Here is a 57,671-nt window from a genome sequence, read left to right on the forward strand (position 1 = left end):
CATTGGCACCATATTTTTCCGCATGGGCTTTTCTCTGGGCCGCAGTCAGGGCCAGAGCAAGATTTCCGGTCTGGTTTTGCCTGGCATCATGCTTTCCTTCGTGGCCCTGTATCTGCTCAATCCGCAGGTGGCAGAACAGCCGCAGAGCGGCGTGCTCTTCTATTCCGTCAAAGGCCCCGGCGCGCAGCACGCACCCTTTATACTCTCCATTGGCGTGGGGCTGATTGTGGGCTTTCTGGCCCAGCGCAGCCGCTTCTGCACCATGGGCGCGCTGCGCGACGTGATGCTGTTCAAGCAGTGGCATCTGGCACTGGGCTTTCTGGCCATGCTGGGCGCGGCCCTTGTGCTGAACCTGTACTTCGGTGCGTTCAAACCCGGCTTTGAAAACCAGCCCATCGCCCAGCCCGACAACCTCTGGAACTTCCTCGGCATGGCTACTGCCGGTCTGGCCTTTGCCCTGGCTGGCGGCTGCCCTGGCCGTCAGCTCTTCATGGCTGGCGAAGGCGACAACGATGCCGCCGTATTTGCCGTTGGGCTGATCGTTGGCACCGCAGTTGCCCATAACTTCGGCTTGGCCTCCAGCCCCGCAGGAGTCGGCCCTCACGGCATGTCGGCCACCCTTGCCGGTCTTGCCATCTGCCTTTGCATCGGATTTTTCAACTGCAAGAGAGGCGCGTAATGTCTACCACCATCGACACCCGGGGGCTTTCCTGCCCGCAGCCAGTGCTCATGTTTCTTACCGCTGCCAAGGCTGATGAACAGGGGCCTTTCAGCGTATTGGTGGATAACGACGCCAGCCTTGAGAATGTCAGCCGCGCTGCCCGCAACCGGGGATTTACCGTCAGCACGACTGACGAGGATGAAGGCATAACGCGCATAGATATCCGCAAGGATTAACGGTCAGATTGAGGGACGTGCGGCGCGGGTGAGCAAAAAATGCCCGCGCCGCCGCTGTCGCCTTGGTCTGTCAATAATGACTGCAAGCTGCAATTCCCCAGCCCTCGGCACGAGAGCTGCAACATATCCGGCGAGCCAGACGTTTCGGGAGAAATCATGACGCAGAACAGTTTTCAGACCAGCCTGCTGCATGGCTTTGCGCAAAAACTGCGCGGCCTGTTTTCTCCGGGCGGCAAAGGCACTGATATGGATTCTCGCGGCGGCAAGCGCGGCTGTAATGACCGGGGCCTGCTGGTTTTTGACCACACTGGCGAGGTCATCCGCGCCGAGCGTCTGCTGCGCAAGGCCGGGATGGATGTGGAAGTAAAGGGGCCGCCGCCGGAACTACGCACAGGCTGCGACATGGTGGTGGTTTTTGAGCTGGTGAGTCAGGCGCGCGTTCTGGATGTTCTGGAACGGGAAGGCCTTGCGCCCAGTCAGGTTGTAAGCGCCCACGATGTGCTGCTGGAGCCAGTGTCCCTGTTTCAGATAAAACATCTGGATGACCGCTGGCTGATGGTGCGCGCCGCCAACATGAAAATTACCCTTGATGCTGCTGACGGGCGCATTGTGAATATTTCGGGTGGCGGCTGCCCTGATGTGCCGTATGTGGCACATCGGCTGTGCGGCCTGCGCCTTGATGAAGCACCGGCCCCCCTGTCCCTGGGGCAGACCCTCTGCTGCTACAGCCTGCAAAAGGCCTTTGAAGAACTGCGGAGGCAAGTCGCATGTGGTGCATAGCAGGGACCTTGCCCGATCCGGATTTTGCCCTTTGCCCTGCTGGACTTGAGGGTGAAAGCAGGGTTGCGGGCGGTTTGCTCCACCTGCCGGATGGTCAGGCCGTACCCGTGCAGCGGGGCACTGCGGCCCTTGCCGCCACAGCAATTCTTGCCAGCAAGGAACTGGGCATTGCGCCGCCGCGTCTTCTGCTCGCGGGCGACCCGGGTTCCGGCGCGGGCAGCCGCGCCATTTACGCATGGCTGGAGCAGAATCTGGCGGACATTGCCCCAACGGGACTGACCTTTCACTATCTTTTCCCTGATCAGGATTGGCACAACCGGGTGCTCATGGCCGCTCAGGCCCTTGCCGTGCCGCCAATAATGATTGCAGATGCGGGCTTTATGTATGTGGCTAAAATGAGCGGTTATGCCGATGCCTACGATCTTTTTACGCCGGATCTGGGCGAGCTGGCCTTTCTGGCAGATGAAAAAGCCCCCCACCCCTTTTATACGCGGGGTTTTCTGCTGGCTCGCGAGGATGACGTGCCGCCGCTTTTGCAACGCGCTCTTGAGCATGGCAACTGCCCAAAAAATCTGATTATCAAGGGATCAAAAGATTACATTGTTGTGGATGGGCGCGTAATCGCCACGGTGGACGCGCCCTCGGTTCCGGCCATGGAATGCATTGGCGGCACGGGCGATCTGGTGACAGGGCTTGCAACGGCGTTTTTGTGCGGCGGCGCGGCAATGGACGAGGCCTGCAAGGCGGCGGCCCGCATGGCGCGTCTCCTGGCGCAGCTCTGCGCACCCAATCCCGGCACCCAGATTGGTGAACTGATTGAAATGCTGCCAGAAGCCATGCGCGGTGCGCGCTCAGTGTGGCCGACCTCTCTTTCCGCTGCCTCCGTCTAACTCACGCAGCAAGGCGCAGACGGGCCCCGGCAATCAGATTCATGCAGACGGGTGCAGCCCCCCTACCCGCCGGATCAACAGATACAACAAGCCCGCATTTTTAAAGATACGGCAATAACTATTGCGCGCAGCGTGCCATCATCGATGCGCCGCCTTTTGCCTCCGGGCACGCAAACGCAAGGCTACGCGCCACAGCCAGCCAGCTGCCAGCCCCACGGCAATGCCAAGAAAATCAAACAGTGTTTGCGCGGCCATGTGCGGGCGGTCAAAACCCCAGGCAGCGGCTTTATTCCAGGAGGGATGATAAAGCGCCCAGGCAATGAACGCCATCAAAGCCAGCACACCCAATGCACCGAACAGCCAGTAAACGGGGATGGGTTCTTCCCAGAAAAAGGACGAACGGTAAAAACGCCGCCGGGCCATGCACACTGTCAGCAGCACAATACTGACCATGGATGCGGTGATCCACGAAAAACCGTTGAGCAAGGCGCCGACAATCCCCAGGCAGAGAAATAGCACCGCCAACTGGAACCCGCGCGACTGCCGCCGCTCAAGCCCGTATGAAACAAAGAGCAGCATGGCGCCCGAAATAGCCGTGAAAAAATGCCCCACAGCCAGCGCCTCGTAAGGGATCATGCTACGCAGGGCATGCAGCATGTGCTTGCCTGGCGGCAGCATGGCGCAGACAAGCAGAATCACGCCCGCTGCAAAGACCATATAGGCAGAAATGGAGTGTGAGAGCACGGAAAGCCAGCGGCCAGTTTCTCGCAGCATGTCGCTGCGCTGGCGCACCTCGTAAACGGCCAGCAGCAATGCAGCTGCCAGCAAAGGTATGATAAAGTAAATGATGCGGAACAGCAGCACTGCCGCAAATACGGCCTGCGCCTGCGTGGTGTGGGTAAGATGCAGGATGACAAGCTCGAAAACGCCAACCCCGCCGGGGATATGCGTAAGAACCACAGCCACCTGGGCCATCAGGTAACTTGGCAGGAAATCAAGAAACGATATGCCCATATTGCCGGGCAACAGCACATACATGCAGCCCGCTGCGGCGATAATGTCCACCCCGGCCACAAGGGCCTGTGCAAAGGCAATATGCGGCGGGGGAAAGACAAATTCCTTGCCAAACAGATGCACGGGCTTGCGCACGGTACAGCACAGGATCAGGTAGGAGCAGGCAATGAGCAGCAGCACCACGCCCAGAATGCGCACGTCCGTCATGGGCATTTTTGCCAGCAGATCATCTGGGATGGCAGGCGGGCTTATGATAAAAATCAGCCCGCACAACCCCAGGGCACCCACCCAAAATGTGACCGCCAGCATCAGCACGAGACGCACAATCTCTGCCAGTGAAAAACCCCAGGCAGAATAAAAACGGTAACGCACGCTGGTGCCGCCCAGCAGCGCGCCAAAGTTATAGCTGACGGCCTGCCCCACAAATGAAACAAGCCCCACGCGGGGCAGAGGCAGGGTCTTGTGAATGGCCTTGAGCGCAAGCCAATCATAGCCCACAAGAATGATGTAATTGACCACCATCAGCAGCAACGAGCAGAGAATCCGCCCGTGCGATATCTGGCTTATGCTTTCGCGAATCTGGGCTATACTGTAACTTTTAAGCTTGTGGTACAAAAGGTACACGGCCAGAAAAAACACCGCCGTGACAAGCACTGACCCAAGATAACGCAAATATTTTTTCATAGTCTGCCGTTGTTCATACAGTTGTTATGTGCCGCTCAAGCCAAGCGTTTTACGCAGCTCTGCCATGCTGGCGCAAGCGCCTGCCGCGTTGGGCGCAACTCCAACATATACGCTGGCTCACTGCCGCGCAAGCCTGAACCTCATGTCGATTACATGACATTATGCAGAGGCAGGGCAGGCCCTCCCCAGCCTGCGGCTTCGGGGCTTGACCGTTTTGCGCCCAGTAGGTAGGGTGTTCTTGCTGTTACGGATCATCACCCGGTTGACACAGCCGGGTTTAGCGCACAGTCACTGCGGCCCGTGCAGCCTTTTTTTCGGAAAATACCCCCATTGCTTGCTCCGCTGCCTGGGCAGCGGCGCTTTTTTTTCGTTTGTGAGGTCAGATTATGGCAACCATGACAAGCATCCCCATTTCCGTGCAAGGCTACAAAAAGCTGGAAGACGAACTGGCCCGCCTGAAGAGCGAACGGCCCGCCATCATCCAGGCTATCAAAGAAGCCCGTGAAGAAGGCGACCTGCGAGAAAACGCAGGGTACGACGCCGCGCGGGAACGTCAGGGCATGGCTGAAGCCCGCATCAAATACATTGAATCGCGCATGGCGCTCTATCAGGTCGTTGATCTTGATTCCCTGAAGGGCGACAAGGTCATCTTTGGTTCTACGGTTGAGGTTGAGGATGTCGACAGCGGCGAAGCACGCTCCTTCACCATTCTCGGCCCCGACGAAGCCGACCCCGCCAAGGGTTCCATCTCGTTTCTTTCCCCTGTGGGTCAGGCCCTCCTGGGCCGCGAAGTAGGCGATGAAGTGACCGTGGATATTCCGCGTGGCCGCGTTACCTACGAAGTGATCAACATCAGCTTTAAAGGCAGCAACGTGCTGAACTAAGGCCGGGGCTGCTGCCCTGGTTTCCGCCAGCCGACGCCGCGCCTTTCTGGCTTCGCGGCAACGGTTTTATCCCAGATGTATTTTCCGTAGCGCTTCAACGCGCATTCATACCGCAGTGCGACCTTATGGCGCGCTCCGGCCTCTCTGCACAACCGCAGGGCGGCGGGGCGCGCCTGACAAAAGCTTTCCGGTCGGGGCGTTGCGCCGTGATAACGCACTGGCATATGTCGCACGGATGCCAGCCCTGACCTGCGCGGGCGTATTTATACCTTTGCGCCTCTTGGCAGACCCCGCCCGCTTTTGCTACTCTTGCGCGTTCCAACGTTTTGGCGCTGGTGAAAGACCGCGCCCACATAACCCAAGGCCTACTATGACTCTAACGCTGCCGCGTCTGCTTTACCTCTTGGCCGCGCTCGCGCTGTATATGCTGCTCTGGCACAATCCGGTGACCATATTCATGGCTGCCTGTCTGTCATGCCTTTCGCTGCCGCTCTACCGGACGCTGCAAATGAAGGGCCGGATGTGGCGTAAACGCCTTGAAAAAACCCGGAGCGGCCCCCGCTGGCGTAAATTCCGGCTTGGTCTTTCAAGCAGCCTGCCCCTCTATGCGTACATAACCACTCTCCTCTCTTCCATACTAGTTCCCATTGCCATGTTCGCCTTGCTGGTGACGCCGCAGGCGGCGGCAGGTTTTGCGCGTCTGCGCGAACTGCAAGCCAACAACTTTCAGTTGCCGCCCGAGTGGGTAGCCAATATTCAGCAATGGCGGCTAAGCCTTGCAGAATACCCGCGCGCAGAAAAAATGGTCAGCGATTTTCTGCAAAAACTGGATGCTTTTTTCGGCGACGCCATGAGCCTGCTTTTGAGCCGAAGCATGGATTTTCTCGGCGGTACCATGACAGTGATGTGGACAAGCTTTCTGTTCTTTACGCTCACGGTGATCTTTACCACCTATGCCCGCCATATCCGCAAGATTTCCGGCAGGATATTCCACATACCGCAAGCAATGCTCTGCCGCTTTACGTCTGCCATCCATCGGGCATTGCGAGGCATTCTGCTGGGTATTGTGCTGGTGGCTGCGGCGCAGGGCATTTTGTGCGGCATCGCCTTTGCTTTCGCAGGGGTACGCCAGCCAGCATTCTGGGGGCTGCTTGCCACGCTCGTGGCCCCCATTCCCGCCATTGGCACGGCCATAGTGTGGGTGCCACTCTGCCTTTCGCTCTGGTTTACTGGCAATAGCATGGCCGCAGTGGGCCTGGCCCTTTGGGGCGTTGTGGTGGTGGCTGGCGTGGACAACATCCTGCGTCCGCTCTTTTTGCAGCAGGGCATCAAGGCCCCGTTCTTTGTATTGATCATCGCCATACTTTGCGGCCTGGCGAGCTTTGGGCCGGTAGGCCTTATTGTAGGCCCTGTGCTGTTGGCTTTTGCCATCCAGGCAGTGGAAGAAGGTAACCGCACCTATAGGCACAATGGATAAGATAGACACCATACATTCTGGTTTTGGCAGGCTTGCACCCGGCGATCAACCCGGCAAACTTCAGCAAGACGACAAACCCTGTAGTGCGGGGATTGCGTCATCTGCTCTGGGTTGCTTGCGGCGCGTTGCGGTATTCAGCATTCTTTTTTGCGCCATATGCGCCACTCTGCTTGCAGGAGCAACGGAATCTCTTGCAGCCAGAGGCGTGCGCGCGGCTATTTTGGTCAACATGGATACGGGCAAGGTGCTTTTTGAAAAAAACGCAGACATGTCCATCCCGCCGGCGTCGCTCACCAAGGTGATGTCCATGTTCCTGACCATGGATGCCGTCAGTGCCAAAAGGCTGAGCCTTGACGAAAAAATCCGCATCACGACTGCCGCGTCCACCGTGGGCGGCTCCTCCATGCACCTCCGCAACGGGGAGCGCGTGGCGGTCAGGCAACTGCTCACCGGCGCTGCCGTTGCATCCGGCAATGACGCCATTACGGCGCTTGCCCTGCGTGTGGCTGGCAACGAGCGGCAATTCGTGCGGGCCATGAATCAAAAAGCCAAGGGGCTGGGCCTGAGCCGCACGGAATTCAAAAATCCCACGGGCCTGCCCGCTGCCGGGCAACGCTCCACCCCGCGTGATATTGCCAGCCTCACCCGCGCCTACCTTCGTGTGCACCCCGGCGCCCAAAAATTTCACAGCACCCGCGTTTTTACCCACAGAAACAGACAAATGGCCAATACAAACGCGCTGCTCGGCTCTGTGCGCGGCGTCAATGGCCTGAAAACAGGCTGGACTGTGGCCTCGGGCTACAATCTTATTGTTACGGCCCAGCGCGGCAATACCCGCATCCTGGCCGTGGTTATGGGCGGCACAAGCCGTAATGCCCGGGATGCCATGGCAACACGACTGATCGAAGCAGGCTTTGACGGGGGTGGCGACCCAAAGAAAATCCGGCGCGCCATGGGCTACAGACGCTAAAAAAAGATCAAATATTCAAGATAGTTTTGTTGTAAAAAGGTTGTGAGAAACTGGCCGGATATCTGGCCGATTTCCACAACCTTTTTATTTTTGGTACGCCATTGCGCCACTCATTGCCGCTTAGCATCAAACAAGGGATATATAAAATGATGCAGACATGAATGCGGCCACGCGGGGGGCCACAGACGTACATGCCCCAAACAGAAAATCCGTCTGACGTAGTCTACAGCAGCCATGCGCAGACTGCTTCCCGCCCTGCACAGTTCCCCGCGCTAAGAGAATTTTTGGCTGCTGACAAGAAAGGCGGGCTTTTTGTGCGGGGAGTGCACATAGACGTGCATGACCCAAACAGAAAGCCCGCCTGACGCAGTCAGCAGCCAAAAAGACCTTAGCGCGTAAGGCGGATTCTCTGCGCGGGGAGCGCACACAGACGTGCATGACCCAAGCAGGGAATCCGCCTGACACAGTCAGCGGTCAAAAAGACCCTAGCGCCCCAGAGCTTGCTCCAGATCGGCGATAATATCATCCACATGCTCAACGCCCACGGAGAGGCGCACCATGCCGGGGGTGATACCGGCTTCGCGCAGCTGATCATCGGTCAGCTGGCGATGGGTGGAGCTGGCGGGATGGAGTACGCAGGTGCGGATGTCGGCCACGTGAACCTGGAGGGAGATCATTTTAAGGCTGTCGATAAAGCGCGCGCCGGCTTCCCGTCCGCCTTTGAGGGAGAGGGAGATGACGCCGCTGCAGCCTTTGGGCATGTACTTGTCGGCCAGGGCTTTTTGCGGGTGGCCGAGCAGGCGCGGATAATTGACGGATTCCACGGCGGGATGCTTTTCCAGATAGGCGGCGACGGCTTCGGCATTGCGGCAGTGGCGTTCCATGCGCAAGGGCAGGGTTTCGAGGCCCTGATTGATGTAGAACGCGCCCTGAGGGCTCTGGCAGCAGCCCATATCGCGCATGAGCTGCACGCGCGCCTTGACGATGTAAGCGGCTTTGCCGAAGGCCTGTGAGTACACGAGGCCGTGGTAGGAAGGATCGGGTTCCGTAAATTCGGGGAACTTGCCGGAGGCCCAGTCAAAGTTACCGCTGTCCACGATGACGCCGCCCACCTGAAGGGCATGGCCGTCCATATATTTGGTGGTGGAATGGACTACGATGTCGGCCCCGAATTCAAAGGGGCGGCAAAGCACGGGAGTGGCAAAGGTGTTGTCGATGATCAGGGGCAGCCTGTGCCTGTGGGCCAGCTTGGCAAAACGCTCTATATCCAGAACGTCCATGGAGGGGTTGGAGAGCGTTTCGCCGAACACGGCGCGCGTGTTGGGCCGGAAGGCCTTTTCCAGCTCGGCCTCGGAGGAGGTCTGATCCACAAAGGTGACTTCAATGCCCAGCTTTTTGAGGGTAACGGCAAACAGGTTGAACGTGCCGCCGTAAATGCTGGCGGCGCTCACCACATGGTCGCCGCTCTGGGCCACATTGAGCAGGGAGAGCATGCTTGCCGCCTGACCGGACGAGGTGCACAGCGCGCCAACGCCGCCTTCAAGAGCGGCAATTTTTTGCTCCACGGCGTCAACCGTGGGGTTGCCAAGGCGGGAGTAAAAAAAGCCCGCTTCGGCAAGATCAAAAAGCTTCGCCACTTCGGCGGTGGTGGCGTACTTAAAGGTAGTGCTCTGCACTATGGGCAGAACGCGGGGTTCGCCATTGCCCGGTTCATAGCCCGCGTGCAGACAAAGAGATTCCGTTTTCATGCCGTCCTCTGCTGTGCTTGTGTTGGAAATTGTCGCATGTTCTCGGCTGCAATGCCGTGCGATTCAGGCACCGTAGCGCAAGCAAAGGGGCGAGGCAACCACCAAGCCCGCCCAAGAAATTTCCTGTACAGCTGATGAAGAGAAAGCAAAAAAAGTTCCTTCCTATTGACCGTTTGCATGTAGAAGTATAGGATTCTAAGAAGCAGGTGGTCGCCCTGTGGCGTGAGGCATTCTGGGGATAGCCATGACAATACGCTCTGTGACGCACCGCCCGAGTTTCTGATTTTTGTTTGCTGACAGCGCCGCAAAAAGAGCGGCCTTTCGTACGTTGTAGCGCCGCTGTCTTGATGCGGAGTTGGCGCAATTTTGTTGCGCCGCAAGCGGGCCCTGTGGCGGGGCCGAGCAAAGCCTTTCACTCACTTTTGCCAGGAGGCTATTATGCGTATTGCCGTGGGTCTGGGCAAAAAAGGCGGAGAAGAGCGTTTAGAGCGCCAGGGCATAAGCCGCCGTGACTTCATGAAATTCTGCACGGCGGTGGCGGTGACGATGGGCTTTGGCCCCTCGTTCGCCTCCGAGGTGGCCGCTGCGCTGACCGGGCGTCGTCCTTCGGTGGTGTATTTGCACGCCGCTGAATGCACGGGCTGTTCCGAAGCGCTGCTGCGCACTTACAAACCCTTTATTGATGCCGTCATTCTCGACACCATCTCTCTTGACTACCACGAAACCATCATGGCCGCCGCTGGCGAAGCCGCCGAACAGGCCCTGCATGCCGCCGTGGAAAACCCCAATGGCTTTGTCTGTATGGTCGAAGGCGCCATTCCTACGGGCATGGACAACAAGTATGGCTACATTGGCGGCCATACCATGTACGACATCTGCAAAGAAATTCTGCCCAAGGCCAAGGCCGTGGTCAACATCGGCACCTGTGCCTGCTACGGCGGCGTTCAGGCTGCCAAGCCGAACCCCACCGGCGCCAAGGGCGTGAACGAATGCTTTGCCAGCCTGGGCGTCAAGGGCATCAATATTCCCGGCTGCCCCCCCAACCCCCTCAATATGGTCGGCGCACTTGTGGCCTTCTTGCAGGGCCAGAAGATCGAACTGGACGAACTGGGCCGCCCGCTCATGTTCTTTGGTCAGAGCGTGCATGACCTTTGCGAACGCCGCAAGCACTTCGACGCCGGCGAGTTTGCGCCTTCCTTCAATTCGGAAGAAGCGCGCAAGGGCTGGTGCCTTTACGAAGTGGGCTGCAAAGGCCCGCAGACGTACAACAACTGTCCCAAGGTTCTCTTCAATGAGACCAACTGGCCGGTGGCTGCCGGGCATCCCTGCATTGGTTGCAGCGAACCCGGTTTCTGGGACGAAATGTCGCCGTTCTACCAGAACTAGGGGGAATCATGAGCCAGATCAAACAAACGCCCCAGAGCAGCTACACCGGGCCCATTGTGGTGGACCCGCTGACCCGCATCGAAGGGCATCTGCGTATTGAAGTTGAAGTTGAAGGCGGCAAAATCAAGGACGCCCGCAGCTGCGGCACACTTTACCGTGGCCTTGAAGTCATCCTGAAGGGCCGCGATCCGCGTGATGCCCAGCACTTCACCCAGCGCACCTGCGGCGTCTGCACCTACACGCACGCCCTTGCCTCCACCCGCGCGCTTGAAGACGCCATCAACAAGCCCATCCCGGCCAACGCCACCTATATCCGCAACCTCGTGCTGGCCATGCAGTTCATGCATGACCACGTGGTGCATTTCTATCACCTGCACGCCCTCGACTTTGTGGACGTGGCCAATGCCCTGCAGGCCGACCCGGCCAAGGCAGCCAAGCTGGCCCAGTCCATTTCGCCGCGTCCGGCCAAGGCAGAAGACTTTGCCGCCGTGCAGGCCAAACTGAAGACCTTTATTGAAAGCGGCCAGCTTGGCCCCTTCACCAACGCCTACTTCCTGGGCGGCCACCCGAGCTACTACCTGGAGCCGGAAGCCAACCTGGTTGCCACCGCCCACTATCTGGAAGCCCTGCGCGCCCAGGTGGAAATTGCCAAGGGCATGGCCGTGTTCGGCGCCAAAAATCCGCACACCCAGTTCACCGTGGCTGGCGGCGTGACCTGTTACGAAGCCTTGACGCCCCAGCGCATCAAGGAATTCCGCGAATTGTACAAGAAGGCTCGCACCTTCATTGAACAGGTCTACATTCCCGACCTGCTCATGGTTGCCGGTCAGTACAAGGACTGGGCGGCCATTGGCGGCACCGACAACTTCATGGCGTTTGGCGAATTCCCCGCTGCTGGCGGCGAACGCGACCTCAACAGCCGCTGGTACAAGCCCGGCGTCATCTATGATCGCAAGATCGGCTCGGTGCAGCCTTTTGATCCTTCCAAGATCGAAGAACACGTGCGCCACAGCTGGTACGAAGGCGACAAGGCCCGCACCCCCTACGAAGGCGAAACCAAACCCTTCTTCACCAAGATGGGCGATACCGACCGTTATTCCTGGCTCAAGGCTCCCCGCTACGCGGGTCAGTCCATGGAAACCGGCCCCCTCGCCCAGGTGCTGGTGGCCTACGCCCAGAACCACAAGACCATCAAGCCTGCGGTTGACGGCGTGCTGAAGGCCCTTAACGTGGGTCCCGAGGCCCTGTTCTCCACCCTGGGCCGTACTGCCGCCCGCGGTATCCAGACTCTGGTTATCGCGCAGCAGACCGAAAACTGGCTCAACGAGTACGAAAACAACATCGGCAAGGACAAGCAGATCGTCGAAGACTATGCTGTTCCTGCCAATGCCAAGGGCGTGGGCTTCCTGGATGCCCCCCGTGGCGGTCTTTCGCACTGGATCCGTATTGAAGAAGGCAAGATCGGCAACTTCCAGCTCGTGGTGCCCACCACCTGGAACCTCGGACCCCGGGACGCCAAGGGCGTTATGGGTGCTGCCGAGCATGCGCTTGTCGGCACCCCTGTGGCCGATCCCAAGCGCCCGGTTGAAATCCTGCGCACCATCCACTCCTTCGACCCCTGCATCGCCTGCGCCGTGCATGTTATCGATGGAGAAACCAACGAAGTGCACAAGTTCAAGGTGCTGTAGAAGCGCACTGAACACGCAGTAAATTGGCATTGAAAAGGGCGGGGCTTCCCCGCCCTTTTTTATTTTGAGGCAGCACAAACAGCCTGCACTGCAGTTGCGCGAACAGCGTAGACCAGTGAAAAATATTTTGGCATACTATACAGATATGCGGCATTGCATCCACCTGGGACGCCGTGCGCACACTGGCAGCAACCCCCACATGAGAGCGCCAACGTGGAACAAAAAAGAATAATGATTATGGGCGTCGGCAATATATTGCTGACAGACGAAGGCTTCGGCGTACGCGCCGTGGAATATTTGCAGGCCAAGTATACCTGGCCGGAAAATGTTCGTCTTGAAGACGGCGGCACGCAAGGCCTTTTGCTTATGTCCACGCTGATGGATTGCGATACGCTGGTGGTTCTTGACGTGGTGCTTGGGCCGGAAAAACCCGGCACCATCTATATGCTGGAAGGCGAAGACCTGCGCAAAAGCCTGAGCTTCCGCGACTCCATGCACCAGACAGACCTTCTGGATACTCTGATCACGTGCAGCATGGCCGGGCACGATGTGCAGGCCGTTGTTTTTGGCCTGCAGCCCTTTGACTACCACACCATGCAGGTGGGGCTGACCCCGGAAGCCGAAAAACTGCTGCCGGAATTTTGCACCAAGGTTGTTGCTGCGCTTGCTGAACGCGGCATTGCCACCGCACAGCCTGTTGCCTGAGAAAACTCGCTGCAACGGACATTCTGTACGTTTTGATGCAAAGCCTTCTGGCAACAGCCCGAATTCATTGTGCCTGCGAGTGAATCGCGCAACTCGAATTGCCTGCATCACTGCTGCCCGCCAGCCAGCTATCTGCCATACAATAAAACAGGCCGGGCGCGTTATCGGAAAATTCCGACCCGCGCCCGGCTTTGTCGCACAAGCAGCTTTTGATTGCTGTCCGTCAGGATTCATCAGGACTCGTCTGGGAGCGAGAGTTCGCTGAACAGGGCAAAACCCTCGGCGCGTAGCATCTCTGCCCACACGCCATCCCCCGCACAAAATGTATGGCTAAAGCTGCCATCATAGATGCGGTCAAATCCGCAGGATGGCGAGCGGCTCTTTATAATTGCGGCGGTGCAGGCATTCTTGCGGGCAAGGTCCACAGCAAGGGCTGCGCCACGCTCAAAAGCATCCGTCACGTCCTGGCCGTCACGGTTCACAACGCGGTTGCCCAGCCGTTCGCAGGGGCTGCGCGGCGTTTCAAGCCCGCCCAGAACCTCCGGGCAGACAGGCACTGCCCTGCCCTCTTCCACCAGCCGCACCACAAGCGCGCAGGTATTGTCGCCGCCGTCATAGCGGCAGCGTTCACCAGCCAGACAGGCGCTGACTATGTAGCGCGGGGTCATTACTTGCTTTCACCTTCGGGCAGCAGGGCCGCTTCCCACATTTCCTGATAATACATGCAGGTGCCTGGATTCCAGGCCGTGGCCGTGGCATGGTCGTAACTTTCGGTTATGGGCCAGTCGGTGTGGGGCTTCAAGGCTTCCTCAAAGGAGGGGGCCTCCACAACAGCCTCAAATTCCAGATTCAGGGTATAATTGGGGCCTTTCATAAAGCGCAGATGATAATGCGGCATAGCCTTATCCTTCGCACAGTTTCGCCAGCAAATGCTGGACGAACGGTTATCAAGCCCGGTGCAAGGGGCAGTCATGAACCGCAGACATGGTTATGCGGGGTGGACGCTGTAGCCACCACCCGTTGCATGCCAATGGCGGGCAGGTCTAGCCGGGCAGCCGGACATACTCATTTGTACCTTCTGGGGCTGTAAGCTCGTTACAGTCGCAGCACACAAGAGCGCCGGGGAGGAAACCCTCCCCGGCGTTCATATCAATGGGCGTCAGGCACGTCTAGTGCGTGGTCATGACGAACTTGCTGATGACAAAGAGCACAACCAGCAGGCCCACGCCGATGCCCCAGCTCCAGTGAACGAGCTTGAGTTCAACGGGATCCAGCGGTTCGTATTCCATCTTCTCGATTTCTTCGTGAAGCTTCACTTCGCTTTTCGTTTCCATAACTTACTCCGTATATTGGACTAGCCAGCCATCACAGGCGGGGTCATGCCGTGGAAGAAGGCATAAGAAATGAACAGGCCCACCCAGATGATGAAGCCGAACAGGCACACGATGTACACAACTGCCAGACGGCCAATGCCTTCTTCCTTCAGCTTGCGGAAGTTGGACACCAGACCGATGCTGAAGAAGGTCAGCAGGAAGAACATGACGCGGAAGCCGTTGAGGGCGCCAGCCATGGCCTTGCCGAGCTTGTGCAGTTCAGGCGAAGACAGGCAGAAGAACAGCAGGATCAGGAAGGTGCCAAGGTACCCCAGCACGAAGCGGGGGAAACGATCCATAACGTCGCTCCAGGTCATGGTGCGTTCGCCACGGGTCTTGTCGAACTTGGCAGTCCAGATGTAGGCGAGGACCAGGGCCCACACGCCGATGAACATGTCGATGAAGATTTTGACGGTGGTGGTCACCATCACGATCCAGCCTGGCTCCCACTTGGTGCCGAGGCCAGCCATCTTGGAAAGAATCAGGGATTCAGTGATGGCGCCGCTGGCGATAGCGCCGCCGTCAGACTTAACGGCAAGGCCCATCCAGCCACCGGCCACCATGGGTTCGGTGTACAGGAAGTGCTGCGCGATAAAGGGCAGGATCAGCATTTCGATGCAGGTGAACACCACGACCAGCGAGGAAACCATGATCGGCACCACAGGCCGGGCGCGGATGGCGCCGCCGGTGGCGATGGCCGCAGAGACGCCGCAGATGGAAATGCCCGAAGCAAGGGGAGCAGCCCATTCCTTATTGAACTTGAAGTACTTACGAGCCACGTAGTAAACAACGGACCAGTACAGCAAATAAGCTTCAACAATGGCGCACAGGCCTCGGAAAATAACGTGACCGGCAAAGCCAGCGGCGTCGGCGGCCTTAACGCCAAGTTCGGCACCAAGAATAACGATGGCGATTTTGACGAAAAGTTCGGGGCGGCAGGCTTCGCGCAGGGATTCAGCAAATCCGGGCGTAAGGTTGCCCAGCAGAATACCCATGACCAAGGCCACAATAAGGCCAGCCTCGGTGCTCAAACCAAGCGACCAGGTGATGCCCTGCTTGGCGATTTCCGTGGGGTTGGCTGCAATGTAGGCGTTGGCGCCAACAGTGTAGCAGGCGATGGCAATGAAGAAAATGCAGGTAAAACCGTAAAGGAACTTGCCGATGTTGCCCTTCATGAGCTTGATGCCCACAGACATGACGGCAGCGATGAACACATAGCTGGCGATCAGAGCCCCCACGCCAGGCAATGCGCCCTTAGAGGCCGAAGACCAGCAATCAAGAGGGCTTTTGACCCACATGCCCATTTTGAGGCCCCAGCCCAGCAGATCCAGGCCAGCGAACTTGCCCAGCGCCAGCAAGAAGATGAAGCAGCCGATAAGCAGGGCTACTTTGTCTTCATTATAGGCTTTTGTTGATGCCATACCCAAACTCCTCCGTACAGGTTAAGCTAAACAAACAAACTCCAGCCGCACCTACGCCGCACAGACCACCTTGTTCCATAAAGAACAGAGCAGTCTTCATGAGGCGTCTTGCCGCGGAAACAGCTGGAAACCGATACTTGCAGCACCAATTCTCTGGTCTGCCGACCATTGGCGCACGTGGAAAAACATACCTTTATGCAAGATATTGTCAAGCTTAAGTACAAAGTTTAACAATCAGTAACCAGGTTCCAGCGTTGTTTCGCCAGCGGGCAAAGCAAAAAAAGCGCACCACCTCCTCGCCCTTCTATTCACATGCCTGCCACGCCGCCTCCCAAGACCTCATTGAAGGTGGAAGGCCGAGCATAAAATTGCAGGCTCTAACATTTTTTTCAAATTTTCTGTTGACACTACCCGGCAGTTTCACATATACACGTTTCTCGCGTTGGGCTGTCGTTCAATTGGCAGGACGACGGATTCTGACTCCGTTAATCAAGGTTCGAGTCCTTGCAGCCCAGCCAACAACACCGCGTCCCCATCGTCTAGCCGGCCCAGGACAACGGCCTTTCACGCCGTCGACAGGGGTTCAAATCCCCTTGGGGACGCCACTTGAGAATAAAGGGTTACATTGAAAAATGTAACCCTTTTTTCGTGCCCTTTCTACAGCCCCAAAGGCGCAGTCCCCTGCAACATTCATTTTCTTTTGCTTTGGCGCCTTCTGCACATGAGGGCAAGCAGCTCTGTTGGTACTCCCATTTTTTGTGGAGCCGCGGCGCTACCTCAAGATAGAGTACCCCTTGCCCAGATGGGCAAGCCACCGCTATACTTGCCATTACCCGGCCCTGACGCCGCAAGCCAATCCCACCAAGGAAACCGCCTATGCCCGCATCTCTGCTGCTCAATCCCTTTCGCACCGTGCCCGCTCAAGGCGTGGACGTTACCGATTTTTCGCCCGCCGTGGCCCGGCACGTGCGCGCGTACCACGCCTCTTTCAGCCAGTACCGCCCCACTCCACTGGTGAGCCTGCCGGGGCTGGCGGCAAGCCTTGGTCTGAAAAACGTCTGCGTAAAGGATGAATCGCACCGCTTCGGCCTCAATGCCTTCAAGGTGCTTGGCGGCTCCTACGCCGTGGCCCGCTGCCTTGCCGAGCGCTTGCGCCTGCCAGCCGAGGGCCTTGTGCGGGGCATGCTTGACGCCCCCGCCGCCAGAGCAGCCGCAGGGCAGATCACCTTTATCAGCACTACGGACGGCAACCACGGCAGGGGGCTGGCATGGACAGCCCGCGAGCTGGGCTATCCCTGCATCATCTACATGCCCAAAGGGTCGGACAAAACCCGCCAGAACAACATTCTGGCGCTTGGCGCGCAGTGCAGCATCACGGATCTCAATTATGACGACACCGTGCGTATGAGCTGGAATCTGGCGCAGGAAAAAGGCTATATAATGGTGCAGGATACCGCGTGGGACGGCTATGAACAGATTCCCGCATGGATCATGCAGGGGTACCTTACCCTTGCCGCAGAAATTCTGGAGCAGATGGACGCAGCCGCCATTCGCCCGACGCACTGTTTTCTTCAGGCGGGCGTGGGGTCATTTGCCGCTGCTGTGGCGGGTTTTCTGGTGGCGGCCCTTGGCGAAGAGGCACCCCGGTTCATTGTGGTGGAACCGCACGCCGCCGACTGCTTTTACCGCTCAGCGCTGGCGGGCGACGGCAAAGCCCATGCCGTGGGCGGCGACCTGCAAACCCTCATGGCCGGGCTTGCCTGCGGTGAGCCGAGCAGCCTGGCCTGGAGCATCCTCAAGGATTACAGCACGGCCTTCATGTCCTGTCCGGATTACATGGCCGCCAACGGCATGCGCATGCTGGCGGCACCCGTGAGGAGCGATCAGCCCATTGTTTCCGGCGAATCTGGCGCGGCTGGCGCGGGTGCGCTGCACTGGCTCATGAGCAGCCCAGTTGCGGCAGACCAGCGCGCAACTCTTGGCCTGAACGCCGATGCCTCGGTTCTGCTTATCAGCACCGAGGGCGACACGGTGCCGCACATCTATAAAAAGATCGTCTGGCAGGGCGCGTATGCGGATAAGGAGTGCGACTAGCCGCTTGCACAGCACAGCCGTGACCTTTCAGCTAATGGCCCCTGCGCGCTTATCGGCGGGCAGGGGGCGCGCAATGCGCCCTGCCACCTCTATTGTTTACTTTCCCGTTTCTTTTTTAGCCGGACGCAGATGCAGATACTCGCGTAACGAACTCCACAAGTGCCCGCGCCGCGTTTGACCGTGCGCTGTTCCGCTTCCACTGAAAAAGCGGGTCACCACAATGAAGAACAGCGGCGTGTAGTAAATGCCGAGGCCTGTTGCGGTAATCATGCCTGTCAGCACCGCTGTGCCAAGGGCGTTTTGCGCGCCGGATCCCGCCCCGCTGCTGAGCGCCAGCGGCACCACACCAAGGATGAAGCATAATGAGGTCATTATAATGGGCCGCAGGCGAAGCCGGGAGGCCTCCACCGTGGCTGCAACCAGATCCTTGCCGCCCCTGTGCATTTCTCTGGCAAATTCCACGATCAGGATTGAATTTTTGGCCGACAGGCCAATGATCGTCAGCAGTGCAATTTGCAGGTAAATGTCGTTATTCATGCCGCGCAGGAACACGCCGCCCAACGCACCCACAATGCCCGTGGGCACAGCCAGCAGCACAGCCAGCGGAATAGTCCAGCTTTCGTACAGGGCAGCCAGGCAAAGAAAAACCACGATAATGGAAACAGCGTACAGCAATGGAGCCTGGCTTGCGGACACGCGCTGCTGATAGGAAAGCCCCGTCCATGCATAGTCGAAACCGGATGGCAGACTTGCCGCGCTTTTTTCCATTGCCGTCATGGCCTGCCCGGTGCTTTGCCCCGGTGCGGCGGCCCCTTCAATCTTCACGGACGGTATGCCCTGATAGCGGGTCAGACTTGGGGAAGCCAGAACGGACTTTACGCCGATAAAACTGGAGAACGGCACCATCTCGTCCTTGCCGTTGCGCACGTAGTATCTGCTGAAATCGCCTACCCCGCCGCGAACCGAAGGCTCCGCCTGGAGGTAGACTTTCTTTGTTCTGCCCTTGTCCGAAAAATCGTTGATATACTCGCCTGCCCAATAGGCGCTGATGGCGCTGTTTATTTCGGCTCTGGTCAGGCCGTAAGCGCCAGCCTTGCTGTTGTCGATGAGCAGATCATATTGCTCGGTATCGGCCATGCCGCTATACCTTACGCTGGTAACAGCAGTGGATTTTGCCGCGCTTTCCAACAGGGCATCCTTGACATTGAGCAATGCCGCGTGCCCTTTGCCGCCGCGATCCATCAGTTGCAACTCAAAGCCGGAGGAAGTGCCAAGCTCCATGACCGCCGGGGGCGACATCACAAATATTTCCGCCCCTGTTATGGATGAAAACCGTTCCATGGCGCGCTCCATCACGTCAAAGGCGCTTTGCCCCTTCCCGCGTTTGCTCCAGTCCTTGAGCAGAGGGAACACCATGGCCGAGTTCTGGCCGGAACCGCTGAATCCCCAACCGATAACGCACATGACGCTTTCTATGGAATCCTTTTCTTCGTTGCGAAAGTAGGCATCAACCTCTTTGACAATCTTTTCCGTGCGTTCAAGTGAGGCCCCCGGCGGCAACTGCACGTCAACAAACAGGATTCCCTGATCTTCATCCGGCAAAAATGCCGCAGGCAAAAGCATAAACAAAGCCAGGCAGCCAGCTGCCAATGCCGCAAATATCAGGCCCCACCGCAAGGGTTGTCGCACCATTCCGTTCACGCCACGGGTATAGCGTTCCGTAAAGGCGGCAAACCATCTGTTGAAGCGCCCAAAGAACCCTTCGCCCGTTCCATTGGCATGCGCGCGCAGCATGGTGGCGCACAGGGCAGGCGTAAGCACAATGGCAACCACCACGGAAAGCACCATCGACGCAACAATGGTCACGGAAAACTGCCGAAATATCGCCCCGGTGGAACCCGGCATAAAGGCCATGGGAACAAAAACGGCAGAAATAACCACGGCAACGCCCACAAGCGCCCCGGTTATCTGCCGCATGGATTTGAGCGCGGCTTCCTTTGGGGCAAGCCCCTCGTCGCGCATGAGGCGTTCCACATTTTCCACCACAACAATGGCGTCATCCACCAAAAGGCCGATAGCCAGCACCATGCCGAACATGGTCAGCGTGTTGATGGAAAACCCCGTTGCCGCAAATACCGCAAACACCCCAAGCAGCACCACAGGCACGGCGATTGCCGGAATAAGCGTGGCGCGGTAGCTCTGCATGAACACAAACATCACCGCCACAACAAGCGCAATGGCCTCAAAAAGGGTACGCACAACCGAGCGTATGGATTTTTCCACAATGGGCGCACGGTCGTCAGCATAGGCATATTTCAACCCTGGCGGGAAAAATCCGGCAAGCGACTGCAATTCGGCCTTGATGCCCTTGGTGGTTTGCAGAACGTTGGCCCCGGATGACAGCTTGAAAGCCAGCCCCGTGCCCGCATGCCCATTGAAAAACGTGACCCCCATAAAGCTTTCTTCGTTCAGCTCGATGCGGGCAACATCCTTGAGCAGCACTGCGGAGCCGCTTTCCTCCACCCGCAGTTGTATCTGTTCAAACTGTTCCGCTGTTTCCAGGCTGGATGAGGCGTTGATGGCAATATTGATCTCCTGCCCCGGCACGGCAGGCACCGCCCCCACCTGACCGCCCGCGACCTGGGCGTTCTGGGCGCGCACGGCAGCAACAATATCCTGCGGGTTCAGTTTGTACTGGCGCATTTTATCCGGGTCGCACCAGATGCGCATGGCATTCTGGGAACCGTAAAGTGTAATTGTGCCAACACCCTGAACGCGGCTTAGAGGATCCACCAGCGAGCTTGCCACGAAGTCGCTTATGTCGTTGGGGCGCATGATGTCGCTGGCATCGTAAAAAGCCACGGTCATGAACGAATTGTCCACGGCTTTGGATACCTGAACGCCTAGCCGCTGCACTGTATCGGGCAGCAGGGAGAGAGCCTGCTGCACCTTGTTCTGCACCTGCACCTGCGCCGTATCGGCATCCGTGCCCGCGGCAAAAGTAAGGATAATTTCCGTACCGCCGGAGGAACTGCTGGTTGATTTCATGTGCAGCAGGTTGTCCAGACCTTTTATCTGCTGCTCAATGATCTGCGTGACGCTGCGGTCAACAATGGACGCGGTCGCTCCGGGGTACTGGGCAGAGATGGATATCTGCGGCAGGGCGATATCCGGATAATGCGCAACAGGAAGCTTGCCCAGGGCCAGCAGCCCGGCCAGCATAATGATGATGGCAATAACCCAGGCGAAGATGGGGCGATTGATGAAAAACGCTGCCATACCCTACCGCGCCTCAGGGGTTGATGCCGGGGCGGCAGCCTTAGCCTGCAATGTTTGTGCGGCCACGCCCCGCACAAACTCGCCGGGGGCCGCTTTCTGGAAGCCCTCAACCACCAGTATGTCGCCAGCGCCGAGGCCCGCGCCAACAATCCAGCGGTTGCCGTATGCGCGGTCAATGCTCACATCGCGCCGCGCCAGACGATAAATCCCGTCTTCCGCGCCTTCTTTCTGCAACACATAAACAGAGTGCCCGCCCGTATTATTCACAAAGGCGGCCCCCTGTGGGATCATCACGGCCTTGTCCACCGAGCCTTCTTCAATAGTGGCCTTAACATACATGCCCGGCAGCAGCAGCCCGTCAGGGTTATCAACCACAGCCCGCAGCATGATGCTCCCCGTGCTCTGCGCCACAGATATTTCAGAAAACAGCAGGTCCCCCTGTATCCAGGCCGATTCACCAGCATGCGCCGCTGTGGCGACCGGCGTATAAGGCGAACCGTCTTCAAGCGTCAGACGGATTTTTGCTGTATTGCCGTTGGCGGATATGCGGCCCTGCGCAAGGGCGCGGCGCAGGCGGATAGCCTCCGCGCTGGATTGCGTTATATCAATATAGACGCGGTCAATCTGCTGGATAACGGCCAGGGGGGATGCCTGCCTGGCCGTAACCAGAGCGCCGACCGTAACGGCAGCGGCCCCAATGCGGCCTGACACCGGGGCTTTTATTTCTGTATAGGCAAGGTTGATGGCCGCAGTTTCAAGCTCGGCCTCCGCCCTGGCAACGCGGGCGCGGGCCTGACCATGCTGCGAAATGGAATTGTCCAGCTCCTGCTGGCTTACGGCATGCTGCGTGATCAGCCGCCGCTGGCGTTTTTCCAGCAGGGCAATGGCCGTAACAGCGGCCTTGGCCTCCGCAAGCGAGGCTCTGGCCGTGGCGTGGGCCGCCTGATAGATGGCCGGGTCTATGCGATACAAGACCTGCCCTTTTTTTATATCGGCACCTTCCTCAAACAGGCGCGCAATGATGATGCCGTCAACCTGAGGCCGAACCTCCGCCGTTACCAGCGCGGAGACCCTGCCCGGCAGTGTGCTGCTCAGGGTCAGCTTTTCTTCCCCCAACACAAGGTATTGCACCTCGGCATGGGCTGGGCCAGACTCCTCCACCTTGGTGCATCCAAGGGCGAGCACGGTCAGCCACAAGGGCATGAACAGCCATAGCCAAAATTTTTTTCTACTAAACAAGCACATTACAAACACCTCTGCTCTTGTATGGGCAAGCAAATTCCGGCTTGCTCTTTTGCCTGTAATTTGCCAGCGTAAACTATACAGTTACTTTAGAGTCAAGGAAAAAGTGCAATGAAAAAGAATCTGCTCACCTCAGGCGAATTCGCCAGCCTGTGCGGCACGCAAAAAGGCACCCTGCTGTTTTACGAAAAAGAGGGGTTGCTGAAACCCAGGCACGTTTCAGAAAACAGGTACCGCCGATACGGGATTGAGCAGTATTTTGAATTTGACCTGCTCTCCATGCTCAAGGAGGTCGGCAGCTCGTTGAAGGAAATCAAGGCGCATCTGCATAACATGAACGGCGAAGATTTTCTGTCATTCTTGCAGGAAAAACAGCTCACCGCCAAAAAGGAATTGCGCCGGGTGGCCCAGCGCAGGTTGATGCTCAAAGACATGACCGCCTGCCTGCGTGAAGCCCTGAATTTTGAATACGACACCATGACCGTGCGGCACCAAAAGGCAGAACGGCTGGAAATGACGCCCACAGGCGCAAACCCCTCAGAATCTCAGTGGGAACTTGTGCAGCGTTTTGTGGAATATAATCGCGGTTATGAACAGCAGGAGGAAAAACCGCGCTATCCCTTTGGCATTGTCTTTTGCCTGGATGACATATGGCAGGACAACTATGTTGAGCGATACTATTTCACCAGGGTGCGGCGCTCCACGCCGCCATCCCTCCTCCATATAAAACCTGAGGGGAAATATGCCATTATGGCCCACAACGGCACGGATGCCTCGCACCGGCTGGCCCTTGCCGATATGCTGAAAAAGGTCAGCGCCGCAGGCCTGACCATGAAAAGCGATGTCTATGTGTGCGACATGATGAGTTACGTCATGCAGGAGGGCGGCGACTGCTACGCGGTGAAATACGCCATCCGTGTGGAATAGCGGCATGCGGCCTCAATTGACGGCCCTCCGCAATCAGGGCTGGCCAGTAAGGCCCGTGCGCCCTCCCCCCAGCCCTGCCGATACGTATTTTCCTCTTGCGGGCGGGGCGCTGTAATCGTAGAGATAAGCAAGAGCTATACGATTGCTCCACCAAAATCATTATGAGGCCCCACATGCAGGTTTGCAAAAAATTGGCTGACGGCGTTTTGCATGTCAGCATAGCGGGCAAGATCGACACCGTGACGGCTCCGGCGCTGGACAGGGATTTGCAAGAAGACTGCGGCGCTGCGGACGAACTGGTGCTTGATTTCAGCGAGGTGGACTATATTTCCAGCGCAGGCCTGCGCATTTTGCTGCGCCTGCACAAGCGCATGGTTCAGCGCGAGGGCATGCGCATCATCCACGCCAATGAAACCGTGAGGGAAGTATTCAGCATCACAGGTTTTGTGGATCTGTTTACCATAGAATAGCCGCACACCCGCAAGCCCGCGCCGCCAGGTTCGGGCTTTCCTAATGCATAGCGGGCAAGCCCGCAAAGGCGGGCCGCCATGCACAAGTTATTTCACAAATGGCTTTTTATCTGCATCTTTCCCGCCTTTTGCCTCACGCTTGCCGCATCCTACCTGTTGCAGACCCGTCAGGCCGAAGAAAACGCCCGCCATATGCTTTCCAGCAATCTGGACGATGGGGAAAAATATCTGCGCATGGTCATCACCAACGCCGCCTACATCCGCGAAATTTCCGATGCTGGCGCGCTGACCAAGGCGCGGGCCTTTGCGGCCATAATCACGCAAAACCCAAACATCCTTAACGTACCAACCATCCTGCACTTTTTGCGCAAACTGCTGGATGTGGAAGAACTGAACGTTGCGGACGACCGGGGCGTAATCATAGCCTCCACGGGCCCCTTTGCAGGCTACGACATGGCCTCCTCGCCGCAGTCAGCGGCATTTTTGCCAGCCCTGCGCGATCTGGATTTTGCCCTTGTGCAGGATATTGAAGAGCGCGGTGCTGACCGCATGCCTTTTCAGTATGCCGGGGTGGCCCGCCGCGACTGCACGGGCATTGTGCAGATCGGCTATTCCCCCAAGCGCCTGACAGCCGCCCTGCGCGCCGCCGCGGTGGATCAGATCGCCCCGCGCTACCATATTGGCTCCAACGGGTTCATGGCCATCTCCATTTACGGGGCCGTCATCAGCACGGGCAACGAGGCCGCTATCCCCCTTGGGGCGAATGTGGATGCCCTCGGCCTCATACAGCCAGACGGCAAGGGGCTGGTTTCCATTCTCGGCAAGCAGTACATCTGCCAGAACATAGAGGTGGAGGGCTACACCCTCTTTGCCCTGCTGCCGCGCAGCGAGGTGTTTTTCTCGCGCGACAGCATGCTCCTGTACATCGCGGCCTGCAATCTGGCGCTGTTTGCCGTGATTTTCTGGATGGTGTCGCATCTGGTCAAACGGCTGGTCATCAACGATGTGTACCGCGTCAACGAAGACCTGCAAAAAATCACGTCCGGCAATCTGAATGTGGTGCTCAACGAGCGCACCACGCCGGAATTCGGACTGCTCTCGGACGGCATCAACAAAACCGTGCAGAGCCTCAAGGCGGCCATCAGCGCCGCAGCGGGGCGCATAGACGCAGAGCTGGAATTTGCCCGCGCCATCCAGTGCTCCTCGCTGCCAAGTGTTTTCCCCGCCTATCCCGAGCGGGAAGACTTTGACATTTTTGCCGTCATGCGCGCCGCCAAGGTGGTGGGCGGCGATTTTTACGACTTTTATTTGCGGGATAAAAACCAGCTTGTGATCGTGGTGGCCGATGTGGCGGACAAGGGCATCGGCGCGGCCCTGTTCATGATGACGGCCAAAACCCTGATCAAGAGCCTTGCGGAATCGGGCCTTTCCCCGGCAGAAATATTCACGCAGGCCAATAAGCGCCTCACGGCGCATAACGATCAGGATATCTTTCTCACGGCTTTTCTGGCTGTGCTTGACCTCACCACCGGGCGGCTGGTCTGCGCCAATGCCGGGCATGAGCATCCGCTGATATTCAGACGCGCCGAAGGCCGCCACGCATGGCTTGAGGCAGGCCACGGCCTGCCGCTGGGGGCCATGCCCAATTCCCGCTACAGGGAGCAGACCTTTCAGATTGCCCCGGGCGACCGTATGTTGCTCTATACTGATGGCGTCAGCGAGGCGGAAAACAGCCGGGGCGAACGCCTTGGCCTCAGCGGCATAGAAAGCGCCGTGCTGGGCACAGAACAGATGGATGCGGAGCAGACCGTGCAGGCCCTGCTGCGCCGGGTGGACGATTTTGCCTCCGGCGTGGAACAGGCGGACGACATCACCATTCTGGCGCTGGAATTTACTGGTCTGGCCTGGGATGAACTGCTCGTAACGGCGGATGACGCCCATCTGGAAACACTGCTGGCCTTTCTGGAAGAAAAGCTCAAAGTCGCCCAGTGCCCTGCCGCCACCCTGCCCATGCTGCTGGTTACGGCGGAAGAAGTCTTTGCCAACATCGCCCACTATGCCTACGCCCCGGATCAGGGAACAGTGCTGGTGCGCTGCCGTATGCGCTCCGGGCCGTTTCAGGCCGTAATGCAGTTTCAGGATACAGGCCGCCCCTTCAACCCCCTGCACCAGCCGGACCCGGATACAAGCCTGCCCGCCGAGCAGCGCCGCGAGGGAGGTCTGGGCATTGCCATGATGCGCAAGATCATGAGCAGGGTGGAATATGCCCGCACTGCGGACGGCAAGAACATTTTAACCCTCTGGAAGCAGGAAGACGCCTGAGCGCCGGGGCCGGGCACGGCCCGTTCTGATTCAGTCCGCGCCAGCCTCCTGCGTCATGTGCGGCATCTTCGCCGCGTGGTTGCCAGTTCTGCCAATGCCCACAGGGAGTTGCATCATGGAAGCTAAAAAAGCCATCATCGAGGCAGTGGCAGAGTACCTTGCCCCCCTCTTCGGCCCCGCCACAGAAATTCTGGACGATGACTACACCAGGGAAAATTTTGAAGACCTTGCCGAAATGAACGGCAGGCGCTTTATGCTGCGGGTCGCCCTTACCGGTCAGCCGGAGGATGAAGTGTACCTCTTCCGCGCCATTCCGTTTACAAAAACGGAACAGGCCATTGCCCGAAACATCCTTGAGGAATGGGAAAAAATCTTCACCACTCCTCATATAGATGATTATGCGGCTGTGTGCATACGGCAGGCGCAGATCATCGGCATTGCCAAAATACTCTCGCCAGCGCGCCATACAACGGTGCTGCGCATGTTGAATCTGCTGTCGTTCTGGTCGAGCGAAACGTACGAGGGCGACAAGATATCCTTCTGCGTGGGCATTGACGAAGACGATCCTCACCCCGGCAGCGTGAATTTTTTTGATGCCAGCAAGGAGGACTACGCCAAGGTACTCACCTCCGGCTGCGACACACTGCTTGTGTGCAATGCCGAAGGCGGCATAACCGCTTACTGCGAGGCGGCATTGCCCGCAGAGGACAAGGCGGCCCATGTTTACGCGCCGCTGGCCTTTCTGCCCGTGGCCTACTGGACATCACAAAACAGGTGCGCCTTTTGCCTCAGCAGAAACGGCGACATCCTCATTTTTAAAGACAGGCAGTTATTTTTTGCCAAAAGGCGCGGCAATTGGCTGCATTTTTCACATCAAGCCTACCTTGCCGAGCTTGGCTATCAGGGGCAAGGCAGCAGCAGAGGCACCATCGAGGCGCTGTACCTGAGCCTGCTCGATGTTTCATTCCGGCGCAAGGGCGCGTGTATCGGCTTTTTCCGCACCAACGCCGTTACCCCGTGGATGATAAACGAGCGCCGCAACCAGCGCATTGGACAGAACATTTCCCAGGATGAACTGGTGCGCATTTCGCAAGACAGGCTGCACGGCTACCTCAACGAAATAGTCAGCCAAGGCGATATACTGGCGCACGATGCCAGCAGCAAAACCGCGCTGCTGCGCTCGGCCCTGCCAAGCCTGAATTTTGCGCAGATTCCGCGCAAGCTGCGGGCCGAACTTCTTTCCATTGATGGCGCAACCCTGATCTTTGACGATGGCAGCGTTTTTGCGGTAGGGGCTATCCTTAAAATTCCCGGCGGCAGCAGCAGCGGCGGTCGCAAGGCGGCTGCCATGACCCTGGCCGAACACGGCATTGGCATCAAGGTTTCCAACGATGGGCACATCACGGCCTGGAGCCGGAGAGCCGAGGACGGACAAGCCCTGTTTGAAATAGGCTAAGCCGCGATGCAATTTGAGGGGGCTAAAAAAACGTTTTTTTATGCGCCCGCCAGCACGGTTTGTGTGCTCAAACGAGAATAACCGCTCCACCCGGCATTTTTTTTGTCTTGTCATGAAGTTCCCACTGAGGTAAATTAATGAACAGAGGCTTTTTTATTTTTCTCTCCCGCTTTTTTTGCTTGCCAAGGACTCTGATTCCTAGTATGCATCCTCTTTCAACGATTGGTGCGGGAGGCTCCTTTCTGTTTTTCAATAACTTACTGACCAAGCATATATATTAAAGGTAATGCCCTGACCCCAGCCCTGTTTACCCAGACAGGGATGGGTTTTTTACGCCTTGCCCGCAGTAAGTTCTTTTTAGCCTTCCCACCAGATTACGCTTTCAGGGTGCAGTGACAGCAAGTTTTTTGCCCGCCGGCTTAGGCATGCTGATTTGTCTCGCGCAGCCGGGGCGCAACCGCTACCTATCTTGAGGTACCCATGGGCCAGCTCACCAAACAGTTCGGCAAGATCAAGGTTTCCCTCCCTATCCCACATCTGCTGAATCTGCAGATTGATTCTTACCAGAAATTCCTTCAGGAAGGCGTTTCAGATGCCGACCGCAGCCCAGAGGAAGGGCTGGAAGGTGTGTTCCACACCGTCTTCCCCATTGAGGATTTCAATAAGACCGCCAGTCTTGAGTTCGTCAGCTATGAAGTCGGCGAACCCAAGTACGACCAGGCCGAGTGCATTTCCAAGGGGCTGACCTACGAGGCACCCATGCGCATCAAGGTGCGTCTGGTTGTCTATGACACCGATGAAGCTTCGGGCAACCGCACCATCCGCGACATCAAAGAGCAGGATATCTATTTTGGCACCCTGCCCCTGATGACGGAAAAGGGCACGTTTATCATCAACGGCACCGAGCGCGTCATCGTTAACCAGTTGCAGCGCTCGCCGGGCATCATCTTTGAGCACGACGGCGGCAAGACTCACACCAGCCGCAAAGTGCTCTATTCCTGCCGCATCATCCCCATGCGCGGCTCGTGGCTCGACTTTGACTTCGACCACAAGGATATTCTGTACGTCCGCATCGACCGCCGCCGCAAGATGCCTGCCACCATCCTGTTCAAGGCCATGGGCATGAGCAAGGAGCAGATTCTGGAATACTTCTACTCGCAGGAGCACTACCGCATCGAGTCGGCCAGCAACCTGTTCTGGGAAGTGCGCAAGGACCTGTACCGCAAGGACAACGCCTATGCCGACATCATCGACGCGCAGGGCAATGTCATTGTCAAGGCTGGCAAGCCTATCACCAAGCGCAGCTGGCGCCTGATCTGCGAAGCGGGCATTGAAGCTATCGAAGTTCGCCCCGACACGCTGGACGCCATGTTCCTGGCTTTGGACGTGGCCGATCCCAAGACCGGCGAAGTGCTGGCCGAAGCTGCGGACGAAATCACCGCAGGCCTGCTCGACCGCTTCCGCGAAGCGGGCATCACGCGCATTGCCGTGCTGCACACCAAGGGCACGGATACGTCTTCGTCCATCCGCGATACCCTGGTCCAGGATCGCATCCCCGACCAGCAGAAAGCGCAGGAAGAAATCTACCGTCGTCTGCGTCCGTCTTCTCCGCCTACCCCGGAAATTGCGGCCAGCTTTTTTGACAACCTGTTCCGCAACGGCGACTACTATGACCTGTCGCCCGTGGGCCGCTACAAACTCAACCAGCGCCTGAGCCTGGATGAAGCTGACGACCTGCGCACGCTGACCGACCACGACATCCTCACCGCCATCAAGGTGCTGGTGCAGTTGAAGGACAGCCACGGCCCCGCCGATGATATCGACCACCTTGGCAACCGCCGTGTGCGTCTGGTGGGCGAACTGGTGGAAAACCAGTACCGCATCGGCCTTGTGCGTATGGAACGCGCCATCAAGGAGCGCATGAGCCTTCAGGAAATTTCCACGCTCATGCCCCACGACCTTATCAATCCCAAGCCTGTGGCGGCTGTGCTGAAAGAATTCTTCGGCACCTCGCAGCTTTCGCAGTTCATGGATCAGACCAACTCGCTCTCCGAAGTGACGCACAAGCGCCGCCTTTCGGCACTGGGCCCCGGCGGTCTTACCCGTGAACGCGCGGGCTTTGAAGTGCGCGACGTGCACACCTCGCACTACGGACGTATCTGCCCCATTGAAACGCCTGAAGGCCCGAACATCGGTCTGATCGTTTCGTTGACCACCTTTGCCAAGGTGAACGACTACGGCTTTATCGAAACGCCTTACCGCGTTGTGCGCGATGCCCGCGTTACCAATGATGTGGTGCACCTCGATGCATCCCGCGAAGGCGGTCAGGTTGTGGCTCAGGCCAACGCCCGCACCGATGCCGATGGCAACCTGCTTGACGAATACGTCACCGTGCGCGTCAAGGGCGAAGTGGAAATGAACCCGCGTGAAGAAGTGACCCTGATGGACATTTCGCCCAGCCAGATGGTCTCCATCTCAGCCGCGCTCATTCCCTTCCTGGAACACGACGACGCCAACCGCGCGCTCATGGGTTCAAACATGCAGCGTCAGGCCGTGCCGCTTCTGCGCGCCGAAAAGCCCCTTGTGGGCACCGGCATGGAAGTGGACGTGGCCCGAGACTCCGGCGCGTGCATCGTGGCTCCCGCTCCGGGCAAGGTGGAATATGTGGACGCAGACCGCCTCATCGTTTCCTACGAAGGCGATGTGTTCCCCAAGCAGGGCGGCGTGCGCGCCTATGACCTGCTGAAGTTCCACAAGTCCAACCAGAACTCCTGCTTTGGACAAAAGCCCACCTGCTACCCCGGCATGCCCGTGAAAAAGGGCCAGATTCTGGCTGACGGCCCCGGTATTGACGAAGGCGAACTGGCCCTCGGCAAAAACCTGGTGGTCGCCTTCATGCCCTGGTGCGGTTACAACTACGAAGACTCCATCCTCATTTCTGAGCGCACCGTTCGCGAGGATACCTTTACCTCCATTCATATTGAAGAATTCGAGGTAGTGGCCCGCGACACCAAGCTTGGACCGGAGGAAATCACTCGCGATATTCCCAACGTCAGCGAAGAAATGCTGCGCAACCTGGACGAAAGCGGCATCATCCGCATCGGCGCAGCGGTCAAGCCCGATGATATCCTTGTGGGCAAGATCACGCCCAAGGGCGAAACCCAGCTTACCCCTGAAGAAAAGCTGCTTCGCGCCATCTTCGGCGAGAAGGCCAGGGACGTGAAAAACACCTCCCTCAAGGTTCCCCCGGGAGTGGAAGGCACCATCATTGACGTGAAGGTCTTCAACCGCCGCTCCGGCGAGAAGGACGACCGCACGCTGGCCATTGAAAGCCACGACACGTCCGTGCTGGACCAGAAGGAATCTGATCACCTTCGCGCTTTGTCCGACCGCACCCGCGTTCAGATTGCCCCGCATGTGCTGGGCAAGCAGATCGCCGCCGCAGTGCCGGGCAAAAAGAAGGGCGAAGTGCTGGCCGAAGTGGGCGCAGCCCTGACCGAAGACGTGCTTGAGCAGATCCCCGTGAAGAAACTCGCGGGCCTCTTCAAGAGCAAGGAAGTCAACGACGCAGTGGCCGATGTGCTCAAGTCTTACGACCAGCAGGTTGAATACCTGAAGGCCATTTACGACTCCAAGCGCGAAAAGGTTACGGAAGGCGATGATCTGCCCCCTGGCGTCATCAAGATGGTCAAGGTGCACATCGCCATCAAGCGTAAGCTCTCTGTGGGCGATAAAATGGCTGGCCGCCACGGTAACAAGGGTGTTGTTTCCTGCATTCTGCCGGAAGAAGACATGCCCTTCTTTGCCGACGGTCGCCCCGTGGACATCGTGTTGAACCCCCTGGGCGTGCCTTCACGTATGAACATCGGGCAGATCATGGAAACCCACCTTGGGTGGGGCGCCAAGGAGCTGGGTCGGCAGCTGGCCGAACTGGTTGACTCCGGCGCGGCCATGCAGGTTGTGCGCGAAGAACTGAAGGGCGTTTACAATTCGCCTGAAATCAGCGCCCTGGTGGACAGCATGAGCGATGAGGAATTCAAGGCCTCCGCCCTCAAGCTGCGCAACGGTATTGTCACCAAGACCCCGGTGTTCGACGGCGCGACCGAAGAAGAAATCTGGGGCTGGATGGACAAGGCTGGTCTTGCCAACGACGGCAAAACCACCCTGTACGATGGCCGCACGGGTGTTCCCTTCAAGAACCGCGTGACCACGGGCGTCATGTACATGCTCAAACTGCACCACCTGGTTGACGAAAAAATCCATGCCCGTTCCACTGGCCCCTACTCGCTGGTGACGCAGCAGCCCCTCGGCGGTAAAGCCCAGTTCGGTGGTCAGCGTCTTGGTGAAATGGAAGTGTGGGCTCTGGAAGCATACGGCGCGGCCTATCTGCTGCAGGAATTCCTTACGGTCAAGTCGGACGACGTGACCGGGCGCGTGAAGATGTACGAGAAGATCGTCAAGGGCGACAACTTCCTTGAAGCCGGTCTGCCCGAATCCTTCAACGTGTTGGTGAAGGAACTCATGAGCCTTGGCCTCAACGTGACCCTGCACCAGGAAGAAGGTAAGAAAAAGCCCAAACGCGTGGGCTATATGAAAGAACGCGAGGAAGAGGCATAACAGCCCCTTTCTGCGGCCCCGGAAACGCGTTGCGTTGGCCGTGAGCGGTTATGCCTCTCACGGCCAACGACAGCATGGCTAACGATTTCAACGAGCTTTTTACAAAGCAAGGTATACTATGAGCCTGGACGATCTTTTCACCGCACGCGGCGCGTCGACCAACGTGACGAACATCCGCAACCTGAAAGCCATCCAGATTTCCATCGCATCGCCCGAGGCCATTCGTGAATGGTCTTACGGCGAAGTGAAAAAGCCGGAAACCATCAATTATCGTACCTTCAAGCCGGAACGCGATGGCCTGTTCTGCGCCAAGATTTTCGGCCCTGTGAAGGACTATGAATGCAACTGCGGCAAATACAAGCGCATGAAGCACCGCGGCATCGTCTGCGAAAAGTGCGGCGTCGAAGTTATTGCCTCCAAGGTGCGCCGCGAGCGCATGGGCCACATCGAACTGGCCGCGCCCGTAGCCCACATCTGGTTTTTGAAGACTCTGCCTTCCAAGATCGGTACCCTGCTCGACATGACCATGGCCGATCTGGAAAAGGTGCTGTACTTCGACTCCTACATCGTTCTTGATCCCGGTCAGACCAATCTGCAGAAGCGTCAGGTCATCTCTGAAGACCAGTACCTCCAGATTCTTGACCACTACGGCACGGACGAAGTTCTGACCGTGGGCATGGGCGCCGAAGCCGTGCGCAGCCTGCTGGAAGAGCTGGAGCTGGAAAAGCTGCGCGCCGAACTGCGCGAAGAAGGCGAATCCACCAAGAGCCAGACCAAGAAGAAAAAGATCACCAAGCGCCTCAAGATTGTTGAAGCCTTCCTTGAGTCGGACAACAAGCCCGAATGGATGATCATGGAAGTCATTCCCGTCATCCCGCCGGAACTGCGTCCTCTGGTGCCGCTGGACGGTGGCCGCTTTGCCACCTCTGACCTCAACGACCTTTACCGTCGTGTGATCAACCGCAACAACCGTCTGAAACGGCTGATGGAACTGGGCGCGCCCGAAATCATCATCCGCAACGAAAAGCGCATGCTTCAGGAAGCTGTGGACGCGCTCTTCGACAACGGTCGTCGTGGCCGCGCCATTGCAGGCACCAACGGTCGCCCGCTCAAGTCGCTTTCCGACATGATCAAGGGCAAGCAGGGCCGCTTCCGTCAGAACCTGCTCGGCAAGCGCGTTGACTACTCCGGCCGTTCGGTTATTACCGTTGGCCCTTACCTCAAGCTGCACCAGTGCGGTTTGCCCAAAAAGATGGCGCTTGAGCTGTTCAAGCCCTTCATCTATGCCGAACTTGAAAAAAGAGGCCACGCCTCCACAATCAAGAGCGCCAAAAAGATGGTGGAGCGTGAAGAGCTGGTAGTGTGGGATATCCTTTCGGAAGTGGTGCGCGAATACCCCATTCTGCTCAACCGCGCCCCGACCCTGCACCGTCTGGGCATCCAGGCCTTTGAACCCCTGCTGGTCGAAGGCAAGGCCATCCGTCTGCACCCGCTCGTCTGCTCGGCCTACAACGCCGACTTTGACGGTGACCAGATGGCCGTGCACATTCCCCTTTCGGTGGAAGCGCAGATCGAATGCCGCGTGCTCATGATGAGCACCAACAACATTCTCTCGCCCGCCAACGGCGGCCCTGTCATCGTGCCATCCCAGGATATCGTGCTTGGTCTGTACTACATGACCGCCGAGCGCAGCTTTGAGCAGGGCGAAGGCATGACCTTCTGCGCCCCCTGGGAAGTGGAAGCCGCCTATGACGGCGGACAGGTTTCGCTGCATGCCCGCGTCAAGGTGCGCATGCCCGATGGTCACGTGTACGACACGACCCCCGGCCGCGTGCTCGTGAGCGACATCCTGCCCGAAAAGCTGGGCTTCGAACACGTCAACTGCGTGCTCACCAAGAAGAACATTGCGCGTCTCGTGGGCGCGGCCTACCGCCACTGCGGCATCAAGGCCACGGTCATTCTGTGCGACCGCCTCAAGGACATGGGTTACGAATTCGCCACCAGGGCGGGCGTGACCATCGGCGTGAAAGACCTCACCATTCCTGAAAGCAAGAAGCACATTCTGGCTGCCTCGCAGGCGGAAGTGGACGACATTGAACACCAGTACCGCGACGGTATCATCACCCGTACTGAAAAGTACAACAAGGTGGTCGACGTGTGGACCAAGGCCACACAGGACGTTTCGGCAGAGATGATCAAGGATATCTCTTACGACATCCTCACCGATCCCAAGACCGGCAAGCAGGAAAAGAACCAGAGCTTCAACCCGATCTTCATGATGTCCAATTCGGGCGCTCGTGGTAACCAGGATCAGATGCGTCAGCTCGCGGGCATGCGCGGTCTTATGGCCAAGCCTTCTGGTGAAATCATTGAAACACCTATCACTTCTTCGTTCCGCGAAGGCCTGTCGGTGTTGCAGTACTTCACCTCCACCCACGGCGCTCGTAAAGGTCTGGCCGATACGGCTCTTAAAACGGCCAACTCCGGTTACCTTACCCGCCGTCTGGTTGACGTTGTGCAGGACGTTATTGTCTGCGAGCACGACTGCGGCACAGTGGACGGCATCGAACTGACCCACCTCAAGGACGGCGGCGATATCAAAACCCCGCTGGCCGAGCGCGTCATTGGCCGTGTGCTGCTCTACCCCGTGTTTGATCCCGATGATCCAAACACCGTGCTGATGCCCGAAAACACGCTTATCGAGGAAAAGGAAGCCCAGCTTATCAGCGACAAGGGCATTTCCTCCATCACCGTGCGCTCGCCCCTTACCTGCCAGGCCGAACGCGGCATCTGCGCCCTCTGCTACGGGCGCGACCTTGCCCGCGGGCACCTGGTCAACACGGGCGAAACCGTGGGTATCATCGCAGCCCAGTCCATCGGTGAACCTGGCACGCAGCTTACCATGCGTACCTTCCACATTGGTGGTACGGCTTCGAGCACCATTGAAAAGAACAAGTTTGAAGCCCAGAACGCAGGCCGGGTTATTCTTAACCGCGTGCGTTCCGTTACCAACCGTGACGGCGTTGAACTGGTGCTCGGCAAGAGCGGCCAGCTCACCATTGTGGACGCGCAGGGCCGCGAACGCGAAAAATACATTCTGCCCAACGGTGCACGCCTGCTCGTCCACGACGGTCAGGAAGTGACCAAGGGCTATGTGATGGCCGAATGGGATCCGTTCAACGAACCCTTTGTCTGCGAAGAAGAAGGCGTTATCCGTTTTACGGACATCATCGACGGCAAGACCGTGCAGGAAAAGGTGGACGATATTACCCGTCAGGCATCCCTGACCATTATGGAATACCGCACCACCAACTTCCGCCCGTCCATCTCCATCTGCGATGAACACGGCAGCGTCAAAAAACGCAGCCACGCAGGCACGGCGGCGGTTTACACCCTGCCTGTCGGCTCCATCATCATGATCAAGGACGGCGCAGACATCCAGGCCGGCGACATCATCGCCCGTAAGCCCCGCGAAACATCCAAGACCAAGGATATCGTGGGTGGTCTTCCGCGCGTGGCCGAGCTCTTTGAAGTTCGCAAGCCCAAGGACATGGCCGTGGTTTCCGAAATCGCGGGTACTGTCACCTACGCTGGCGAATCCAAGGGCAAGCGCAAGCTGGTGGTTACGCCTGAAATCGGCGAGGCCAAGGAATACCTGGTACCCAAGGGCAAGCACATTACCGCTGCTGACGGCGACTTTGTGGAAGCGGGCGATCCGCTGACCGAAGGCTACCCCGAACTGCACGACATTCTGCGCACCCGTGGCGAAAAGTACCTTGCCCGCTACCTGGTGGACGAAATCCAGGAAGTGTACCGCTTCCAGGGCGTGGGTATCGACGACAAGCACATCGAAGTTATTGTGCGTCAGATGCTCAAAAAGGTTACGGTTCTTGATTGCGGCGGCACCAGCTTCCTCGTGGGCGAGCAGGTGGACAAGGCCGAATTCAAGGCCGAAAACCAGAAGGTCATTGCCGAAGGCCGAGTGCCAGCTACAGCGGAACCGCTGGTGCTGGGTATCACCCAGGCTTCGTTGACCACCTCTTCGTTCATCTCGGCGGCCTCCTTCCAGGAAACCACCAAGGTGCTCACCGAAGCTTCGCTCAAGGGCAAGATGGACTACCTGCGCGGCCTCAAGGAAAACGTCATTGTGGGTCGCCTCATTCCTGCCGGTACCGGCTACCGCGAATACGTCAACGGTGATATCGTGGTTCCCGACCAGAAGGAACGCCCCGACAAGTTCCTTGAAGACCTTGAAGAAAATCCTGTGCTGGTTGACCTGAACAACTAGGCAGACGGAATAAACCGGGCCAAGGCCTGGAGACGTAAAGCCCCCTTCGGAAGCAAACTTCCGAAGGGGGCATTACGTTTGCGAATGGGGGCCTGCGGGGCATCAATTATACACCCTGGCCTTTTCTCGGCCTGTTTGCGGTCTGTTGCCCCCTGCTCCCTCCACGGCGAGACAGGGCACCCACTGCATGGCCCTCATGCCGCAGTAAGCTTCACTATTTCCAAAATCCTGCTGCCACATATTTCTGCCGCATCAGTTGCCCCCCGCTTCAGGGCCAGCGCATCAGCCAGGGCCTCCTTACGGCCCACACTGCCCCAGGAAGAGCCCAATCTGCTTCACAGAAAGTATCATCCATATTTCCCACACATACGCCTACCCTCTGCACAGCGCAAGTTTCCTACAAGCATGCGGTGTACTGGTTATCAAGACGCTAACCTGGCATTTACGCAGCGAATTTATGAAGTTTGTATACACAAACACCATTACTTATAGAAACAATAAGCAATCATTTAACTACGTTTATACGCAAATCATATGCACTTCTTCATGAAAATATTTTTTAAAACATTAACTGTATTATTTTACTATGCTATGACTGTGTTTATTACAATATCAATACATTAGCTTTTGCGACGATTGTACAATTTTTCTCATTCAAGATAGATTGTTAATCCTTTCAATGCTTGAGCTTAACTTGAAGTTTTTTGCATAAAAAAATCCATACCTCGTTGACACAGTATATTTAATATGAGAATAGTTTTGTACGGATTAATTACATCAAGTTTTTTATTAATTAATTGCTCTTTTTAACCGCCTCATATAAACTGGGGCGCGACTGCGGAAGACGCAGGGGGTTGTTATGTCAGCTTTGTCAGAACGCGATTATCTGGCCGATGAAATTTGCGAACTGTTCACCAAGCTCACAGGCGATGCGTATGCCGAAGACATGGCACGTGCGCGCAAGCTGGCCGAAGGGGGAAACCCTCACGATCACTGGCTGCACACCACCAGGCTTGACTACGAATCGCGCCTCTTCATGTACATGGCGGCGGCTTTTGCCATGCGCTGCATGAAGGGCGAACCCTACAAGTGCGCCGTCTTCATGCGCAGCGCGGCCGAGGCCCTTAGCCAGCCCCAGGACTAGGCGAATGTCGACAACGGGAAATCCCGACGCATGTGCGCGGGATTTCCCCAATTGTGCCCGGCACAATTCAGGCCGGGGAAACACCATCTGGATTTTGTCAGGAAGCAAGGATCCATCATGCGGGAAAAACTTATCAGATTCAGAACCACTCTCCCCTGCCTGTTATTATTGATCTGCGGCCTGGCGGCATTGCCCGGCGCGGCGTTAGGAAACGAGCTTGTGCCCGTTACTACGCCCGCCGTGAGCAAGCCAGAGATGCCCAAGGTCTTTTTTCCCCATGACAAGCATGTGGATGCAGTGGAGGCCATGAACGGCGACTGTTCAACCTGCCACAACATGACAGATGCAGGCATGTCTGAAACCCTCAAGGACGTAACATCGGTTCCGGCGAAAAAGCAGGTTACCTACATGCACACCGCCTGTACCGATTGCCACGTCAAAGCTGGCAAGGGCCCGCGTCTTGTGGACTGCCGAGTCTGCCACAGCGAACGCACCGCATCTGAGTTTGCCGGCAAGAAGAAATAGCCAGTAGGCTCAAGGTACACCGAAGAATACGTTAGGAGGCAGATCAGATGCTGGATTTCATTACAGGACCACTTTTCATTATTTCAATTGCCGTATTTGTCGTCGGCCTGCTTGTACGCGCAGTTTTGTACGTGCGTGGCCTGGATGCACGCCTTGAACGCGTGGCATACAGCTATCATACCGAGCGCTCCATCCCCGGCGCGCTTGCTTCCATCTTCAAATGGCTCATCCCTGGCGGCACCAGCGGCTGGCGCGCCCAGCCGGTTGCGACCATTCTTTTCTTTCTTTTGCATTTCGGCGCTGTGCTTATACCGCTGTTTCTTCTTGGGCACACGGTTCTGCTTGAAACCTATGTGGGCATAAGCCTGCCGTCGCTTCCGGGCGGCGTTGCCGATGTGCTTGCAATCATGGCCCTTTCCGGCATTGTTCTGCTTGCCTTGCGGCGTCTTTCCTCACCGGCGCTCAGGCAGCTCAACAGCGGTCAGGATTGGCTTATTCTGCTTTTGACCTTTCTGCCCTTTGCCACGGGTCTTATGGCGCGCCTTGACGGTGGAGCCTACCAGACGTGGATGATAGCCCATGTGCTCAGCGGCGAACTGTTTCTTCTGCTGGCCCCCTTCACCAAGCTTTCGCACATTGTCCTCTTCTTTATGTCCCGTGCGCAGATCGGCATGGACTTTGCCATTAAAAGAGGCGGCGCAACACGCGGCGGCGCTTTCCCCTGGTAATCGGGGCAAACGAATTATCTTTTCGCCTGAAAGGAGCGAACCATGTCCGAATTGCTGTGCACCCCAACCCCCGTCACCACCAAGGAAGGCATCCTTGATCTGCTGAAGGACAAGGGCGGGGCGCAATACTATGCCCAGATGAAGGAAATGAAGGTCGATCAGGAAGCCCTGGCCCGCGACCTTGAGCAAACCTGCAAATCGCGCACCCGTACATGGCTCAGCGTCTGTGCGCACTGCGCCATGTGTGCGGACAGCTGCTTTTTCTACCGCACCAACAACAACGATCCCACGCAGATTCCCTCGTACAAGATTCAGGCGACGCTGGGCGAACTGCTGCGCCGTAAAGGCAAGGTTGACGCCGAGTTCATGATCAAATGCATGGACGCTGCCTGGGGCAAGTGCACCTGCTGCAACCGCTGCGCCGTTTACTGCCCGCATGGCATTGATACGGGCGTTATGTTCAGCTATCTGCGCGGCATCCTTTTCAAGCACGGCTTCATCCCGTGGGAAATGAAAATCGGCTCCGGCATGCACCGCGTTTACGGGGCGCAAATGGACGTGACCGAAGAAGACTGGGTTGAAACCTGCGAATGGATGGTCGAAGAACAACAGGATGAATGGCCCGATCTGGAAATTCCTGTTGAAAAAGAAAATGCGGACGTCATGTACATTCTTAACGCCCGCGAAGTGAAACATTATCCTGAAGACATCGCTCAGGCCGCCATTCTCTTTCACGTGACGGACACCAACTGGACAGTGCCGCGCGAGGGATGGGAGAACACATCTCTCACCATGTTCGCTGGCGACTGGGAAGGCTGCGCGCAGAACGTCAAGCGCATCTACGCCGCCATTGAGCGCATCAAGCCCAAGGTGGTTGTGGGCACGGAATGCGGCCACGCCCACCGTGCCACAGTTGTTGAAGGCCCATACTGGGCCGGACGCGAAAGCGGTGATCCGCCGGTGCGCTTCATGCACTATGTGGAATGGGTTGCGGAGATGCTGCGCACAGGCAAGATCAAGATTGATCCTGCCAAAAAGCTCAAAATGCCATGCACCCTTCAGGATTCGTGCAACTATGTGCGCAGCCACGGGCTTGGCAAGGCCACGCGCGAAATCATGAGCTACATTGCGGAAGATTTTCGCGAAATGGACCCCAAGGGCGACCACAACTTCTGCTGCGGTGGCGGCGGCGGCCTTAACGGCATCGGCCTGTACCGCAAAGAACGCAATGTGGGCCTGAAAAACAAGCTGGACCAGATCAAGGCAACCGGCGCGGAACTGGTCATAAGCCCCTGCCACAACTGCTGGGACGCCATCCGCGACATGATGGAAGTCTACGAGGAACACAACATCAAGTGGTCGTTCCTCAAGCCGCTGCTGGTTGATATGATGATTATCCCTGATCACATCAACCACAACGAAGTATAAAAAGATGGGCCGTCTGTGTGGCAGACGGCCCAACAAAACAAGGGTTCCTCAAAAGAACCTGAAAAAACTCGCCGTCTGCCGCGCCAGCATTTGTCCTTTTGCCTGACGCGGATAACGGAGCGAACCACAGCCCTGGCGGTCGGGTACTATCCCAGCCCGACCGTCAGGCGAGTATCAAACAAGAGCGCTATGCCATTGCGGCGCTGACGGTAGAAAGCAGCACTTCGCTTGAACAGTTTTTTGAAAGAACGGGAATCCCCGTTCCAAAGCATACAGGCCGGGGCCCAACAGATGTGCACACCACCGCCGGAAGCGATCTGGTGCTCGCATCGCGGCGCAAACGACTGTACATGATGGTGCCGGATGTTCCCTCCAGCTCCACATCAAAAACAACGCAGTCGGGCCTGTCGCTGGCAATCTTGGCCAGGCTTTCAGCACAGGTGCTGGCGGTGCTTACCCGGTAATCACACTGCTGAAGGGTTTGAGACAGTCTGCTTTGGCTTTCGGCATCGCTGTCTACCAAGAGAATATGCTTTTGCATTGGTGCCTCCGAAGTCGGTCTCCGGCAGAAGCGGAGAAGAGGGTTGCGCCACCCTGTGGCGGGTGGCTTGCCGCGGCGCTGAAGCACTACTCTGTCGAACGGAACTGAGAGTCACAGCTTCGAGCGAACTGTTCATGGAACGGGCGACCATATCCCAGGCGTCCAGCGCTGTTTTGCCCCGGGGGGCAACATTGCTGACACCAGGCAGGGAAATGCCGCCTTCAACTGCGATAATTATGTCGGCCAGCGTTATCTCATCAGGAGTACGCGCCAGCATGTGGCCTCCGGCAATGCCACGAACGCTTTTGACAATGCCCTCGGACTGAAGCAGCCGCATAATTTTTTGAACAAACTTTTCGGATATGCCCGTACAGACCGAAAGTTCGGACGCAGAAGCAGGGATTTCGTCATCTTGTTCAGAAAGGCACAATAACAAGTGCAAAGCATGGCAGGCCATTGTCGAAATACGCATAGTCATTCCTTATTTTGCAGGAGACAATAACTATCTCTAAACCGTATCTGTCTAATTTAGACTGTTCTACTCAACTTTTTAGCGCACCATAATAACGGCGTCAAGCGGGTACCAGCCTGCCAAAATGAACGCCATCGCCCAAATTCCGTCATGCTTTCAATGATGTGAATAGTTTCGCAACCTTTTGGCGAAGAAAAAAAAATACTGCCCATAGCAAATATAATGTGTTAGATTTTTGCGTCATTAGTCATAGGTAGCCGCAGCATCGGCGCAGAGACGCCGGCAGTCATGGCAGATGGAAACTATTCAATCTGCACACAAGAGGGGCCCGTAATGAAGCTTTCTGCAAAAACCCGGTATGCCGCCAGAATCCTGCTTTTTCTGGCAAAAAACGGTCTTGAGAAACCGGTCTCTTCAAGCCAGTTGGCTGCACAAACTGGCATAAGCTCGCAATTCAGCGAACAGATTTTGCGCCAGCTGCGCCTGGCTGGCATAACGGGCAGCATCCGTGGGGCCAAGGGCGGGCATGTGCTTTTGCGCAAGCCCGAAGAACTCACATTTGGATGCATTGTCAAACTGATGGAAGGCGGCATTGAACTGACAAACTGCATGGAAAAGCCCGGCGAATGCGCGCGCTTTGATGGATGCGAGGTCAGAAAAGCATGGGAAAACCTGCAGGCGACACTTGATGGCGTTTTTGAGTCAATTACCCTGCGCGATCTCATGCATGACCCGCACATTCTTCTGTAGGCAGCAAGACTTCAATCGCAGAATCTGTTTATACAAGCATACCACTTGACACACAAAGGTCGGCCTACGCCGACCTTTTTTATTATCTCAATATAACTGATAAATTTTATCATACTAAAAAAGTATATAATTTTTCATCCCAAGCTTGTTAAAAAAAATTTTAGTTTGCTTGAAAAATTTTTTTTATAGGTGTAATCTACTTGATTTAGTTAAATAAAATTAGGTTAATCCAGATTAAGTTTACTGTATTGTTTCCATCTGACATCTTTGCATTTTTTGTAATTTTGAGTATCAGGGGGGTCACCGTACACCTTGACTATGTCGACTATTGTGATCAATTCCTAATTACAACGGTCAGATTTGACTCAGGCGTCGGCCCATTAAAAGGAGAGGTTGCAGGCAGGCAGACGCATGCCGGGCTTGAAAGCGTGTCGGCTGTGCCGGCCGCAACTAACCCACGATTTAGCGGCATCTTGACCCCACGGGAGTAAACGCATGACCACACTTTTTTACATTCTTGGCTATCTGGCGGTAGCCGGCTTTTTCTGCATGGCCTACCTCAAGATCAAATCGTATCTTGCAGCCAGCCCCCTGCACGTGCGCTGGGAACTGTACCCCGTGCCTCACGAAGGCTCCAAGACGGTGTACGGCGGCAGCTTTATGGAAGAAAAGGACTGGTGGACCAAGCCTCGTCACATCGCTCACATGGGCGACGTCAAGGCCCTGCTGACCGAAGTGCTTTTCCTGCATGCCACCTTTGAACACAACCTCAAGCTTTGGGTGCGCACCTATCCCTTCCATGTGGGCATGTACATGCTCATGGGCGGCACCATCGTTGTGCTGTTTGCCGCCATCGCGCAGGTTCTGGGCCTCAATCCCCAGGGCGGCCTGATGATCTTTGTCGGCAATGTTATCAGCGCCTGTGCCCTGGCTGGCACGCTGTGCATCATTGTGGGCGGCGTCAGCCTTGTTTTGCGCCGTCGCGCCGATGAAGGCCTGCGCCGCTACAGCACCCCCGAGCATTACTTCAACCTGCTTGTCTTCGTGCTTTTCGGCGTGCTGGGCCTGGCTGCCTGGGCTACCGCTCCTTCCTACTTCGAGCTGGCCCGCACCTTCATGTACAACCTGATCACGTTCCACTTTGCCCCGCAGACCAACGTGCTGTTCAGCCTGCACCTGCTGGTGGGCTTCTTCCTGCTGATCTGGATTCCCATGACCCACATGGGCCACGTCTTCATGAAGTACTTCACCTACCACGACATCCGCTGGGGTGACGAACCCACCAACTACAGCCCCAAGAACCAGCAGAAGATCATGGACGCCCTGAAGTTCAACGTCACGTGGTCTGCCGATCATATCAATGGCGATGGCCAGCCCAAGACCTGGGTTGATGTGGCCACCACCAATCCCGCAGCCCCCAAGAAGGAAGACTAGGGAGTTCCATCATGAAAGATAAACTGCAATTGAAAGATGTTTCCACTGCCGAAGGGCAGATGGTCAGCATTGACCTCAAGGATATTCCTGAGCTTCCCCTGGACGTGCATACCATGCCCTGGAAGCCCTTTACAGATGAGCAGAAGCAGAACACCGCCTGCATCCTTGACGATGTGTGCGTGCTGAACATTCCTGTGCCCAAGAACAAGGAAGAAGAAGAGGAGCTGGTCAACAAGTTCCTCAACGGCATGCGCAAGCTGTTCACCAAGGAAAACAACTGGACCTTCCTGCCCATGCTCGAAACCAGCATGGACTACTGCGCCCAGTGCAACTCCTGTTCAGATGCCTGCCATCTCTACGAAATGTCGGGCAAGAACGAGATGTACCGGCCCAACTTCCGGTCTGAAATCTTCCGACGCATCTACAAGCAGTATGTGAAGAAAGAACCTTTTGCCAAATGGCGCTACGGCGACATGGGCCTGAACTGGAAGACCGTGGCTCGCCTGGGCGAACTGGCCTACCGCTGCAACCTTTGCCGTCGCTGCGCGCAGACCTGCCCCATCGGGGTGGACAACGGCCTGCTGGCTCGCGAAATCCGCAAGCTTTTCAGCCAGGAAATGGGCATCTACGCCCGCGAACTGCACGAAAAGGGCACCATGAACCAGATGAAGTGCGGGTCTTCCACCGGCATGACGCCTGAAGTGGTGAAAGAAAACGTGGAATTCATCGACGAGGACTACACCGAAATCACCGGCGTGGGCATCCACACTCCCTTTGACGTGCAGGGTGCAGACATCATGCTGCTGCACAACGCTGGCGAAGTGATGGCCTGGCCTGAAAACATCGCTGCCTTCTCTCTGATCTTCCAGGAAGCCGGTCTTTCATGGACGCTCTCGAGCAAGGCCCTGGCGTACGACGGCGTCAACTACGGCGTGTTCTACGATGACGCCCAGACCGCCCGTATTGCCCTCCAGCACATGATGGCCGCCAAAGAACTTGGCGTGAAGAAGATCGTCATCGGTGAATGCGGCCACGCCCACAAGGCCCTGACCGTTATCGCCGACCGCGTTATCCCCTTCGAATATCAGGTGCCGCGCGAAAGCTGCTACGTGACCCTGCACGACATCGTGATGTCGGGCCGCCTGAAGCTTGACCCCTCGCGCAACAACTTCCCTGTGACCCTGCACGACCCCTGCAACATCGTGCGCCTCATGGGCATTGTTGAACCCCAGCGCGAAATCGTGCGCAAGATTGCGCCCATGTTCCGCGAAATGCCCTGCCACGGTGTGGACAACTACTGCTGCGGCGGCGGCTCCGGCTTTGCCATCATGACCCGCAACAACATCGAGCAATGGCGCGGCAACATCTCTGGCCGCAAAAAGATGTGGCAGATCGCCGAAGCTTTCAAGGATTGCCTTGGACCGGAAACCCGCAAGTACATCTGCGCTCCCTGCTCCAACTGCAAGGGCCAGATTCGCGAAATGCTGGAACACAACGATCTGTACACCAAGAACAACTTCGCTTACGGCGGCCTGGTGGAACTTATCGTCAACGCCATGGTCAACGTGAACCCCGGGTTCATCAAGTTTGAAGGCGAAGAAGAATAGTTTCCCGACCGTGGGATAAATAGAAAGAGGGGGCGAAAGCCCCTCTTTCTATTTATAAGCGTTGCCAACGGCAATGCGGACAGAAATCAGGAGCAGGTCGCGGCTTGCCCGCGCCCTACTTGCCATCCGGCGCATTGGTTGCTGCGCACGAAAGCCATATGCCCGCCGTCACGCAGGCCAGACCTGCAAGATGCGTCCACAAAATCTGCTCACCAAGCACCAGCCACGAGAGCGCTACGCCGCTCAAAGGCACCAAGCCTGTAAATGCCGCGGCTGCGCTGGCCTGCACCTGAGCAATCCCACGAAACCACAGCACATATGACAGGTAAGAAACCGCAGCGCCATAATAGGCAAGCCCCCATGTGGCCGAGGCAGACAACGAGGTAAAATCATAATCTCGGGCCTCAAACAGGGCCATGGGCAACAGCATGACAAAGGCATAAAATGACACAATTGTCGTACGCCGCAAGGGCGACATGGGGCAGCAGCGCGCTTTGCTGAGCACGGAAAATGCCGCCTCGCACAATACGGCCACCAGCACAAGGCCGTTGCCCAGTAATGTGCGCCATGCCTCGCCTCCGCTTGCTGGCGTGGCTTCCACTCCAGCGGCCCCCGGCGCCGTCAGAAAGGGCGTAAGATTAATGGCGAGCAGGCCCAGACTCACGCAGGCTATGCCCGCAATACGCCGCAGCGGCGGCCTCTCCCGCAGCATGCCCCATGCCAGCAAGCCAATGACCGCTGGCGCTGCGCTGCTCATCAAGCCTGCAGAAGCCGCGCTGGTAAAGCGAAGCCCCTCAAAGGTGCAAATCCGGTACAGAGCAATGCCGCACAATGCCTGAAGCGCCAATGTCGCGTGGGTGCGCCCATCAAGCGTTCCCCTTTCACGCCGCAGCCACAACTGGGGCAGCATCACCAGCAGCCCTGCTCCAAGGCCCAGCCCCGCCGCAAGAAACACAGGCAGGCTACCCACCAGCAGTTTTCCCGCCACCACGGCGCTGCCAGCGATGCTCATGGCAAGGGTCAGGCTGATCCAGGCTCCCCAAGGGCGCGCTTGCCCCTGTTGCACCAGAGGTTGCGCTCCCCCGGCAGCTTTCTCAACCGCAGCACCTCGCGCACCGTTTTCACACACGCTCATTACTTCCTCTCCTTGTGATGCCCGCACAATGCTTCGGCATGCTGAACGTCTTCCGGCACGTATTGCCATCTGACGTTTGAAAGGCTAGCGTAGCTAAAGTGGTTTTGATAAGCGCCACTTTTTGGCATTTTTTATCATACCAATTATAGGTGCGCCATGTGGATCAGTCTTGATGCAGACAGCCCGCTTTCGCTGAACCGCCAGATCAGCGCGCAGATCAGGGAACTGATTTTACGCGGTCATCTGGCAGCAGGCGAACGACTGCCTTCCACCCGGCAACTGGGCAAAGAGCTGCATGTGGCCCGCAGCACTGTTATTGAAGCCTACGACCAGTTGTTGGCCGAAGGCTATCTTGAATCGCGGCGCGGCTCGGGAACGCATGTGGCGCAAGGTATCCGGCCCCAGCCGCAAGTCTACGGACAGAAATCACCGGCAGATGAGCATGCACGCGACGATGCCCGCGACGACCCGCCGGGGCTTGTGAACTTTCAGTCCGGCATCCCGGCGCTGGAGCACTTTCCTGTGGCGGAATGGGGCCGATTGTACCGGCAGGTGTGCGATACGTTACCAGCATCGGCCCTGCGCTACTGCAGACCGCAGGGCGTTGCCGAATTGCAGGAGGCCATTGCCGGATGGCTGCTGCGCATGCGGGGCCTGCGCGCCGCACCGGAGCAGATAATGATCACAACAGGCGCAACCCAGGGGCTCAGACTTGTGGCGCGCCTGTTCAACCGACCGGCATCCCTGGCAATTGTGGAAGACCCCGTGCACCGGGGGCTGGTGGAGGTGATATCACGCGCCGGGTACGCCATTGAAGGCATTGCCGCAGACGCACAGGGTATGGATGTCAGCCTCCTGCAAAGCCTCCCGGAGCAGACCACCCAACGATGCGCCTTTGTCTATGTGACTCCTTCGCACCAGTATCCGACCGGAGGCATCCTTTCCGCGCAGCGGCGGCAGGCTCTGGTGAATTTTGCCCGGCAGCGCGACTGCATGGTGGTAGAGGATGACTACGACGGCGAATTCCGCTTTGAGGGAACGCCCGTCAGCGCCCTGCGCGAACTTGCACCCGACAGGGTCATATATATTGGTTCATTCAGCAAGATTCTGGCCCCTGCCCTGCGCATTGGCTTTGCCGTTGTGCCGCAGGCGCTGGTGCGCCCATGGGGCGAGGAAAAGCAGTACACGGATGTGCACACCGATGCGCTTTCACAACGCACGCTGGCCGCCTTTATCTCAAGCGGAGGGCTTGAGCGGCATATCTGGAAAATGTGCAAGCTGTACAAACGCAAAAGGCTCTTCCTGCTGGAATGTCTGCGGCGGCACTTTGGCGACAGGTTCACCGCCAGCGGACAGGCTGCGGGGCTGCATCTGGTGGCGGGATTTCCCGGCATCCGTTTTTCGGACGAAGTGCTCGCGTCCATGCGCGCACTGGGTGTGCGGGCCGTGCCGGTGGAGCACCATTCTCTGTGCCGCAACGGCGCGCACGCGCACGAACTCATACTGGGCTACGCCCACCTTTCAGAGCCGTCCATGGAGCGTGGGGTACACGCCCTGCGAGAAGCCCTTGCGCTGTGAGCGGACAGTTTTAATGGAATATCTTTTTTTGCAAGACAATCGGCGGGTTGCCGCACTGTGGCCTATCAATCGCCGCGGCATGCGCGCATTGACAGGATGCTCGCAATGAGGCAATAGAAAAGCCTTCATCCACAAGCGGCGCATCATTTGTGCGCACATCTTTTCTCGCGGAGGGCGGAGATGAAAAAAGGTATGACATGGCTTGCTGCAATGGCATTCTGCGTGGCAATTGCCGCGCCCGCAATGGCTGCGGATCCCATTAAAATCGGTGTTGCCGGCGCGCACTCCGGCGACCTGGCCTCCTACGGCGTTCCCAGCCTGAACGCCGCCAAGGTTGTGATTGCCGAAGTTAACGCAAACGGCGGCGTGCTTGGCCGTCAGATTGAACTGATCGCCCAGGATGACCAGTGCAAGCCCGAACTGGCCACCAACGCGGCCACCAAGCTTATTTCCGAAAAGGTGAACGTGGTCATGGGCCACATCTGCTCCGGCGCGACCAAGGCTACCCTGCCGCTGTACACCGAAGCCAAGATCGTCTCCATGTCGCCATCTGCCACGACCCCCAGCCTTACTGAAAGTGGCACCAACCCCTATTTCTTCCGCACCATCGCCAACGACAAGGCCCAGGCCAAGTTGACCAGCGATTTCATCCTGAACGGCCTCAAGGCCAAGAAGGTCGCCTACCTGCACGACAATGGCGACTACGGCAAGGGCTTTGTGGACAACAACCGCGAAACCCTTGAAAAGGCTGGCGTGGAAACCGTTCTGTACGAAGCCGTTACGCCTGACGCCGTGGACTTCTCCGCCGTTGTGCGCAAGCTGCGCCGCGCCCAGCCCGACATCCTCGTGTTTGGCGGCTACCAGCCCACCGCTTCCAAGCTGCTGCAGCAGATGCGCCGCGACCGCGTGACCACCGCCATGATCGGCCCCGACGGCCTCAAGGACGAAGCCTTCATCAAGATGGCAGGCAAGGACGCCGAAGGCGTGTACGCCTCCTATCCCAAGGACACCAGTAACCTGCCCGCCTACAAGCATGCCCACGAAGGCCATGTGAAGATGTTCGGCAGCGACCCCGGTTCCTTCTACTACAACGGCTACGCCGCCACGCAGGCTCTGGTGAACGCCATTGCCAAGGCTGGCTCCACCGATGCCGCCAAGATTGTGGAAGCCCTGCGCACCACCCCAGTGGAAACCCCGCTGGGCAAGCTGACCTTCAGCAAGACCGGCGATGCCGCCGGTATGGGCCTTTCCATCTACCAGATCAAAGATGGCAAGTTCGTAGAACTTAATCACAGCATTACCCTGGACTAAACGTCTACCGGGGCGCGGCCATGGCCGCGCCCCGGCTTTTCACGCATCGCCGGAAGCTGACGGCATTAACGGGACAGGCGGAACGAACAGGGACACCCCCCGTACCGCGCGCGAGTTTGCATGGACATTCAATTTTTTATAGAGCTCTTTTTCGGCGGTTTAACCCGGGGCAGCATTTATGCGCTGATCGCCCTCGGGTACACGCTGGTTTACGGCATTATCGGGCTCATCAATTTTGCCCATGGCGAAGTGTACATGCTGGGCTCATTCACGGCCCTGCTGATAGCTGGCGCGCTTGGCGTCTATGGCTTCCCTGCTGGGGGCATTCTTATTGTGGCGGCACTAGCGGCCATAGTCTGGTGTTCCGCCTACGGCTATACGCTGGAAAAGGTCGCCTACAAGCCCCTGCGGGGCGCGCCGCGCCTGTCGCCGCTTATCTCCGCCATTGGTATGTCCATCTTCTTGCAAAACTACGTGCTGCTTGCGCAGACGTCCGACTTTGTGCCCTTCCCGAACCTGCTGCCGGAAATGGATTTTCTTGAGCACATCGACTATGTCATGGGCGCCAGCGACTTTCTCATTCTGATGGTCAGCACCTGCGCCATGGTTTCGCTTTCGCTTTTCATCCGCTACACCCGCATGGGCAAAGCCATGCGCGCCACGGCCCAAAACCGCAAGATGGCCCTTTTGCTTGGCATCAATGCCGACCGCATCATCTCCCTCACGTTCATCATCGGTTCCGCCCTGGCGGCCCTTGGCGGCGTGCTTATTGCCTCGCACATGGGGCAGGTCAACTTTGGCATCGGTTTTCTGGCAGGGCTTAAGGCCTTTACCGCCGCAGTGCTCGGCGGCATCGGCTCCATCCCCGGCGCAATGGTGGGCGGGCTTGTGCTTGGCCTGGCCGAAAGTTTCACCACGGGCTATTTTTCCGGCAACTACGAAGACATGCTGGCCTTCGGCATTCTTATCCTCATTCTCATTTTCAGGCCCGACGGTATCTTGGGCAAAGCCACAGTGCAGAAGGTGTAGCCATGCAGCGCATACTTAAAGCCGCCATCGCCGCCCTGTGGTTCATGCTCCTCACCCTGCCGGTGCTGGGCATCAAACTGAACGTGGCGACAAAATCCGTAGTTTGGCGTTTTGACCGCATACTCGCCCTGGGCGCAGGCATATTTGTGCTTGCCCTTATCTGGGACTGGTGCTTCAGCCGTAAAGCTGCGGGGGGCAAGATCATCACCCTGCCCAAGTGCTTCAATCTGGCAGAAATCATTGAAGCATTCAGAAACAGCGCTGGCCTCCGCCTTGGCGGGCTTGCCGTGCTTGCCGTTGTGCTCATCGGCATGCCGCTTGTCAGCTCCTTCTACCAAACCAACATCATGATTTCCGCCCTGCTGTACGTCATGCTGGCGCTGGGCCTGAACATTGTTGTGGGGCTGGCAGGCCAGCTTGTGCTTGGCTACGTGGCTTTTTACGCCATTGGCGCATACACGTACGGCCTGCTGAACCAGTATTTCGGCCTCGGCTTCTGGACTTGCCTGCCCATCGGCGGTTTCCTCACCGTGCTTTTCGGCCTTGGCCTGGGCTTTCCCGTGCTGCGGCTGCGTGGCGACTACCTCGCCATTGTGACCCTGGGCTTTGGCGAAATTGTGCGCCTTACCTTGCAAAACTGGAACACCGTCACCGGCGGCCCGCGCGGCGTCAGCGACATTCCGCGCCCCGGTTTTTTTGGCATGAGCATGGACATCACCGCGTCCACCACCTACATCTACTATCTGGTGCTGGCCGCAGTTGTGGTTACCATTGTGGTTATCACCCGGCTCAAGAATTCGCGCGTGGGGCTGGCCCTCCAAGCCCTGCGGGAAGACGAAATAGCCTGCGAGGCCATGGGCGTGGACATCACGCGGGTGAAGCTTTCGGCCTTTGCGCTCGGCTCCTGCTGGGCAGGCTTTGCCGGGGTAATCTTTGCTGCCAAGACCACCTATATCAATCCCTCCAGCTTTACCTTCATGGAATCGGCCATGATTCTTTCCATGGTGGTGCTGGGCGGCATGGGTTCCATTGCGGGCGTGGTCATTGCAGCGCTGATTCTCATTCTTGCCCCGGAATATCTGCGGGCTTTCTCTGACTACCGCATGCTGCTTTTCGGAGCGATCATGGTGATTATGATGCTCTTCCGGCCACAGGGCCTCATCAGCGGCGAACGACGCCGCTACCGCATCAGCAACCTGCATGGTGCTGAAGGAGGCCGCTGATGCAACCAGTGCTGGAAGTAAAGGATCTTTCTCAGGATTTTGGCGGTCTCCGCGCGCTCAACGAGCTTTCGCTCACCGTGAACAGCGGCGAGATCGTTGCCCTTATCGGCCCCAACGGCGCAGGCAAAACCACGTTTTTCAACTGTGTGACCGGCATCTACACCCCCACAGAGGGGCAGATGTTTCTGCACGACGCCACGGGCGACAAGCAGCTGCTTAACGGCAAAAAGCCTCATATCATCACGGCCATGGGCATGGCCCGCACGTTCCAGAACATTCGCCTTTTCAGCGAAATGACCGTGCTTGAAAACGTGATGATTGGCCGCCACTGCCGCACCAAGGCGGGCATTTTTGGCGCGATCGTGCGCGATGGCCGCACCCGCCGTGAAGAGCAGGACTGCATCGACCGCAGCTATGAACTTCTGGAACTGGTGAAGCTTCAGGATTTCTGGAACGAAACGGCTAACAACCTGCCCTACGGCGCGCAGCGGCGGCTTGAAATCGCCCGCGCAATGGCGACCGAGCCGCGCATGCTGCTGCTGGACGAACCCGCAGCGGGCATGAACCCCCAGGAAACCAACGAACTCAAGGAGCTGGTCTGCTCCATCCGCGACAACCAGCAGCTCTCCATCCTGCTTATCGAGCACGATATGGGCATGGTCATGTCGCTCTCTGACCGCATCTACGTCATGGAATACGGCTCCTGCATCGCCACAGGCACCCCCGCAGAAATCCGCACCAACCCCCGCGTCATCAAGGCCTATCTGGGAGAAAGCGATGCTTGAGCTGCGTAACGTAGACACCTATTACGGCAACATTCAGGCCCTGCGCGATATTTCGCTGAATATTGAAGAAGGCGAAATTGTCACCCTGATCGGGGCCAACGGCGCGGGCAAGTCCACCACCCTCATGACCATCTGCGGCATCAACCGCCCCAGAAAGGGCGAGATACTCTGGTACGGCAAGCCCATACACCAGTTGCCCCCGCATGAAATCGTGACTCTGGGCATTTCGCAGGTGCCGGAAGGCCGCCTGATTTTTCCCGATCTGAGCGTCAGCGAAAATCTCGACCTCGGCGCATTTCTGCGGCGCGATCCGGCTGGAGTGAAGGACGATCTGGACTATGTGTTCAGCCTCTTTCCCATTCTGTCCGAGCGCCGCAAGCAGGCTGGCGGCACCCTTTCCGGCGGCGAACAGCAGATGCTTGCCATAAGCCGCGCCCTTATGGGCCGCCCCAAGCTGCTGTTGCTGGACGAGCCATCACTGGGCCTCGCCCCCATCATCATTCAGCAGATCTTTTCCATCATTCAGAAGGTCAATTCCAACGGCACCACGGTCTTTCTGGTGGAGCAGAACGCCAACCAGGCCCTGCGCATTGCCAACCACGGCTACGTTATGGAAAATGGCCGCATAGTTATGCACGACACAGCCACCAACCTGCTCACCAGTGAAGAAGTGCGCACTGCCTATCTGGGCATGTAGACCGCAATACCATAGCGGCACAAAACCTGTGCCCTTGCTGCAACCGATAGTAAAGCGGCGCGTTTGCCTGACAAACGCGCCGCTTTTTATGTGTAGTGCAAATTAAAACAGGAGGGCCCCTGCCGCGTATATTCCCCGTCTACAGTCCCTGCCTGATTTGTTGCCCCTCCAACCAGCCTCTCTTTCCCTCAAAAGCAAAGCCGCCGCCGACAGGCAGTCGGCAGCGGCTTTTGAGCTGTATTAAAACAATATGGAGAGAAGGATAATCCCTCAGCCCCGCAATAATCTGGATAGTTATCTGTAGCTTTGCCCTAGACTTCGCTGATGACGGGCACGACCACGGGGTCACGCTCCAGCACACGGCGGAAGAAACGCCGCAGCGAAGAACGGATGCCTTCCTGCAAGCGTCCAAGCTGACCGGGGCGGGCCGCTTCAATCTCATCCAGCACCAGGCACTTGGCGTCTTCCAGCAAGTGGCTGTAGTGCTGCTCGAACACAAAGCCTTTGGAGATCATTTCCGGCCCGTGCAGTATGCTGCCGGTTTCTGAATCAACCACCAGCACCACAATGACCATGCCTTCATCACCCAGAATGCGGCGCTCCTTGAGCACGGCGTAGCCCACATCGCCCACGCCCTTGCCGTCCACGAGCGTACACTCGACCGGAACGCGCTGTTCCAGACGGAAGGAGTCTTTGAGCAGGGTAAGGGGCAGGCCGTCTTCCAGCAAGATCACGTTGTCCTGCTCCACGCCGCATTCAGCAGCAAGGCGGCCATGCTTGACCAGATGCTGGTATTCGCCGTGCACAGGCACAAACAGCGTGGGCCGCACGGCCTCAAGCATGTCGCGCAGTTCTTCGCGCTGGCCGTGGCCCGAGGCATGGATGGCGTGTACGCTTTCGTACAGCACTTCCGCACCAATGCGGTACATTTCGTTGATGAGCCGGGAGATGGCCTTGGCGTTACCGGGGATCATGCGCGAACTCATGACCACGGTATCGCCCTTACGGATCTCCAGCTGTCTGTGGCCGCCAAGCACCATACGCGACAAGGCGGAGAGCGGTTCACCCTGTGCGCCTGTTACAACAAGTACGATCTGGTCGTCCGGCAGGTCGGGTACGCCGTTGTGCGCGTTGAAAAACGAAGGCGGCAGCTTGGCAATGCCAAGATCACGAGCCATTTCGATATTGTTCGCCAGCGACTTGCCGCTGATGACCACCGTGCGCCCATGCTCGCGGGCAAGGTCAAAAACTTCCTGAATACGTTGGATATGGCTCGAAAAGAGCGTGATGACGATGCGCCCTTCGGCCTTGGCAAATATCTTGTCCAGCGAATCCTTGACCTCGCGCTCCGTGAGGGAGCGCCCCTCGCGCACGATGTTGGTGGAATCCGAAAGCAGCAGCCGTGCGCCTTCCGGCCCGGCAAAGTTGCGGAAAAGATTCAGGTCGGTGCCTGTGGTGTCGAGGGGATTCGGGTCAATCTTGAAATCGCCGCTGTGCACCACACGGCCCACGGGCGTTTCTACGCCCAGGCCAAAGCCTTCGGGAATGGAGTGACAGACAGGGAAAAAGTGGAAGGTCAGATCGCCCAGGGGCAGCACTGTATTGATATCAACGGGGCACAGCTCCACCCAGTCCAGAATCTCCCGCTCCCTGAGCTTGTGTTCCACAAGCGCCAGGGTAAAGCGTGAGCCATAAATGCGGGTGCCCTTGATTTCAGGCACAATCCAGGGCAGTGCGCCAATGTGGTCCTCATGCCCGTGCGTCAGCACAATGCCGAGCAGCTTGTCCTTGATGCCGCTGACAGCGCCAAAGTGCGGAATAACAACGTCCACGCCAAGGTGGGCGTCGTCAGGAAACATGAGGCCGCAATCAACCATCACCACGCCGCCGGAGGTTTCCCACAGCTGACAGTTGAGGCCGATCTCTCCCAGCCCCCCGAGGGGGGTAATGTTCAAATAAGGTTCATTCATTCGTAATCGCTTTTGGCGGCGCGGCTAAGGTCGTGCCGTCGCTCAACGCCGCATAAGATCAGGGTGAAATTCGCCCATGGCCACATATAATTGCGCCAGAGCGGTCAGATAATCGGCTTTCGCTCCTGTTAACGTCGCCTGAGCGGTGGTGAGCTTGGACGAAGCGTCCAGCACGTCAAAGTTGGTGCCCACCTGCTCCTGATAACGGGCCAATGCCACATTGTATGCCTCAGTAGACTGCTCCACGCCCTTTTCCGCCACGGTTATCCGTTTGGCGGCTTCCTGCACGGCAAGCAGTTTCGACTTGATGTCGTAGCCAACGCTGAGTTTCAGGTCTTCTTCGGCATAGCGCATCTTTGTGACCAGCCAGCCTGCCTCTTTGTCGGCATAATACGTGGTTCCCCACTGAAAAACGTCCCAGGTGGCCCGGGCGCCCACTTCCCATACGGAGCTGCGTGAACCCCGGTCGCCCTTTTCCTGCAGATCAAGCGAATTGCCGCTCTGCGAAACATTGTAATAGGCTTCCACCTGTGGATAATAGGCGCTCTGCACGGCCTGCTGCGATTTGCCCGCGATTTCCACCGAGCGCGCCGCCATGTAAAGATCTGGCCGCTGCCGGTAGGCCGCTTCAAGGCACTGCTCCAGCGAGCGGGTAAAGGGCACATGGGCAAGAGTGCCGGTAAACTTGACCATGGCCGTGGCGGGCAGCCCCAGCAGGGTATTCAGCTTGGCAAGGCTGGTGTCGCGGCTGTTTTCGACCTGAATCAAGGTATTCTCGGCCTGACGCACGTCCACTTCTGCCTGGAGCACATCCAGCCGGGGGCGAAGCCCCACGTTAAAAAAGGCAGTGGTAATGCGCAGCTGATCCTGCAAACGGGCCAGAGCATCGCGCTGGCTACGCACGCTTTCTTCGTACCGCAGATAGTTCAGAAACTGGGTCTGAACATTTTCTGTCATGGACAGTTCGGCATTGCGCACGGAGGCTTTATCACTGTCCGCCTGAAGGGCTGCCTTCTGGTAATTGGCCAGAAGTTGAAACCCTTGGAACACAGGCTGAGAGATTTCCACGGCCCAGGTATATGTGCCGTTTTCCGCCGGTCTGCTACTGCTGGGCAAGGCGGGCGACGTTTTTCTTTCCTGCTTGGCGGCGGAATACGTCGTGCCAAGCTTGGGGCCAAAAGCCCCGCGCGCAGATTTGCGCGCCTCTTCAGATGACTGCCCCTGGGCTTCTTGCGAACCCAGGCTCGGATTGTGCCTCAAAGCGCGGTCCACAGCATCGGGCATGGAAACTGCCCCGGCAGGCAAAGCATTGTCCTTGCCTGAAGGCAAGGTCCTTCCGCTAAAAACCGGCACGGCGGCGCTGCCCGAGGGGCGCGCGGCAACGGAAGAATCGGCAAATGCGGTTGTGCCGCCCACAGGCCCGGCAAGCGCACCAACAACAAGAAACACGAGGCCCAGTTCAGGAATGCGTTTCATATATTTACAGACGGAATGGCTCCGCTACCTTTTAAAAATTACTTCGACCCGGATTACATACACCGCAGAAGACGTCATTGGCAACACTTCATGGAAAAAGATAATTTTACGCAAAACTGCCAAACAGACATTCTTCCAAAGATATTTTTATTTAGTACACACTGAATAATAACTATTTTCACCTGCACTGTTTATAGAATAAAAAACTACAAAGCGTAATTCCTACGCCTTAATATACAACAAATAAAGCGAATTTCAACAATAATCAGACTTACATGCAAAATTGAATTTCACATAAATTGCCGTATCTGTTTCAAACCCCGTCAAACAAGCTTGCAGTAAAACCCGAAATTCCCTGTCCGCGAGGAGCCGCAAGGGGATTCTAAAAAATTTCTTGAAAGTTTACCGCAGTCGTAGCATGCTGCGCAGCAGAGTCCTTGCGGGATTCCGCAGCTCCGCCGTGACGGTTGGCGCATCTTTGCGTCTGCCGTGCTGGCATTTTTTGCGGCGCACTGAAACAGACCACAGTTGTTGCGCAGATATGGAGAACCTCATGGAATTCAGTTTTTTTTCGATGATCGCCCAGGCAAGCCTGGTGGCCAAGGCGGTGCTGGCGTTTCTGGTCATGATGTCCATTGCGAGCTGGGGGCTGATGATCCAGAAATTCATCGGCCTGAGCGCAGCTAACAAAAAAGCTCTCAGCGGCACGGAAAAGTTCGAGAAGGCGGCCAATCTGCGCGAAGCCGTGCAGTCCTTGGGCTCCGACCCAACTTCCCCGCTGTACTACATCGCCCATCAGGGCGTTCTTGAATTCAACCGCTCCAAAGAACTTGGCAACAGCAGTGAAGTGGTGGTCGACAACGTTCGCCGCGCGCTGCGTCAGGGTGTGGGCACGGAACTGGCACGGCTGCAAAGCTCGCTGTCTATTCTGGCCACCTGCGCCAACACGGCCCCCTTTATCGGCCTGTTTGGCACGGTCTGGGGCATCATGAGCTCCTTCCACTCCATCGGCATGCTCAAGTCGGCCTCTCTGGCCACCGTTGCCCCCGGTATTTCGGAAGCTCTGGTTGCTACGGCCATCGGCCTGGCAGTGGCTGTTCCGGCCACCATCGGCTTCAATATCTTCATGGGCAAGCTTTCGCAGGTTGATACGCTGCTGGTGAACTTTGCCGGCGTGTTCCTCAACCGCGTCCAGCGCGAAATCAACGCCCACCGCCCCGTGCAGC

General features: G+C 57.4%; 44 protein-coding genes and 2 tRNA genes (2 of these 46 cut by a window edge). 33 read left to right on the top strand and 13 right to left on the bottom strand.

The features are described from left to right. The 4 genes from yedE to QZ383_RS09120 all read left to right on the top strand — a co-directional run. On the top strand, window positions 1–679 hold the 3' portion of the coding sequence (gene yedE / locus QZ383_RS09105) for a YedE family putative selenium transporter (RefSeq protein ID WP_291444841.1). Its footprint begins 416 nt before the window's first position; the window shows 679 of its 1,095 coding nt (coding positions 417–1,095); its start codon lies off the left edge, out of view; the stop codon is at window positions 677–679. Next, window positions 679–897 (top strand): sulfurtransferase TusA family protein, encoded by a 219-nt coding sequence (locus QZ383_RS09110; RefSeq protein WP_291444842.1) that lies wholly within the window; start codon window positions 679–681, stop codon window positions 895–897. The genes yedE and QZ383_RS09110 overlap by 1 nt, the downstream gene beginning before the upstream one ends. A 246-nt stretch (window positions 898–1,143) precedes the next feature. Beyond that, window positions 1,144–1,677, top strand: a complete 534-nt coding sequence (locus QZ383_RS09115; protein ID WP_291445045.1) for a DUF3343 domain-containing protein — start codon at window positions 1,144–1,146, stop codon at window positions 1,675–1,677. Further along, window positions 1,665–2,567, top strand: coding sequence for an NAD(P)H-hydrate dehydratase (locus tag QZ383_RS09120; RefSeq protein WP_291444843.1), 903 nt, complete (start codon window positions 1,665–1,667; stop codon window positions 2,565–2,567). Before QZ383_RS09115 ends, QZ383_RS09120 begins: the two co-directional genes overlap by 13 nt. Before the next feature lie 138 nt (window positions 2,568–2,705). Here the strand turns inward: QZ383_RS09120 and QZ383_RS09125 are convergent, their stop codons facing one another. Continuing rightward, window positions 2,706–4,265, bottom strand: coding sequence for a lysylphosphatidylglycerol synthetase family protein (locus tag QZ383_RS09125; protein WP_291444844.1), 1,560 nt, complete (start codon window positions 4,263–4,265; stop codon window positions 2,706–2,708). Between the two features lie 395 nt (window positions 4,266–4,660). Between QZ383_RS09125 and greA the strand changes: the two genes are divergently transcribed. The 3 genes from greA to QZ383_RS09140 all read left to right on the top strand — a co-directional run bounded on the left by greA (window position 4,661) and on the right by QZ383_RS09140 (window position 7,596). Further along, window positions 4,661–5,149 carry a transcription elongation factor GreA gene (greA, locus tag QZ383_RS09130; RefSeq protein ID WP_022660011.1) on the top strand — a complete coding sequence of 163 codons (489 nt, stop codon included), beginning with the start codon at window positions 4,661–4,663 and terminating at the stop codon, window positions 5,147–5,149. 370 nt (window positions 5,150–5,519) lie between these two features. After that, entirely contained in the window at window positions 5,520–6,626 is a 1,107-nt protein-coding gene (locus QZ383_RS09135; protein WP_291444848.1) for an AI-2E family transporter, read from the top strand. Further along, on the top strand, window positions 6,619–7,596 hold the full coding sequence (locus QZ383_RS09140) for a D-alanyl-D-alanine carboxypeptidase family protein (RefSeq protein WP_291444849.1): 978 nt from the start codon (window positions 6,619–6,621) through the stop codon (window positions 7,594–7,596). The genes QZ383_RS09135 and QZ383_RS09140 overlap by 8 nt, the downstream gene beginning before the upstream one ends. Window positions 7,597–8,081: 485 nt before the next feature. Here the strand turns inward: QZ383_RS09140 and QZ383_RS09145 are convergent, their stop codons facing one another. Beyond that, the gene (locus QZ383_RS09145; RefSeq protein WP_291444852.1) at window positions 8,082–9,344 is read right to left on the bottom strand and encodes an O-acetylhomoserine aminocarboxypropyltransferase/cysteine synthase family protein; all 1,263 of its coding nucleotides are present in this window, start codon (window positions 9,342–9,344) and stop codon (window positions 8,082–8,084) included. A gap of 438 nt (window positions 9,345–9,782) precedes the next feature. On the opposite strand from QZ383_RS09145, the gene QZ383_RS09150 reads away from it, so the two are divergent. The 3 genes from QZ383_RS09150 (at window position 9,783) to QZ383_RS09160 (ending at window position 13,123) form a co-directional block, all read left to right on the top strand. Further along, entirely contained in the window at window positions 9,783–10,730 is a 948-nt protein-coding gene (locus tag QZ383_RS09150; protein WP_192112984.1) for a hydrogenase small subunit, read from the top strand. Window positions 10,731–10,738: 8 nt separating this feature from the next. Then, entirely contained in the window at window positions 10,739–12,418 is a 1,680-nt protein-coding gene (locus QZ383_RS09155) for a nickel-dependent hydrogenase large subunit (RefSeq protein WP_291444855.1), read from the top strand. Window positions 12,419–12,655: 237 nt separating this feature from the next. After that, window positions 12,656–13,123: a HyaD/HybD family hydrogenase maturation endopeptidase gene (locus QZ383_RS09160; protein WP_240825081.1), complete on the top strand. Its 468-nt coding sequence runs from the start codon at window positions 12,656–12,658 to the stop codon at window positions 13,121–13,123. A gap of 233 nt (window positions 13,124–13,356) precedes the next feature. On the opposite strand, the gene QZ383_RS09165 is transcribed toward QZ383_RS09160, so the two are convergent. The 4 genes from QZ383_RS09165 to QZ383_RS09180 all read right to left on the bottom strand — a co-directional run bounded on the left by QZ383_RS09165 (window position 13,357) and on the right by QZ383_RS09180 (window position 15,917). Continuing rightward, on the bottom strand, window positions 13,357–13,791 hold the full coding sequence (locus tag QZ383_RS09165) for a DUF523 domain-containing protein (RefSeq protein WP_291444857.1): 435 nt from the start codon (window positions 13,789–13,791) through the stop codon (window positions 13,357–13,359). Next, window positions 13,791–14,021 (bottom strand): hypothetical protein, encoded by a 231-nt coding sequence (locus tag QZ383_RS09170; RefSeq protein WP_192112980.1) that lies wholly within the window; start codon window positions 14,019–14,021, stop codon window positions 13,791–13,793. Before QZ383_RS09170 ends, QZ383_RS09165 begins: the two co-directional genes overlap by 1 nt. 271 nt (window positions 14,022–14,292) lie before the next feature. Further along, complete coding sequence (locus tag QZ383_RS09175; RefSeq protein ID WP_291444860.1) at window positions 14,293–14,457, bottom strand: bacteriocin-type signal sequence; 165 nt, start codon at window positions 14,455–14,457, stop codon at window positions 14,293–14,295. 20 nt (window positions 14,458–14,477) lie between these two features. Further along, the gene (locus tag QZ383_RS09180) at window positions 14,478–15,917 is read right to left on the bottom strand and encodes a putative sulfate exporter family transporter (RefSeq protein ID WP_291444861.1); all 1,440 of its coding nucleotides are present in this window, start codon (window positions 15,915–15,917) and stop codon (window positions 14,478–14,480) included. Window positions 15,918–16,360: 443 nt separating this feature from the next. On the opposite strand from QZ383_RS09180, the gene QZ383_RS09185 reads away from it, so the two are divergent. The 3 genes from QZ383_RS09185 to dpaL all read left to right on the top strand — a co-directional run bounded on the left by QZ383_RS09185 (window position 16,361) and on the right by dpaL (window position 18,011). Next, window positions 16,361–16,435, top strand: a tRNA-Gln gene (locus QZ383_RS09185). Window positions 16,436–16,445: 10 nt separating this feature from the next. Beyond that, a tRNA-Glu gene (locus QZ383_RS09190) sits at window positions 16,446–16,522 on the top strand. 271 nt (window positions 16,523–16,793) lie between these two features. Continuing rightward, the gene (dpaL, locus tag QZ383_RS09195) at window positions 16,794–18,011 is read left to right on the top strand and encodes a diaminopropionate ammonia-lyase (protein ID WP_291444863.1); all 1,218 of its coding nucleotides are present in this window, start codon (window positions 16,794–16,796) and stop codon (window positions 18,009–18,011) included. 96 nt (window positions 18,012–18,107) lie between these two features. Here dpaL and QZ383_RS09200 read toward each other — a convergent pair whose 3' ends face one another. Both QZ383_RS09200 and QZ383_RS09205 read right to left on the bottom strand, forming a co-directional pair. Continuing rightward, complete coding sequence (locus QZ383_RS09200; protein WP_291444866.1) at window positions 18,108–21,290, bottom strand: efflux RND transporter permease subunit; 3,183 nt, start codon at window positions 21,288–21,290, stop codon at window positions 18,108–18,110. A gap of 3 nt (window positions 21,291–21,293) precedes the next feature. After that, on the bottom strand, window positions 21,294–22,493 hold the full coding sequence (locus tag QZ383_RS09205; protein ID WP_291444867.1) for an efflux RND transporter periplasmic adaptor subunit: 1,200 nt from the start codon (window positions 22,491–22,493) through the stop codon (window positions 21,294–21,296). A 150-nt stretch (window positions 22,494–22,643) separates the two neighbouring features. On the opposite strand from QZ383_RS09205, the gene QZ383_RS09210 reads away from it, so the two are divergent. The 10 genes from QZ383_RS09210 to hmcF all read left to right on the top strand — a co-directional run bounded on the left by QZ383_RS09210 (window position 22,644) and on the right by hmcF (window position 40,437). Beyond that, on the top strand, window positions 22,644–23,459 hold the full coding sequence (locus QZ383_RS09210; RefSeq protein WP_291444868.1) for a MerR family transcriptional regulator: 816 nt from the start codon (window positions 22,644–22,646) through the stop codon (window positions 23,457–23,459). 173 nt (window positions 23,460–23,632) lie between these two features. Beyond that, complete coding sequence (locus QZ383_RS09215) at window positions 23,633–23,929, top strand: STAS domain-containing protein (protein ID WP_291444870.1); 297 nt, start codon at window positions 23,633–23,635, stop codon at window positions 23,927–23,929. 78 nt (window positions 23,930–24,007) lie between these two features. After that, complete coding sequence (locus QZ383_RS09220) at window positions 24,008–26,251, top strand: SpoIIE family protein phosphatase (RefSeq protein WP_291444872.1); 2,244 nt, start codon at window positions 24,008–24,010, stop codon at window positions 26,249–26,251. A gap of 115 nt (window positions 26,252–26,366) precedes the next feature. After that, window positions 26,367–27,707 carry a hypothetical protein gene (locus QZ383_RS09225; RefSeq protein ID WP_291444874.1) on the top strand — a complete coding sequence of 447 codons (1,341 nt, stop codon included), beginning with the start codon at window positions 26,367–26,369 and terminating at the stop codon, window positions 27,705–27,707. Window positions 27,708–28,187: 480 nt separating this feature from the next. Further along, window positions 28,188–32,324 carry a DNA-directed RNA polymerase subunit beta gene (rpoB, locus tag QZ383_RS09230; RefSeq protein WP_291444875.1) on the top strand — a complete coding sequence of 1,379 codons (4,137 nt, stop codon included), beginning with the start codon at window positions 28,188–28,190 and terminating at the stop codon, window positions 32,322–32,324. 118 nt (window positions 32,325–32,442) lie between these two features. Next, on the top strand, window positions 32,443–36,612 hold the full coding sequence (gene rpoC / locus QZ383_RS09235) for a DNA-directed RNA polymerase subunit beta' (protein ID WP_291444877.1): 4,170 nt from the start codon (window positions 32,443–32,445) through the stop codon (window positions 36,610–36,612). Between the two features lie 859 nt (window positions 36,613–37,471). Further along, window positions 37,472–37,756 carry a hypothetical protein gene (locus QZ383_RS09240; protein ID WP_022658301.1) on the top strand — a complete coding sequence of 95 codons (285 nt, stop codon included), beginning with the start codon at window positions 37,472–37,474 and terminating at the stop codon, window positions 37,754–37,756. A gap of 117 nt (window positions 37,757–37,873) precedes the next feature. Beyond that, window positions 37,874–38,281: a cytochrome c3 family protein gene (locus QZ383_RS09245; protein WP_291444880.1), complete on the top strand. Its 408-nt coding sequence runs from the start codon at window positions 37,874–37,876 to the stop codon at window positions 38,279–38,281. A 47-nt stretch (window positions 38,282–38,328) separates the two neighbouring features. After that, a complete protein-coding gene (gene hmcE / locus QZ383_RS09250; protein ID WP_192112878.1) occupies window positions 38,329–39,009 on the top strand; it encodes a sulfate respiration complex protein HmcE in 681 nt (226 codons plus the stop codon). A gap of 42 nt (window positions 39,010–39,051) precedes the next feature. Further along, on the top strand, window positions 39,052–40,437 hold the full coding sequence (gene hmcF, locus QZ383_RS09255) for a sulfate respiration complex iron-sulfur protein HmcF (protein WP_215647819.1): 1,386 nt from the start codon (window positions 39,052–39,054) through the stop codon (window positions 40,435–40,437). A gap of 187 nt (window positions 40,438–40,624) precedes the next feature. Here hmcF and QZ383_RS09260 read toward each other — a convergent pair whose 3' ends face one another. Beyond that, window positions 40,625–40,978 carry a response regulator gene (locus QZ383_RS09260; protein ID WP_291444884.1) on the bottom strand — a complete coding sequence of 118 codons (354 nt, stop codon included), beginning with the start codon at window positions 40,976–40,978 and terminating at the stop codon, window positions 40,625–40,627. Then, the gene (locus QZ383_RS09265) at window positions 40,902–41,450 is read right to left on the bottom strand and encodes an Rrf2 family transcriptional regulator (protein WP_291444885.1); all 549 of its coding nucleotides are present in this window, start codon (window positions 41,448–41,450) and stop codon (window positions 40,902–40,904) included. The genes QZ383_RS09260 and QZ383_RS09265 overlap by 77 nt, the downstream gene beginning before the upstream one ends. A 333-nt stretch (window positions 41,451–41,783) precedes the next feature. Here QZ383_RS09265 and QZ383_RS09270 point away from each other — a divergent pair, with 333 nt between their 5' ends. The 3 genes from QZ383_RS09270 (at window position 41,784) to QZ383_RS09280 (ending at window position 45,241) form a co-directional block, all read left to right on the top strand. Beyond that, the gene (locus QZ383_RS09270; protein ID WP_192112874.1) at window positions 41,784–42,200 is read left to right on the top strand and encodes an Rrf2 family transcriptional regulator; all 417 of its coding nucleotides are present in this window, start codon (window positions 41,784–41,786) and stop codon (window positions 42,198–42,200) included. A 495-nt stretch (window positions 42,201–42,695) separates the two neighbouring features. Then, window positions 42,696–43,634 carry a respiratory nitrate reductase subunit gamma gene (locus QZ383_RS09275; protein WP_215647820.1) on the top strand — a complete coding sequence of 313 codons (939 nt, stop codon included), beginning with the start codon at window positions 42,696–42,698 and terminating at the stop codon, window positions 43,632–43,634. Window positions 43,635–43,645: 11 nt separating this feature from the next. After that, the gene (locus QZ383_RS09280; RefSeq protein ID WP_022658293.1) at window positions 43,646–45,241 is read left to right on the top strand and encodes a (Fe-S)-binding protein; all 1,596 of its coding nucleotides are present in this window, start codon (window positions 43,646–43,648) and stop codon (window positions 45,239–45,241) included. Window positions 45,242–45,356: 115 nt separating this feature from the next. Here the strand turns inward: QZ383_RS09280 and QZ383_RS09285 are convergent, their stop codons facing one another. Then, window positions 45,357–46,376, bottom strand: coding sequence for a DMT family transporter (locus tag QZ383_RS09285; protein ID WP_291444889.1), 1,020 nt, complete (start codon window positions 46,374–46,376; stop codon window positions 45,357–45,359). Between the two features lie 156 nt (window positions 46,377–46,532). Between QZ383_RS09285 and QZ383_RS09290 the strand changes: the two genes are divergently transcribed. From QZ383_RS09290 to QZ383_RS09315, 6 genes are all read left to right on the top strand, one after another. Beyond that, complete coding sequence (locus tag QZ383_RS09290; protein ID WP_291444890.1) at window positions 46,533–47,954, top strand: PLP-dependent aminotransferase family protein; 1,422 nt, start codon at window positions 46,533–46,535, stop codon at window positions 47,952–47,954. Between the two features lie 180 nt (window positions 47,955–48,134). Then, the gene (locus QZ383_RS09295) at window positions 48,135–49,265 is read left to right on the top strand and encodes a branched-chain amino acid ABC transporter substrate-binding protein (RefSeq protein WP_291444891.1); all 1,131 of its coding nucleotides are present in this window, start codon (window positions 48,135–48,137) and stop codon (window positions 49,263–49,265) included. Between the two features lie 120 nt (window positions 49,266–49,385). Continuing rightward, window positions 49,386–50,294, top strand: coding sequence for a branched-chain amino acid ABC transporter permease LivH (locus QZ383_RS09300; RefSeq protein WP_291444892.1), 909 nt, complete (start codon window positions 49,386–49,388; stop codon window positions 50,292–50,294). 2 nt (window positions 50,295–50,296) lie between these two features. Further along, the gene (gene livM / locus QZ383_RS09305) at window positions 50,297–51,517 is read left to right on the top strand and encodes a high-affinity branched-chain amino acid ABC transporter permease LivM (RefSeq protein WP_291444893.1); all 1,221 of its coding nucleotides are present in this window, start codon (window positions 50,297–50,299) and stop codon (window positions 51,515–51,517) included. Next, window positions 51,517–52,302, top strand: a complete 786-nt coding sequence (locus QZ383_RS09310; RefSeq protein WP_291444895.1) for an ABC transporter ATP-binding protein — start codon at window positions 51,517–51,519, stop codon at window positions 52,300–52,302. The genes livM and QZ383_RS09310 overlap by 1 nt, the downstream gene beginning before the upstream one ends. Next, window positions 52,295–52,999 (top strand): ABC transporter ATP-binding protein, encoded by a 705-nt coding sequence (locus tag QZ383_RS09315; RefSeq protein WP_291444896.1) that lies wholly within the window; start codon window positions 52,295–52,297, stop codon window positions 52,997–52,999. Before QZ383_RS09310 ends, QZ383_RS09315 begins: the two co-directional genes overlap by 8 nt. Window positions 53,000–53,310: 311 nt before the next feature. Here the strand turns inward: QZ383_RS09315 and QZ383_RS09320 are convergent, their stop codons facing one another. Further along, on the bottom strand, window positions 53,311–54,969 hold the full coding sequence (locus QZ383_RS09320; protein ID WP_291444897.1) for a ribonuclease J: 1,659 nt from the start codon (window positions 54,967–54,969) through the stop codon (window positions 53,311–53,313). A gap of 42 nt (window positions 54,970–55,011) precedes the next feature. Continuing rightward, entirely contained in the window at window positions 55,012–56,445 is a 1,434-nt protein-coding gene (locus QZ383_RS09325) for a TolC family protein (protein WP_291444899.1), read from the bottom strand. 553 nt (window positions 56,446–56,998) lie between these two features. Between QZ383_RS09325 and tolQ the strand changes: the two genes are divergently transcribed. Beyond that, window positions 56,999–57,671, top strand: the 5' portion of a protein-coding gene (gene tolQ, locus QZ383_RS09330) for a protein TolQ (RefSeq protein ID WP_022658282.1). It continues 23 nt past the right edge of the window; the window shows 673 of its 696 coding nt (coding positions 1–673); it begins with the start codon at window positions 56,999–57,001; its stop codon lies beyond the right edge, outside the window.

It is taken from the genome of Desulfovibrio sp., assembly GCF_019422935.1.
Taxonomy (GTDB): domain Bacteria; phylum Desulfobacterota; class Desulfovibrionia; order Desulfovibrionales; family Desulfovibrionaceae; genus Desulfovibrio.

Bases quoted from the DNA above. Each gene is read 5' to 3' on its own strand.
- QZ383_RS09260 (WP_291444884.1), bottom strand. From the start codon at position 40,978: ATGCAAAAGCATATTCTCTTGGTAGACAGCGATGCCGAAAGCCAAAGC.
- QZ383_RS09245 (WP_291444880.1), top strand. From the start codon at position 37,874: ATGCGGGAAAAACTTATCAGATTCAGAACCACTCTCCCCTGCCTGTTA.
- QZ383_RS09155 (WP_291444855.1), top strand. From the start codon at position 10,739: ATGAGCCAGATCAAACAAACGCCCCAGAGCAGCTACACCGGGCCCATT.
- livM (WP_291444893.1), top strand. From the start codon at position 50,297: ATGCAGCGCATACTTAAAGCCGCCATCGCCGCCCTGTGGTTCATGCTC.
- QZ383_RS09310 (WP_291444895.1), top strand. From the start codon at position 51,517: ATGCAACCAGTGCTGGAAGTAAAGGATCTTTCTCAGGATTTTGGCGGT.
- QZ383_RS09225 (WP_291444874.1), top strand. From the start codon at position 26,367: ATGGAAGCTAAAAAAGCCATCATCGAGGCAGTGGCAGAGTACCTTGCC.
- QZ383_RS09125 (WP_291444844.1), bottom strand. From the start codon at position 4,265: ATGAAAAAATATTTGCGTTATCTTGGGTCAGTGCTTGTCACGGCGGTG.
- QZ383_RS09170 (WP_192112980.1), bottom strand. From the start codon at position 14,021: ATGCCGCATTATCATCTGCGCTTTATGAAAGGCCCCAATTATACCCTG.
- rpoB (WP_291444875.1), top strand. From the start codon at position 28,188: ATGGGCCAGCTCACCAAACAGTTCGGCAAGATCAAGGTTTCCCTCCCT.
- QZ383_RS09270 (WP_192112874.1), top strand. From the start codon at position 41,784: ATGAAGCTTTCTGCAAAAACCCGGTATGCCGCCAGAATCCTGCTTTTT.
- QZ383_RS09160 (WP_240825081.1), top strand. From the start codon at position 12,656: ATGGGCGTCGGCAATATATTGCTGACAGACGAAGGCTTCGGCGTACGC.
- QZ383_RS09265 (WP_291444885.1), bottom strand. From the start codon at position 41,450: ATGCGTATTTCGACAATGGCCTGCCATGCTTTGCACTTGTTATTGTGC.
- dpaL (WP_291444863.1), top strand. From the start codon at position 16,794: ATGCCCGCATCTCTGCTGCTCAATCCCTTTCGCACCGTGCCCGCTCAA.
- QZ383_RS09200 (WP_291444866.1), bottom strand. From the start codon at position 21,290: ATGGCAGCGTTTTTCATCAATCGCCCCATCTTCGCCTGGGTTATTGCC.
- QZ383_RS09135 (WP_291444848.1), top strand. From the start codon at position 5,520: ATGACTCTAACGCTGCCGCGTCTGCTTTACCTCTTGGCCGCGCTCGCG.
- QZ383_RS09175 (WP_291444860.1), bottom strand. From the start codon at position 14,457: ATGGAAACGAAAAGCGAAGTGAAGCTTCACGAAGAAATCGAGAAGATG.
- QZ383_RS09220 (WP_291444872.1), top strand. From the start codon at position 24,008: ATGCACAAGTTATTTCACAAATGGCTTTTTATCTGCATCTTTCCCGCC.
- QZ383_RS09165 (WP_291444857.1), bottom strand. From the start codon at position 13,791: ATGACCCCGCGCTACATAGTCAGCGCCTGTCTGGCTGGTGAACGCTGC.
- rpoC (WP_291444877.1), top strand. From the start codon at position 32,443: ATGAGCCTGGACGATCTTTTCACCGCACGCGGCGCGTCGACCAACGTG.
- QZ383_RS09110 (WP_291444842.1), top strand. From the start codon at position 679: ATGTCTACCACCATCGACACCCGGGGGCTTTCCTGCCCGCAGCCAGTG.
- QZ383_RS09315 (WP_291444896.1), top strand. From the start codon at position 52,295: ATGCTTGAGCTGCGTAACGTAGACACCTATTACGGCAACATTCAGGCC.
- QZ383_RS09115 (WP_291445045.1), top strand. From the start codon at position 1,144: ATGGATTCTCGCGGCGGCAAGCGCGGCTGTAATGACCGGGGCCTGCTG.
- QZ383_RS09285 (WP_291444889.1), bottom strand. From the start codon at position 46,376: ATGAGCGTGTGTGAAAACGGTGCGCGAGGTGCTGCGGTTGAGAAAGCT.
- QZ383_RS09180 (WP_291444861.1), bottom strand. From the start codon at position 15,917: ATGGCATCAACAAAAGCCTATAATGAAGACAAAGTAGCCCTGCTTATC.
- QZ383_RS09275 (WP_215647820.1), top strand. From the start codon at position 42,696: ATGACCACACTTTTTTACATTCTTGGCTATCTGGCGGTAGCCGGCTTT.
- QZ383_RS09120 (WP_291444843.1), top strand. From the start codon at position 1,665: ATGTGGTGCATAGCAGGGACCTTGCCCGATCCGGATTTTGCCCTTTGC.
- hmcF (WP_215647819.1), top strand. From the start codon at position 39,052: ATGTCCGAATTGCTGTGCACCCCAACCCCCGTCACCACCAAGGAAGGC.
- QZ383_RS09290 (WP_291444890.1), top strand. From the start codon at position 46,533: ATGTGGATCAGTCTTGATGCAGACAGCCCGCTTTCGCTGAACCGCCAG.
- QZ383_RS09215 (WP_291444870.1), top strand. From the start codon at position 23,633: ATGCAGGTTTGCAAAAAATTGGCTGACGGCGTTTTGCATGTCAGCATA.
- greA (WP_022660011.1), top strand. From the start codon at position 4,661: ATGACAAGCATCCCCATTTCCGTGCAAGGCTACAAAAAGCTGGAAGAC.
- QZ383_RS09295 (WP_291444891.1), top strand. From the start codon at position 48,135: ATGAAAAAAGGTATGACATGGCTTGCTGCAATGGCATTCTGCGTGGCA.
- QZ383_RS09300 (WP_291444892.1), top strand. From the start codon at position 49,386: ATGGACATTCAATTTTTTATAGAGCTCTTTTTCGGCGGTTTAACCCGG.
- QZ383_RS09325 (WP_291444899.1), bottom strand. From the start codon at position 56,445: ATGAAACGCATTCCTGAACTGGGCCTCGTGTTTCTTGTTGTTGGTGCG.
- QZ383_RS09210 (WP_291444868.1), top strand. From the start codon at position 22,644: ATGAAAAAGAATCTGCTCACCTCAGGCGAATTCGCCAGCCTGTGCGGC.
- QZ383_RS09240 (WP_022658301.1), top strand. From the start codon at position 37,472: ATGTCAGCTTTGTCAGAACGCGATTATCTGGCCGATGAAATTTGCGAA.
- QZ383_RS09140 (WP_291444849.1), top strand. From the start codon at position 6,619: ATGGATAAGATAGACACCATACATTCTGGTTTTGGCAGGCTTGCACCC.
- QZ383_RS09280 (WP_022658293.1), top strand. From the start codon at position 43,646: ATGAAAGATAAACTGCAATTGAAAGATGTTTCCACTGCCGAAGGGCAG.
- QZ383_RS09150 (WP_192112984.1), top strand. From the start codon at position 9,783: ATGCGTATTGCCGTGGGTCTGGGCAAAAAAGGCGGAGAAGAGCGTTTA.
- hmcE (WP_192112878.1), top strand. From the start codon at position 38,329: ATGCTGGATTTCATTACAGGACCACTTTTCATTATTTCAATTGCCGTA.
- QZ383_RS09205 (WP_291444867.1), bottom strand. From the start codon at position 22,493: ATGCCCTTGTGGCTGACCGTGCTCGCCCTTGGATGCACCAAGGTGGAG.
- QZ383_RS09320 (WP_291444897.1), bottom strand. From the start codon at position 54,969: ATGAATGAACCTTATTTGAACATTACCCCCCTCGGGGGGCTGGGAGAG.
- QZ383_RS09145 (WP_291444852.1), bottom strand. From the start codon at position 9,344: ATGAAAACGGAATCTCTTTGTCTGCACGCGGGCTATGAACCGGGCAAT.